This is a genomic window from Mycobacterium helveticum, assembly GCF_007714205.1.
GTDB lineage: Bacteria > Actinomycetota > Actinomycetes > Mycobacteriales > Mycobacteriaceae > Mycobacterium > Mycobacterium helveticum.
Genome location: NZ_VMQU01000027.1, coordinates 1 through 46910 on the forward strand (window position 1 = coordinate 1; position 46910 = coordinate 46910).

General features: G+C 61.2%; 31 protein-coding genes and 13 pseudogenes. 22 read left to right on the forward strand and 22 right to left on the reverse strand.

Annotated elements, in window-relative coordinates:
- Positions 1 to 237 precede the first annotated feature (237 nt).
- The 3 pseudogenes from FPZ47_RS08560 to FPZ47_RS08570 all read left to right on the forward strand — a co-directional run.
- Positions 238 to 1118, forward strand: a pseudogene (locus FPZ47_RS08560) (DDE-type integrase/transposase/recombinase); the annotation flags it as partial.
- 223 nt (positions 1119 to 1341) lie between these two features.
- Positions 1342 to 2217, forward strand: a pseudogene (locus FPZ47_RS29320) (IS110 family transposase); the annotation flags it as partial.
- A 210-nt stretch (positions 2218 to 2427) separates the two neighbouring features.
- Positions 2428 to 2641: pseudogene (locus FPZ47_RS08570) on the forward strand (integrase core domain-containing protein); the annotation flags it as partial.
- Between the two features lie 42 nt (positions 2642 to 2683).
- On the opposite strand, the pseudogene FPZ47_RS08575 reads toward FPZ47_RS08570, so the two are convergent.
- Positions 2684 to 2998, reverse strand: a pseudogene (locus tag FPZ47_RS08575) (transposase); the annotation flags it as partial.
- 190 nt (positions 2999 to 3188) lie between these two features.
- On the opposite strand from FPZ47_RS08575, the pseudogene FPZ47_RS30600 reads away from it, so the two are divergent.
- From FPZ47_RS30600 to FPZ47_RS08620, 9 genes and pseudogenes are all read left to right on the forward strand, one after another.
- Positions 3189 to 3550 (forward strand): annotated as a pseudogene (locus FPZ47_RS30600) (metal-dependent hydrolase); the annotation flags it as partial.
- 506 nt (positions 3551 to 4056) lie between these two features.
- On the forward strand, positions 4057 to 4770 hold the full coding sequence (locus FPZ47_RS08585) for an MlaE family ABC transporter permease (RefSeq protein WP_085981747.1): 714 nt from the start codon (positions 4057 to 4059) through the stop codon (positions 4768 to 4770).
- A gap of 110 nt (positions 4771 to 4880) precedes the next feature.
- On the forward strand, positions 4881 to 5642 hold the full coding sequence (locus FPZ47_RS08590; RefSeq protein ID WP_371869965.1) for an ABC transporter permease: 762 nt from the start codon (positions 4881 to 4883) through the stop codon (positions 5640 to 5642).
- Positions 5643 to 5648: 6 nt separating this feature from the next.
- Positions 5649 to 6866: an MCE family protein gene (locus tag FPZ47_RS08595; protein WP_007172259.1), complete on the forward strand. Its 1218-nt coding sequence runs from the start codon at positions 5649 to 5651 to the stop codon at positions 6864 to 6866.
- Positions 6863 to 7906 (forward strand): MCE family protein, encoded by a 1044-nt coding sequence (locus FPZ47_RS08600; RefSeq protein ID WP_007172260.1) that lies wholly within the window; start codon positions 6863 to 6865, stop codon positions 7904 to 7906. The genes FPZ47_RS08595 and FPZ47_RS08600 overlap by 4 nt, the downstream gene beginning before the upstream one ends.
- Entirely contained in the window at positions 7903 to 9468 is a 1566-nt protein-coding gene (locus tag FPZ47_RS08605; RefSeq protein WP_007172261.1) for a virulence factor Mce family protein, read from the forward strand. The genes FPZ47_RS08600 and FPZ47_RS08605 overlap by 4 nt, the downstream gene beginning before the upstream one ends.
- Positions 9465 to 10979: a virulence factor Mce family protein gene (locus FPZ47_RS08610; protein WP_007172262.1), complete on the forward strand. Its 1515-nt coding sequence runs from the start codon at positions 9465 to 9467 to the stop codon at positions 10977 to 10979. The genes FPZ47_RS08605 and FPZ47_RS08610 overlap by 4 nt, the downstream gene beginning before the upstream one ends.
- A gap of 2 nt (positions 10980 to 10981) precedes the next feature.
- On the forward strand, positions 10982 to 12109 hold the full coding sequence (locus FPZ47_RS08615) for a virulence factor Mce family protein (protein WP_033721559.1): 1128 nt from the start codon (positions 10982 to 10984) through the stop codon (positions 12107 to 12109).
- A 5-nt stretch (positions 12110 to 12114) separates the two neighbouring features.
- Positions 12115 to 13659: an MCE family protein gene (locus tag FPZ47_RS08620; protein WP_007172264.1), complete on the forward strand. Its 1545-nt coding sequence runs from the start codon at positions 12115 to 12117 to the stop codon at positions 13657 to 13659.
- Here FPZ47_RS08620 and FPZ47_RS08625 read toward each other — a convergent pair.
- From FPZ47_RS08625 to FPZ47_RS30420, 4 genes and pseudogenes are all read right to left on the reverse strand, one after another.
- Positions 13659 to 13808, reverse strand: a pseudogene (locus tag FPZ47_RS08625) (IS3 family transposase); the annotation flags it as partial. The gene FPZ47_RS08620 and the pseudogene FPZ47_RS08625 sit on opposite strands and share 1 nt — an antisense overlap.
- 65 nt (positions 13809 to 13873) lie before the next feature.
- A pseudogene (locus tag FPZ47_RS08630) lies at positions 13874 to 15092 on the reverse strand (ISL3 family transposase).
- A gap of 236 nt (positions 15093 to 15328) precedes the next feature.
- Positions 15329 to 16252: a ferritin family protein gene (locus tag FPZ47_RS08635; protein ID WP_007172267.1), complete on the reverse strand. Its 924-nt coding sequence runs from the start codon at positions 16250 to 16252 to the stop codon at positions 15329 to 15331.
- 113 nt (positions 16253 to 16365) lie between these two features.
- A pseudogene (locus tag FPZ47_RS30420) lies at positions 16366 to 16580 on the reverse strand (SDR family NAD(P)-dependent oxidoreductase); the annotation flags it as partial.
- A gap of 877 nt (positions 16581 to 17457) precedes the next feature.
- Between FPZ47_RS30420 and FPZ47_RS08645 the strand changes: the two are divergent.
- Together FPZ47_RS08645 and FPZ47_RS08650 are read left to right on the forward strand one after the other, a co-directional pair.
- Positions 17458 to 17661 (forward strand): annotated as a pseudogene (locus FPZ47_RS08645) (IS3 family transposase); the annotation flags it as partial.
- Between the two features lie 346 nt (positions 17662 to 18007).
- Positions 18008 to 19024, forward strand: coding sequence for an AurF N-oxygenase family protein (locus tag FPZ47_RS08650; protein ID WP_033721575.1), 1017 nt, complete (start codon positions 18008 to 18010; stop codon positions 19022 to 19024).
- A gap of 212 nt (positions 19025 to 19236) precedes the next feature.
- Here FPZ47_RS08650 and FPZ47_RS08660 read toward each other — a convergent pair whose 3' ends face one another.
- Entirely contained in the window at positions 19237 to 20100 is an 864-nt protein-coding gene (locus FPZ47_RS08660; protein WP_007172270.1) for an SDR family NAD(P)-dependent oxidoreductase, read from the reverse strand.
- A 545-nt stretch (positions 20101 to 20645) separates the two neighbouring features.
- On the opposite strand from FPZ47_RS08660, the gene FPZ47_RS08665 reads away from it, so the two are divergent.
- From FPZ47_RS08665 to FPZ47_RS08680, 4 genes are all read left to right on the forward strand, one after another.
- Positions 20646 to 21536, forward strand: a complete 891-nt coding sequence (locus FPZ47_RS08665) for a metal-dependent hydrolase (protein WP_170826031.1) — start codon at positions 20646 to 20648, stop codon at positions 21534 to 21536.
- A gap of 69 nt (positions 21537 to 21605) precedes the next feature.
- Positions 21606 to 22475 (forward strand): metal-dependent hydrolase, encoded by an 870-nt coding sequence (locus tag FPZ47_RS08670; RefSeq protein WP_007172273.1) that lies wholly within the window; start codon positions 21606 to 21608, stop codon positions 22473 to 22475.
- Positions 22447 to 24075, forward strand: a complete 1629-nt coding sequence (locus FPZ47_RS08675) for a flavin-containing monooxygenase (RefSeq protein WP_007172274.1) — start codon at positions 22447 to 22449, stop codon at positions 24073 to 24075. The genes FPZ47_RS08670 and FPZ47_RS08675 overlap by 29 nt, the downstream gene beginning before the upstream one ends.
- Positions 24072 to 25025, forward strand: a complete 954-nt coding sequence (locus FPZ47_RS08680; protein WP_007172275.1) for an SDR family NAD(P)-dependent oxidoreductase — start codon at positions 24072 to 24074, stop codon at positions 25023 to 25025. Before FPZ47_RS08675 ends, FPZ47_RS08680 begins: the two co-directional genes overlap by 4 nt.
- 327 nt (positions 25026 to 25352) lie before the next feature.
- On the opposite strand, the gene FPZ47_RS08685 is transcribed toward FPZ47_RS08680, so the two are convergent.
- The 14 genes and pseudogenes from FPZ47_RS08685 to FPZ47_RS08750 form a co-directional block, all read right to left on the reverse strand.
- Positions 25353 to 25760 carry an SCP2 sterol-binding domain-containing protein gene (locus tag FPZ47_RS08685; protein ID WP_007172276.1) on the reverse strand — a complete coding sequence of 136 codons (408 nt, stop codon included), beginning with the start codon at positions 25758 to 25760 and terminating at the stop codon, positions 25353 to 25355.
- A gap of 279 nt (positions 25761 to 26039) precedes the next feature.
- On the reverse strand, positions 26040 to 26327 hold the full coding sequence (locus tag FPZ47_RS08690; protein ID WP_007172277.1) for an NADH-quinone oxidoreductase subunit I: 288 nt from the start codon (positions 26325 to 26327) through the stop codon (positions 26040 to 26042).
- A gap of 26 nt (positions 26328 to 26353) precedes the next feature.
- Positions 26354 to 26806: a hypothetical protein gene (locus FPZ47_RS08695; protein WP_007172278.1), complete on the reverse strand. Its 453-nt coding sequence runs from the start codon at positions 26804 to 26806 to the stop codon at positions 26354 to 26356.
- Positions 26794 to 27978 (reverse strand): ferritin-like domain-containing protein, encoded by a 1185-nt coding sequence (locus FPZ47_RS08700; protein WP_007172279.1) that lies wholly within the window; start codon positions 27976 to 27978, stop codon positions 26794 to 26796. Before FPZ47_RS08700 ends, FPZ47_RS08695 begins: the two co-directional genes overlap by 13 nt.
- A gap of 153 nt (positions 27979 to 28131) precedes the next feature.
- Positions 28132 to 28935 (reverse strand): IS21-like element IS1612/ISMav1 family helper ATPase IstB, encoded by an 804-nt coding sequence (gene istB / locus FPZ47_RS08705; RefSeq protein ID WP_042909844.1) that lies wholly within the window; start codon positions 28933 to 28935, stop codon positions 28132 to 28134.
- Positions 28932 to 29810 (reverse strand): annotated as a pseudogene (locus tag FPZ47_RS08710) (Mu transposase domain-containing protein); the annotation flags it as partial. The pseudogene FPZ47_RS08710 and the gene istB, both read right to left, overlap by 4 nt.
- 86 nt (positions 29811 to 29896) lie before the next feature.
- Positions 29897 to 30184: a DUF1330 domain-containing protein gene (locus FPZ47_RS08715; protein WP_042909843.1), complete on the reverse strand. Its 288-nt coding sequence runs from the start codon at positions 30182 to 30184 to the stop codon at positions 29897 to 29899.
- Complete coding sequence (locus FPZ47_RS08720; RefSeq protein WP_046182709.1) at positions 30181 to 32646, reverse strand: tyrosine-type recombinase/integrase; 2466 nt, start codon at positions 32644 to 32646, stop codon at positions 30181 to 30183. Before FPZ47_RS08720 ends, FPZ47_RS08715 begins: the two co-directional genes overlap by 4 nt.
- A complete protein-coding gene (locus FPZ47_RS08725) occupies positions 32643 to 33866 on the reverse strand; it encodes a tyrosine-type recombinase/integrase (protein ID WP_042909842.1) in 1224 nt (407 codons plus the stop codon). The genes FPZ47_RS08720 and FPZ47_RS08725 overlap by 4 nt, the downstream gene beginning before the upstream one ends.
- 75 nt (positions 33867 to 33941) lie before the next feature.
- Positions 33942 to 34571 (reverse strand): annotated as a pseudogene (locus FPZ47_RS08730) (helix-turn-helix domain-containing protein); the annotation flags it as partial.
- Positions 34572 to 35026: 455 nt separating this feature from the next.
- On the reverse strand, positions 35027 to 36535 hold the full coding sequence (locus tag FPZ47_RS08735; RefSeq protein WP_033721569.1) for a carboxylesterase/lipase family protein: 1509 nt from the start codon (positions 36533 to 36535) through the stop codon (positions 35027 to 35029).
- Positions 36536 to 36667: 132 nt separating this feature from the next.
- Entirely contained in the window at positions 36668 to 37564 is an 897-nt protein-coding gene (locus FPZ47_RS08740) for an alpha/beta fold hydrolase (RefSeq protein ID WP_033721570.1), read from the reverse strand.
- A gap of 52 nt (positions 37565 to 37616) precedes the next feature.
- Positions 37617 to 38057 (reverse strand): PaaI family thioesterase, encoded by a 441-nt coding sequence (locus FPZ47_RS08745; protein WP_007172283.1) that lies wholly within the window; start codon positions 38055 to 38057, stop codon positions 37617 to 37619.
- A gap of 48 nt (positions 38058 to 38105) precedes the next feature.
- Entirely contained in the window at positions 38106 to 38753 is a 648-nt protein-coding gene (locus tag FPZ47_RS08750) for a TetR/AcrR family transcriptional regulator (RefSeq protein WP_046182710.1), read from the reverse strand.
- 120 nt (positions 38754 to 38873) lie between these two features.
- Here FPZ47_RS08750 and FPZ47_RS08755 point away from each other — a divergent pair, with 120 nt between their 5' ends.
- Together FPZ47_RS08755 and FPZ47_RS08760 are read left to right on the forward strand one after the other, a co-directional pair.
- Complete coding sequence (locus tag FPZ47_RS08755; RefSeq protein WP_007172286.1) at positions 38874 to 40367, forward strand: acetyl-CoA acetyltransferase; 1494 nt, start codon at positions 38874 to 38876, stop codon at positions 40365 to 40367.
- Positions 40364 to 41461 carry a zinc-dependent alcohol dehydrogenase gene (locus tag FPZ47_RS08760; RefSeq protein ID WP_007172287.1) on the forward strand — a complete coding sequence of 366 codons (1098 nt, stop codon included), beginning with the start codon at positions 40364 to 40366 and terminating at the stop codon, positions 41459 to 41461. Before FPZ47_RS08755 ends, FPZ47_RS08760 begins: the two co-directional genes overlap by 4 nt.
- Before the next feature lie 42 nt (positions 41462 to 41503).
- Here FPZ47_RS08760 and FPZ47_RS08765 read toward each other — a convergent pair whose 3' ends face one another.
- The gene (locus FPZ47_RS08765) at positions 41504 to 42712 is read right to left on the reverse strand and encodes an IS110 family RNA-guided transposase (RefSeq protein WP_007172600.1); all 1209 of its coding nucleotides are present in this window, start codon (positions 42710 to 42712) and stop codon (positions 41504 to 41506) included.
- Positions 42713 to 42958: 246 nt separating this feature from the next.
- Between FPZ47_RS08765 and FPZ47_RS08770 the strand changes: the two genes are divergently transcribed.
- Together FPZ47_RS08770 and FPZ47_RS08775 are read left to right on the forward strand one after the other, a co-directional pair.
- Positions 42959 to 43528: a carboxymuconolactone decarboxylase family protein gene (locus FPZ47_RS08770; protein WP_372457562.1), complete on the forward strand. Its 570-nt coding sequence runs from the start codon at positions 42959 to 42961 to the stop codon at positions 43526 to 43528.
- A 287-nt stretch (positions 43529 to 43815) separates the two neighbouring features.
- Positions 43816 to 44285, forward strand: a pseudogene (locus FPZ47_RS08775) (PaaI family thioesterase).
- 31 nt (positions 44286 to 44316) lie between these two features.
- On the opposite strand, the pseudogene FPZ47_RS08780 reads toward FPZ47_RS08775, so the two are convergent.
- Positions 44317 to 46834, reverse strand: a pseudogene (locus tag FPZ47_RS08780) (MMPL family transporter); the annotation flags it as partial.
- Positions 46835 to 46910: the final 76 nt, after the last annotated feature.

The following is a 46910-nucleotide window of genomic DNA, read 5'->3' on the forward strand; positions in this document are numbered from 1 at the left end:
ATCAGCCCAGAACTCAGTCGATCCCCGGAAGCCGTCAGCCAGCCCGACGAGCTCCATGCGGCCATCAGCACGGACCCTCGGCACGGGCGCGGGGCTCTCGGTTCCCAACCAGCGCGCCAACGCGATGACCGATGCCCACGTTTCCATGACAACTGTTTTGGACCGTGAAAGAGTTGGCATGCGCGTTCAACCGCCCCGGCATGTCTGGAGACTCCATTTCTTGGAAAGGATGGAGTCATGTCAGGTGGTTTGTCGAGGAGGTACCAGCCAGAGCTGCGGGAGCGGGCGGTGCGGATGGACGCGGAGATCAGCGATCAGCACGATTCGGAGTGGGCAGCGACCAGTGAGATCGCCGGGCTACTTGGTGTTGGCACGGCCGAGGCGGTGCGCAAGTGGGTGCGCCAGGCTCAGATCGATGCGGCGCACGCGGGGATCACGACCGAAGAGTCCTCCGAGCTAAAACGACTGCGGCGAGAGAACGCCGAATTCGGAAGGACCAATGCGATTTTCAAGACGGCGTCGGCTTTCTCCGCGGCCGAGCTCGACCTGCCAACACACTAATCACCCAGTTCATCGCCGATCATCACGGTCACCGCGATGGCCCTGATGGTTTGCGGTGGGGTGTCGAGTCGATCTGCACACAGCTGACCGAGCTGGGTATGCCGATCGCCCCATCGACCTATTACGACCACATCAACCGCGAGCCCAGCCGCCGCGAACGCCGTGACGACGAACTCAAAGAACAGATCAGCCGGCTCTACGCCGCCAACTACGGCGTGTACGGTGCCCACAAGGTGTGGCTGGCGCTCAACCGCGAGGGCACTCCAGTGGCCAGATGCACCGTCGAGCAGGGTTTGCCTACGTCGCTTTCGCCACCGACGCCTACGCGCGGCGGGATGCTGGGCTGGCGGGTCGCTTCCACGATGGCCACCTCGATGGTCCTCGATGCGATCGAGCAAGCCATCTAGAACCGTCAACAAGAAGGTGTACTGATCTCAAAGACGTTGTCCACCAGACGGATCGGGGATCGCAGTCAATACACCTCGATCAGGTTCAGCGAACGGCACGCAGAAGCGGGCATCCAGTCCTCGGTCCGAGCGGTCGGCAGCTCCTATGACTGTGAGAATGTTGGCGGCTGTCTGGTCGCCTGACTCGTGTTATGACTGACCCAGCGGTATGGGTGTCCTGGCTGTTGATCTGTCGTCCAACGGGCGGTCGTTCCACCTCGTGCTGACCGAGCGGGCAGTGACCTCATAGAAGCCTGACCACACCAGGTCCCATCGCAGTCCCGTCACCCGACCGGCCAGCCTCAACAACCCGCTGAAGGTCGCAATGACAAGCATGGCAACCACACCTCGCCGCGGTCGAGTCGTGATCGGTGTTGATACCCACAAGTTCGTTCATGTCGCCGCCGCGTTCGACGACTTCGGCGCGGTGCTTGACACCGGAACGTTCCAAGCCGACCGCGCCGGCTATGCCGAGCTGATCGAATGGGCTAGCCACCCGGGCCACATCCTGACCTTCGCCATCGAAGGCACCGGCTCCTACGGAGCCGGCCTGACCGCAGCCGTGCGTCGCAGCGACATCGGTGTCGTGGAGGTAATGCGCACCGACCGGCGCGACCGGCGGCTGCGCGGCAAGTCCGACTTCCTGGACGCCGAAAACGCCGCCCGTGCCGTGCTTGGTAGCCATGCCACCGCCACCCCGAAGACCGCCGATGACACCGTGGATATGATCCGACAGATCAAAATCGCCAAAAATATTGCGGTCAAAGCCCGTTCGGCAGCGATGATCTCGCTGAAGACGGTCATCGTTAACGCCCCAGACGAGCTGCGTGAACAACTGCAGCCCTTGTCCAAGATGGCCCTAATCCGCCGCTACGCCGGCCTGAGGCCAGCTGGCATCAGCACGGTCGAAGCCGCAACCAAGCACACCCTGCGCTCGATCGCCCGCCGCTGGCAGCATCTCAACGAGGAGATCACTGAACACGAGAAACTACTCGCCCAATTGGTCACCGAGATCGCGCCAGAGTTGACCGCAGCATTCGGCATCGGCGCCGACACCGCCGCCGAGATGCTCATCGTCGCCGGCGACAACCCCGACCGGATCCGTATTGAAGCCGCGTGGACCAAGCTGTGCGGCGTGTGCCCGATCCCAGCCTCCACCGGCAAAACCGTTCGCCACCTGCTCAACTGGGATGGCCACCGCCAGGCTAATGCGGCGATCTACCGCACCGTCATCGTGGGCATGCAACACCATCAACCCACCCAGGCGTACCTCGCAAGACGCACCGCCGAAGGCAAGTCCAAGGCCGAAATCATCCGGTGCTTAAAACGCTTCCTTGCCCGTGAGATATGGGCCTCGTGCATCCACTGCGCACCACTCCACAAGCCGAAAAACCAGCCGCTTGACGGATATAGGAGCATCAATGCACTAGCCGAGACGGTCAACGGCCTGTACAAGACCGAGCTGATCAAGCCCGGCAAGCCCTGGCGCTCCATCAAGGACGTCGAGCTGGCCACCGCACGGCGGATCGACTGGTTCAACCACCGTCGCCTCTACGAATACTGCGGCGATATCCCCACCAGTTGAACTCGAAGCCGCCTATTGCACTCCACGCCAGAGACCAGCCGCTGGCTGAAATCTCACATCAGAAAGTCTCCGGACTCACCGGGGCGATTCAGGTGGCGGACAGATCCCTGCCGCCGAACGCGGCGACTTCGTCTTGCCACTGGGCGGTCAGCCGGGTAATCGTGGCTGCCGACAACCCGGCCCCCGACCCAGGAACTGCTCCAGGGCTCCGGCCTGAAATCCCCGCTGGATCGCCCATGCAGGTACAGCAACGGCAACACCTCGGCCATCTGCGGCGACTTACGCGCTTACGCCGGCACGATCGTCGACGAGAACCGCTGCCGCTCAACGGTATCGGGATCAATACGTTTGTCATTGACCCGCGGGGCCTGCACCTTGACCGCCCCCCCGCGGTCAGCACGTCGCGGGGCTAGCGTTGCGCACCCTGTCGCTTCGCAGTACTGTAACGCCCGACACCCTGTACTGTCAGTATCCGAAACTAGAAGTTCGGGGAAAAGGTAACCTTCGTGGTCGACGGGGGCACAGGCTAGATATATAGGGGGTCGTGACCACTATGAGTGCACCGAGTGGGGTCTCGGTATCCGAGGACTCGGCGGATATGTTTCTCGGTGGGGGGAGGGCAGCAACTATTATCGTGGATGACGACATCATCTTCAGCCACTTTCTGGCGAACTTGTCGGGGTCGTTCCCGCCGGGGGAGGAGTTGTTCATTCGGTCGGTGCGCCGGTTTGCCGATGAGGTCACCGATCCTGGGTTGAAGAAGCGGGTGGCCGGGTTTATCGGTCAGGAATCGGTGCATGGCCAGCAGCATCGGGCGCTCAATGACAAGCTCGTTGACATGGGGTATCCGATTGGGTGGTGGGATTCCGAAAAGTTTGTTGATTGGGTGAAACGCATCGAGGAGGTGCTGCCGGCCCGGATTCCGCTGGCGGTGACAGCAGCCGCAGAACACTTCACCGTGGGTTCGCGACCTATGGATGACCCGGTGATCACGGCCAGAGTCATTCTCGTCGAAGACGTCCGGGATCAGACCTTTTCCAGCGTTGGGAGCTGGCGGCGTGTTTTCGCAGATGCCATTTCAATTCGGCAAAAGGCCGTGCTGAGAGGCCGTTCCAATGGTTTGAGTTCATCGTCCAAGTTGCGGTTTTTGATGCAGATGTCGACCCTGCCAACCATCGCAGCTTCTTCGTCCCTGGCGGCGCTAAGCATCTTCACGCTCAACGTGTTGTTGTGCAACGTCGGCACAACGGACATCTCTGGCGCGAGCGATGGGTTGAGCGCTACCACCCAGTATGGTCTGCTGGTCACGGTTTCGGCGGTCGCGCTGTACGTTGATCGGCTGCTGCAGCGCGACGCACGTGGTGCTGTTGTCGAGGGGCATCGGTGACGGCATCCAACGGTTTGTCGGTATACCTTCGTGAACAACTGCGGAAACCGCTAGGGCAGGTGGCCAGCTTCACTCAGATGTGTGTGCTAACCGGCAAGGCGCTTGCACGTCCGTTCCAATGGCGCGAATTCATCCTACAGGGTTGGTTTCTACTCGGTGTGTCGTTCCTGCCAACCGTTATGGTCGCAATTCCGCTCACCGTGCTAATCATCTTTACGCTGAATATCTTATTGGCCGAATTTGGGGCCGCCGACGTCTCCGGCGCTGGGGCTGCGCTCGGCGCCGTCACTCAACTGGGCCCCCTTGTGACGGTGCTCGTGGTCGCTGGCGCAGGTTCTACTGCGATTTGTGCGGATTTGGGCGCTAGGACTATTCGCGAGGAGATCGATGCGATGGAGGTGTTGGGCATCGACCCGATTCATCGACTGGTAGTTCCCAGGGTGGTTGCATCGACCATTGTAGCCCTGCTGCTCAATGGCGCGGTGATCAGTATCGGGCTGGTCGGCGGGTTCTTGTTCGGTGTGTATATCCAGAATGTTTCGGCCGGCGCATACGTTTCGACCCTAACCTTGATTACTGGATTGCCCGAGGTGCTGATCTCGATTGTGAAGGCCACCTTATTCGGGCTTATTGCCGGGCTGGTGGGTTGCTACCGCGGGTTGACAGCCGGCGGGGGAGCCAAAGGGGTGGGCACAGCAGTCAACGAAACGTTGGTTCTTGCGGTGGTCGCATTATTTGCGGTCAACGTGGTGCTGACTACCATTGGTGTGCGGTTCGGAACGGGGCGTTGAGATTGGCTTCCCCGACGGTCGTGCAATCACGTTTCCCACGCGCTTGGAAGCTAGGCGCCGGATGGGTCGGCGCTCCTGGCCGTGCGCTCGACGCCTCTGGTGATGTCGCGCTGTTCGTCGGCGAAGTGCTCCGTTATCTCGGGTTTACCCTAAAGAATTACCGAAAGGAAGTCTTGCGCCTGATCGCCGAGATCGGCATGGGCACTGGCGCAATGGCCGCCGTCGGCGGCACGGTGGCGATCATCGGCTTTGTGACGCTATCGGCCGGTTCGCTGATTGCGATTCAAGGGTTCGCCTCGCTAGGCAATATCGGCGTTGAGGCGTTCACCGGTTTCTTCGCCGCGCTAGCGAATGTGCGTGTGGTGGCGCCAATCGTAACTGGCACTGCTTTAGCCGCGACCGTCGGGGCCGGTGCTACAGCGCAATTGGGCGCCATGCGGATCAGCGAGGAGATTGATGCGCTTGAGGTGATGGGAATCAAATCAGTTTCGTATTTGGTATCTACCCGAGTTATTGGCGCCTTCATCGTCACTATCCCACTATATTCGGTCGCGGTCCTCCTCTCGTTCTTTTCCGCCCAGCTGGTGACAACTTTGTTCTATGCGCAATCAATCGGAACGTATGACCATTACTTCAACACTTTCCTGAGGGTTAACGACTTCTGGTACTCTCTTGCGGAGACGGTCGCCATTTCGGCAGTCGTGATGTTGAACCACTGCTACTACGGATACAACGCCAGCGGCGGTCCGGTTGGAGTCGGCGTGGCAGTCGGGAGATCGATGCGCGCATCGCTAATCGCCATCGTAATGGTCGTGCTAATGGCTTCGTTAGCGATTTACGGCGTCAACCCCAACTTCAATCTCACGGTGTAAATTATTATGGCAACCACAAGCAAGCGGCTACGGCGACTTATTTCGGTCCGAAAGTTAGCGGGGCTGGCTTTGTGGCTCATCACCGCGGTCGTGCTGATCGTCGTCTGGGTCCAGTTCCGGGGTGGCTTCACACCCAAGATAACCTTAACAGCATTGGCTAGCCGGTCGGGTTTGGTCTTGGATCGGGGGGCGAAAGTCACTTACAACGGGGTGGAGATCGGCCGGGTGGGCAGCATCAGCGAGGTGGAGCGTGACGGAAAGCCGGCGGCCAAGCTGCTGCTGGAAATTGCGCCAAAATACGCCGGGCTGATCGCGCTAAACGTAAATGCCGAAATTACAGCCACCACGGTGTTTGGCAACAAGTACGTGTCGTTGAGTTCGCCCAAACAACCTGTGGCCCGGAAGGTTACACCGGCTGACATAATTGTGGTGAGGTCGGAAACAACGGAGTTTAACACGTTGTTCGAGACGGTCATGCAGATTTCAGAGAAGGTGGATCCGGTCAAGGTGAACTTAACGCTTTCGGCGGTGGCTGCAGCGTTAAATGGGCAAGGCGATAAATTCGGGGCTTCGATCATCAATGGAAACACCATACTCGATGACATCAACCCGCAGATGCCTCAAATCCGCCATGATATTCAACGGTTGGCGGATTTAGCCGATATCTACGGGGATGCCTCGCCGGATCTTTGGAGCGCCCTCGATAACGCAGTCACCACGGCGCGTACCTTCAACCAGCAAAAGAAGGATCTGGACGCCGCACTCTTGGCCGCGGTGGGGGTTGGAAACACCGGTGCCGACATCATTGACCAGAGCAGATCGGACCTGCAGCATGCGGTCAGCGACCTGGTGCCGGTGACTCAACTGCTTGACACCTACAGTCCGGAGCTTTACTGCCTTTTTCACCATGGCGCTAATGTGCTACCGAAAGTGACGGATGGGGAGAGCGGCAACGGTTACTCGGTAAGGTTAACAGGCACGATCTTGGGAGGAACAAATGCGTACGTCTATCCTGACAACTTGCCGCGAGTGAATGCTCACGGCGGACCGGGCGGGAAACCGGGATGCTGGAAGACCATTACCCGCGATCTGTGGCCTGCTCCGTACTTGGTAACGGATAGCGGTTCCAGCATCGCGCCATACACCCACTTTGGAATCCCGCAACCGCAGGCCAATGAATACGTGTGGGGCCGCCAGTGGGGGGAGAACACGATCAACCCATGAAAAAAATCACCGCTACGGCAGTGAAGTTTAGTACTGCCGTATTAACTTTAATTGCCGTGACGGTCATCATTGTCGTGGTGTTCGCCCAGTTGCGCTTTAACAAGACCTCCAGCTACACGGCCGAATTCAGTACTGCGAGCGGCTTGCGCGCCGGCCAGTTTGTCCGTGCCTCCGGGGTGGAGATCGGCAAAGTAAGCAGCGTACGGATCACGGAGGGCGGTCATCGGGTGCGTGTGGACTTCGAAGTAGACCGTTCGGTGCCGCTTTATCAGTCGACGACCGCGTCCATTCGCTATGCCGACCTACTTGGGCAGCGCTACGTAGAACTTAAGCGCGGCGACGGTGAAGGGATGGATCGGGTGTTGCCGCCGGGTGGGTTTATCCCGCTGTCACGTACGGAGCCAGCCCTGGATTTAGATGCACTGATCGGTGGTTTCAAGCCGGTGTTTCGCGCGCTCGATCCCGACAAAGTCAATACGATTGCGACCGCGATCGTCACTGTGTTTCAGGGCCAAGGTGGCACGATCAACGATATCTTGGACCAGACGGCGCAACTAACCGCGCAGATCGCTGGACGTGACCAGGCAATCGGTGAAGTCATCTCAAACCTTAACGTCGTGCTAGAGACCACGGTCAAGCATCGCAAGGAATTCGACCAAACGATCGACAACGTCGATAAGTTGATCACCGGGTTGAGCAATCAAGCCGATCCGCTCGCGGCCAATGTCGCGCACATCGGTAATGTGGCCGGCACGCTGGCGGATCTGTTGTCAGACAATCGGCCACTGCTGCAGAAGGCCGTTGGCTATGTGCAGAATACCCTCCAACCGCTAATTGACCGGCTCGACTACGTCGACGGGGTGTTACGGGACGCCCCACAATCTGCGAAGCGTGTCGCGGGTATCGGGGGGCTTTATGGCGACTTCTTCAATTTCTACGCGTGCGACGTCACGCTGAAGGTTGATGGCCTGCAGCCTGGCGGGCCCGTCCGTACCGTGAAGCTTTGGAGTCAGCCGACGGGGAGGTGCACTCCGAAGTGAGAACCCTTCAAGCAATCAATCCGTATCGGATGGGGGCGATGGGAATCATCGTTGCAGCGGTGGTGACCGGAGTAGGGCAAAGCTTCACCAGCATTCCGATGTTGTTTGCCCAGGCAACCTATTACGGAGAGTTCAAAGACACAGGCGGGCTGAACAAGGGCGATAAAGTTCGCATCGCTGGGGTAAATGTCGGCGAAGTGCAGGGATTTACGATCAATGGCAACCATGTAGTCATGAAGTTTTCCATCGGCTCCAATACAATCGGATCTAAAAGCCGTCTTGCGATCCGTACCGATACCATCCTGGGGAAGAAAGTGCTCGAGATCGATCCCCAAGGCTCCCGCGTGCTCCAACCAAATGCGACACTCCCGCTTGGGCAAACCACCAGCCCGTACCAGATCTACGACGCGTTCTTCGACGTCACGAAGGCGGCTACCGGCTGGGACATCAATACAGTCAAACGCTCCCTGAATGTGCTGTCGCAGACAGTTGAGCAGACTTACCCGCATCTGAGTGCAGCACTGGATGGTGTGGCCAAGTTCTCTGACACGCTAGGGAAACGCGACGAGCAAATCCAACGGCTGCTTGCTGACGCTAGGAAGGTGGCAAGCATACTCGGTGATCGCAGCAAGCAAATCGATCGGATTTTGGTTAACACGCAGATCGTTCTGGCGGCGTTCAACGAGCGCAAGAGTGCCATCGACGGCTTGCTGGGCAATATCGCCGCCGTTTCCGCCCAGTTGAAGGGTTTGATCGATGACAACCCGAATCTGCATAACGTTGTCGAGCAATTGAGGACGATTAGCGATCTGCTACTCAAACACAAAAAAGATCTCGTCGAGTGGGCGCCTAACGTAAGCTATTATGCGTCGGCTTTGGCGGAGTCGGTAGCGTCGGGTCCCTACTTTAAGGTGGCTCTGCTGAATCTTGCACCTTTTTGGATGACTCAGCCTTGGGTCGACGCGGCGTTCAAGAAACGTGGGATCGACCCTGAACAATTCTGGCGCAGCGCTGGTTTGCCCGCCTACCAGTTCCCCGATCCTAACGGCACCCGGTTTCCCAATGGCGCGCCACCGCCAGCTCCGCCGGTAAGGGAGGGCACCCCGGACCATCCAGGACCGGCGGTTCCGCCAGGCGCGTCGTGCGCTTACACCCCCGCAGAGGACGGTTTGCCGCGGCCATGGAACCCGCTTCCCTGCATGGGTTTGGGCGCCGGCCCTTTCGGTGGCCCGTCGACGATCGCGCCGTTTGACGTCCAAACGTCACCTCCCGACCCTAATGGGCTGCCACCAACACCCGGTATCCCGATTGCCGGACGACCTGACGAGCCCCCGCCGAATGTGCCAGGCACTCCGGTGCGGCTTCCCGTAAAAGCTCCACCAGGCGCGCGTACCGAGAACCTGGCGCCGGCCGGCCCGACATCACCGCCGTCGACCTTCGCGCCAGGACTCCCCCCGGGACCACCATTCCCGCCGGGCCCGGGCCCGCAGCTGCCGGGCCCATTCATCACCCCGGGCGGAACAGGAGGCAGCGGCGCTGCGACGGGAGGCAGCCAGAATTGAGTACTGTTTTCGATATACGCAAAATTCAACTCCCGAAGTTTTCGCGAACTGCAATCATCGTTGGGTCCTTGGTGATACTGCTGGCGTCTATTACGACGCTGGCTGCTCGGGATTTCTACGAAAAAATGACCAATAACACGGTGGTTGCGTATTTCCCGGAGGCAAACGCGCTTTATGTCGGGGACAAGGTCCAGATAATGGGTGTGCGAGTGGGCGCGATCGACAAGGTCGAGCCGTCGGGTGACAAGATGAAGGTGACTTTCCACTACGAGAAAAAATACAAAGTGCCCGCTGACGCCTCTGCGGTGATCCTCAATCCCGCGCTGGTCGCCTCGCGCGTCATTCAGCTGGAACCGCCCTATGAAGGCGGCCCATCGCTAGGAAATCATGCGGTGATCCCCATCGAACGAACACAGGTGCCGGTGGAATGGGATCAGTTGCGCAATGGTATCACGGACATTATCTCGAAGCTGGGACCTACGCCCGAGCAGCCCAAGGGGCCTTTCGGCGAAGTCATCGAATCTTTCGCGGACGGCTTGGCCGGCAAAGGCAAAGAGATCAACAGTACTTTGACCGGGCTTTCGCAAGCGTTGACCGCGCTAAATGACGGGCGTGCCGATTTCTTTGCCGTGCTGCGCAGCATGGCCTTATTCGTCAACGCGCTATATAAAGATGATCGGAATTTCGTCGCTTTAAATAAGGACCTCGCCGTATTTACCAGTTCACTTACCAGCTCAGATCCCGGGCTTGCGAAGGCACTGCAACAGGTAGACGATATGCTTCCCGCATTGCGAAAGCTTCTAGCGGACAATCGTGATGGGCTAACCCACGACATCAACACCCTCGCCGATGTGACCACCGCGCTGGTTCAACCCGAGCCGCTGAATGCGCTTGAAACGGCGCTGCATGTCTTCCCCCATTTTGCCGCCAACGCCCTCGCAATCTATGAGCCGGCGCACGGCGCGCTGACAGGTGCAATAGCCCTGCCAAACTTTGCCAACCCATTGCAGTTCATCTGCAGCGCGATGCAGGCCGGCAGCCGTATGGGATACCAAGAGTCTGCCGAACTGTGCGCACAATACTTGACGCCGGTTTTGGATGCGATCAAGTTCAATGGACCCCCGGCTGGCATCAACCTGTACCAAACTCCTGCTGTACTGCCCAAACATATCGCATATTCCGAGCCTCGGTTACAGCCTCCGCCGGGGTTCAAGGACACCACGGTCCCCGGGATTTGGGCGCCGGACTCGCCGTTGTCACATGGTAACCACGAGCCCGGCTGGGTCGTAGCGCCCGGTGAGCAAGGCCTCACAGTGGGACCGGCTACCGAAAGCTTGCTGACACCGGACTCGCTCGCTGAGCTGATGGGAGGCCCGGACACGACACCGCCGCCATCAAGGTTTCAGACGCCGCCGGGGCCGCCCAACGCCTATTCCAATATGGGTCCACCGCCGCCGGGCCCGCCACCCGCCGCTGACGCAGCATCAGTCGCGACAGGATCCGGCCAGTGAGCATGCGGGCGGGAATGTCACGGTTCGTGGCGCTATTTGCGGCCGCTACAGTACTTACCTCGTGTGCTAGCTGGCGAGGTATCGCTAATGTGCCACTGCCTGGTGGCCCGGGAAGCGAATCCGGCTCTTATACGATTTATGTGCAGATGCCGGAAACGCTGGCTTTGAATGCCAATAGTCGGGTACGCGTCGCCGACGTTTTTGTCGGCAGGGTACGCGCAATCGGCCTGAAAAACTGGATCGCGACGTTGACCTTGGATCTAGAAAAGGGCGTCAAGCTACCGAAGAACGCCACCGCGAAGATCGGGCAGACCAGCCTGCTCGGCTCACAGCATGTGGAGCTGGCGTCGCCAGCCAACCCATCACCGCAACTATTGAAGAACGGCGACATCATCCCGCTGCAGAATGCGTCCGCCTATCCCACCACCGAGCGGGTCCTGGCCAGTTTTGCCGCGGTGCTGCGCGGTGGCGGCATCCCTAACGTCGAAGTGATCGCAAGTGAAGTCCGTAACATGCTGACTGGGCGGGCCGATCAGATACATGATTTCCTCAAGAAGCTCGACACCTTCACCGCCCGACTAAACGAGCAACGTGATGACATCACTCGCGCTATCGACTCCACAGACCGGCTGTTGACTTATGTAGCCAAGCAATCAGACACCCTGGACCACGTTCTCACCGAGTTTCCCCCATTGGCAAAGCATTTCGCTGAACAACGACAGCCGTTCCTCGATGCGACCAATGCGTTGGGCCGGTTTAGCGACGTCCTCAATCAGACCTTGACGGCGGCGCGTCCCGACTTGGATAAAGACGTGCGCCAACTGCAGCGTCCCCTGAAACAACTCAGCCGGGCTTCGATGGATCTGGTCGAGACGCTAAAGATTGCCTTGACCCTCCCGTTCAGCGCCGACGCCATCCCGAAGGTGGTACACGGCGACTCAATGAATGTTTCGATAACCTTGGACCTCACCTTGAGTGCAATCGATAATGCGCTCCTCACCGGAACCGGGTTCTCCGGCGCACTGCGAGCGCTTGAGCAATCGTGGGGCCGCGATCCGAACACCATGCTTCCCGATGTCAGGTTCGCACCCAACCCCGCCGACGAACCCCCCGAGCGTGACGAGGAGTAGGCAGCATGTTGACTCGACGCCTTCGCCTTCAGCTAACCGTGTTCACTATCGTCACGATGCTCGCCATGAGCGTTCTTGGGTGGCATTATCTGAGGTTGCCGAGCGTCGTTGGGATGGGCCAGTACAGTTTGGAGGTGGATTTACCCACGTCGGGAGGGCTTTATCCCACTGCAAACGTCACCTACCGCGGAATCACCGTGGGAAAGGTAACTCGGGTAGAGCCGACCGAACAAGGAGTTCGGGCCACATTGCGTATCAGCGACCAGTACAAAATCCCAATTGACTCCTCGGCGAACGTGCATTCGGTGTCGGCGGTCGGCGAACAATACATAGACCTAGTATCCGCGCAGAATCCGGCCAAGTATTTCTCGCCCGGTCAGACCATCACTAACAGCACGGTGCCTAAACGAATTGGCCCGACCCTGGATACCGTTAACCATACATTGGACGTCCTGCCCAAAGACAAGATCGCCGGACTACTCGATGAGACAGCTCAAGCGGTCGGCGGCCTGGGCCCAGCCCTGCAGCGGCTAGTCGACTCGACCCAATCGATCGTTGGGGATTTCAAAACAAACCTTAGCGACGTCAACGATATCGTCCAAAACGCAGCACCGATCATCGACAGCCAGGCCAACTCGCGTGATCCCATCGAGCGGTGGGCGCACAACTTAAATACTCTCGACGCGCAGGCCGCGGAAAAGGACAAACAGCTCAAGAGCATCCTGGGCCAGGTTGCGCCGACCGCCGATCAGATTAAAGCCGTGCTCGGCGACGTTCGCGAAACTTTGCCGCAGACCCTAGCAAATGTTGCGATTGTGGCCGATCTGCTCAAGCGGTACAACAAGAATGTAGAGCAATTGCTGGTCATACTTCCGCAAATTCCCGCATTCGGTGAGACAGTGACCGCTGCTTACCCACATACGTTTTCTCTTTCGTTCCAAACGCCAATAAATATGACCCCTGCTTGCCTGACGGGGTTCTTGCCGGCATCGCAATGGCGATCCTTTGTGGACGAGACTCCCGGGCTTTTGACCACGCGATACTGCAAGATTCCGATGGAGGCACAAAACGCGGTCCGCGGCGCGCGTAATTATCCCTGTGTCGATGTTCCCGGCAAGCGCGCGGCCACGCCGCGCGAATGCCGCAGCAAAGAGCCGTATGTCCCGCTGGGGACCAATCCTTGGTACGGGGATCCGAACCAGATTCTAAGCTGCCCCGCACCTGCGGCGCGCTGTGATCAGCCGGTGAAACCCGGCTTGGTCATACCGGCTCCGTCGGTCGATACCGGCATCAATCCGCTTCCTTCCGACCGGGTGACGGGGACGCCTCCTCCACGAAGCGATCCACTGCAACGGCCAGGTTCTGGGAGCGTCCAGTGCAACGGTCAGCAGCCGAACCCGTGCATTTACATTCCTAGCGGTGCTGCAGCTATCTATAGTCCGCAAAGCGGCGAGTTCCTAGGGCCCGATGGCGTCAAATACACCATCGAAGATTCGGCCAAAATAGGAGACGACGGTTGGAAGGAGATGTTAGGACCTCAACCTCGGTGAAGCGGCCGCCCATCGGTGGTGACATCGAACTGGAAGTCGACCGCCCACACCCGGTTGGCCGCATCGGCGACCGTGGTCGGCGCGGTGGAACTGCCGCGGCGGTTGCGTCGTCACCGCTGCGGTACGCGCAGTCCTTCTTCACGCCAAAGCGGCTCTTCGTAATTCAGAGTGCGTTGACGAGTGAGTGCAGGGCTCCGCTGTGCAGCAGTGAGCGTCATCGGTAGTGGGTTAGGTTTCTGAATCCCAGCGCGTTGCGGCGCAGTGCTTCCAGTCGGCCGTTGATCGCTTCGGTGGGGCCGTTGAGGCGTGGTGGTCGAAGAAGGCCAGGATGTCGTTGCGGCGGCGCCATAGAGTGCGGCCGAGTTGGGCCAGTTCCTCGAGCTCGTCGGGGACGCCATGGCGCAGGGTGTTGATGATCGTGGTCATCATGGTTTTGCCGCGGCGGCGGTCGGGGTGGGCGTAGGCGGCGATCAGGCGTTGGTAGAAGCTCCAGCACAGTTGGACCGCGAGGTGGGCCTCATCGGTGAAAACGGCTTCCAGTCGGGCTTTTTGGTGCGCATTGAGCAGCGGATAGCGGGTGCGCAACGTGCCCCGCACAAGGTAAGCGGGTCACCCGTGCGGCCGCGGTGCCCGCATGTCTGTTGTTGGATGCGCTGGCGGCACAGGTCGAGCTTGGCGCCGGCCAGCGCGACGACATGGAAGGGGTCCATGACCGCGGTGGCCTCAGGCAGCTGATCTGTCGCCGCGGTCTTGTAGCCGCCGAACCCGTCCATCGCCACGACCTGCACCTGTTCGCGAAACGCTTAGCTCTGCTCAGACAGCCAGCTGCTCAAGGCGGCTGCCGAACGTCCGGGGACCAGGTCGAGCAGCCGCGCACGGCCGGTGCCATCGAGCACGGGAGTCAGGTCGATGATGACGGTGACGTAGCCCTCTGAGTCGGGTCGACGCACATGTGACCAGCGATGCTCATCAACCCCGATGACCCGCACGCCGTCGAGTCGGCCGGTGTCGTTGGCCACGATCAGCTGGGTGGCGTCCATGGCGATGGTGTTGACAGTGTCCCAGGACAGGCCGAGCTCGCGGGCGACCGCGGCGACGGTGGCGTGGTCGATCATCAGCCGGTGACAGATGTAGCGGGCGCATCTGCGGGTGGTCGACCATCCTGGCCGCGCTAGCGCAGAGGTGTTGTGGGCGAACACTTCCCGCTCACAGGCGGTGTCGACACAGCGGTAGCGCGGCACCCGCAGGCGAAGTGGATGCCCGACCACCGGCACATCAGTCACGTTGCGGATCACAGTGTCACGGTTGACGTCTCGACGGCAGCCCGGACAATGCCGCTGGCCATCATCGAGCAAGTTGCAAAACACCACCGTGGCCTCGCCGTCGACAGCAGCATCGGTGATCGTCACCCCAAGTTCGACCGTGCGCACGATCGTGTCGGCAACAACAGCAGCAGAACAAGACGTAGGCTCGGACACAGGACTCCCCAGAAGGCAGACGACAAAGGTGTAGGAACCTGCATCCTCTGCCCGCCGCCCGTATTAGCTCACCGACACGACCCAATCAACAAGTCGCCGCAGCGTTTACCTGCACTCCATTTCCGGAAGAGCCGGCAAACGGTTCGCTGACCCCCAGCCGGCACCGACGATCAGAACGGTCGATTGATCGGTCACTTGGAAACCGGTTCGTATGTCATGTCCCCAGCCCAGGAGGGCAGTTTGCCGAACACCTGGACGGGGAAATGGTCGACAAGGGTACCTAGCCCCTGGGAAAAGAAATGGAAAGGTTGAGCGCGGTTGATAGTCGCAGACATGTGCGTCCGAAGGATGTGATAAGCGGGAATTCGGCGGGTGAACTCGCTTCGATCGCCGATATTCGAGTAGCGTGTGACCGCGTTGTATAGCTTCTCCTCCGAGAGGCCCCACGCAGTGAGGTTAGCCATCATCCTGGTGAGCAGCGGTATATACATTAGGGAGCCGAGGAGAATTCTCGGATCAATAATGGACCCCACCGTCTCGATCACGTGCACCCGCACCGGGCTGGCGCCGAGGTCATTGAGAACTTGGAAACCCACTGCAAGATGGCGAGATTCGTCACTATTGACCTTACTGAAGACCTCGCCGCACAACGGGTCTGCCACCTCGTCTAGAAGGAACTTCAGCAACGCGCCGTCGAGGGCGCATTCCAACGCCGGGATCGCAGAGCTCATCACCGTCAACGGGAGCGCATCGCTATAGTGGTCGATCCACTCGATCCCCAGCCGAATATTCTTATTCGGCACAGGTGTCTCTCCTGGCTCGAGCATTCCCCAGCGATGCATGAGGGCAAGTTCGGCATTAGCGTGCCGCTGCTCCTCGGCGTGGAAGTAGTGGTAGATCTCTCTTAACGCCTCGAACGGCGCCTTAGGCGCCATCGCCTCGAAAGCACGCGCTCCGACATGCTCGATCCACACCACATCTGACATGAATTGTTTGAGGTGGGGCCGTTGCTCGTCGGTAATCAACTCCGCGCCTGGGGCTTCCCAATCGATGTCGGCAAGCGCCCACTGTCGGTCTTTAATCGTTTGCAGCATATCGCTGTATTCGAACGCCATTTCCCTACTCCGATCTGGTTCTTCAAATCGCCCGGTGGCTATTTACCGCGCGACCCACTCGATGACACCAAGCCCACCGGTATAGCTCCTGGGCGCCATTCTCTCGGCCTGCCATCACAGGTAATGTCCGAACCTTGACCACCAGCTTGGACGACAAGTCCAACGGTCTCCTTAGCCCGTCCCGGATCGATATCGGCGCAGACACCCGCGCACCCCGACGAGCAAGCTCAACGCCAAAGCCGCGGCCAATGCCGCTGCCAGCTCTCGTGACTACAGCGACAGCACCATGAGTGAGCACATCTGAGCCGCCGAATGGCACCAGCCTCATCGGCGACCGCACGCGCGGGAGCCAGCAGGATCCGCAACCACAAACTGGTGGCACTGGCCCTAAGTGTGGGCGCATGACACCAGTTTTGTGCCGCTCCGGGCGCCTTGTCAAGACGCCGCCTGGACTCAGCAAATGCGTGGGTAGACCCGCTCGTCGCGTCAGCTAAGAATGCGCGCGTGCGGCGCACCTGATCAGCCAAGGATAACGCGCTGGATAGGCCCAGCTGGTGGTACTGAAGGTGAGTCAACGCAAGGTGGTGCTGAGGCGATCGTAACCGCTACGTGGGGACGGACAGGGCCGGCAATGGCCGGAATCTCGACCAGTTGTGCGCCATCACCGGCTGGCGTCGCAATCACGTGCGTAACGCACTCAAGGACACGCTGCGCCCGAAGGTCGTCACGAAAAGACGGCCGCAGCCGCCAAAGAATGGGCCGAAGTCCTTGCGGTGCTGACCTTTGCTGGGAATTGTAGGGCATGCTGGCGGCAGACGACTGCCGCCTTATGCTGGGCGGGTTAGACGGGTATGGGGGGCTGGGGCCTCCGCTCACATGTGAACGTGGGTTGCCGTCAGAAAGTTGGTCCTGGTCGGTAGAGCCACAGTTGTGGGAGGCCCAAGTGGTAGTTCAGCGGACGAGCCATTCTGACCTGGCGCTCGCCCTCAGGAGATGAAAATTATGCAGTGGTCGCCTGTCGACGCCGTCTAACAACTCTGGTCCTACGAGGCCGTGCATCGAGCCGGGCGTCGGATGCCGCTGTTGGGCCCTTCACTGTTGCCGCTAGTTGAGCACGAGGATCAGAATCGTTGTCCCCATGCGTTATCCGCGGGCGGCCGCACCTTGAGATGAACAGGTGTGAGTGTGCAGTGAGGAGATGATGGCGCGCGGATTCCCCGTTTCGCCGCGGCCCGCTGAACACCCTGTCCGACGTCGAACACGTCACCGCCGACTATGTCGCCTGGTACAACCAGCAGCGGCTCATGCACCGCCTCGGACGAGTCCCACGCGCCGAAGCCGAAGCCCAGTACTATTCCCAACACGTGACCGACCAACCGGCCGGCTCACAGAACCCCGAGGGTGCATAGGATGGTTCACTTCGGCCGCACTGCTTGAACACAGCGGCTGGAGCGTGCCTCGAGGACGCGACGAGCGGGATAGTGTACAAATTACTGATCGCTGATGCCCCCAACCTCGGCTCCGGCGACATCGGTGCCCGCGCCCCTGCCAAGCGAGCTAGGAGCGGGCGATATCGTAATGAAAATGACTTTCAATAGGCTCGTGGTGGCGTGGCTGCGCGACGGCCCGAACCTGTTGCGGCGGGTACAAGCCCTTAAATGGACAGGCTTTTGAAAAGTTGGCGATACCAGCGGTACCGTATCAGTAGCTTTTCTGATGTGAACTTTCGGTAGGAGGCTGGCGATGGCCCAGAAGATCGCTCGGACGAGGTTGGTGCGGCGTTGGCGCCGCAACATGGACGTGCTGGACGACGCCGAGTATGCCGACGTGCTGCGCGTCCTGTCTGAGGGCTCAGTGCGACGCAATTTCAACCCATACATCGACATCGACTGGACCGCACCTGAGTACGCGGTAGTCGACAACGACCCCCGCTGGAAGTTGCCGGCGACTGACCCGCTGGGCCGGCACCCGTGGTATCAGGCGCAGTCGGAGGAACGCCAAATCAGGATCGGCATGTGGCGTCAGGCCAATGTGGCCAAGGTGGGGCTGCACTTCGAGTCGGTCCTCATCCGCGGCCTGATGGGGTACGCGTTCTGGGTGCCGAACGGGTCCCCGGAGTACCGGTACTGCCTGCACGAGGCGGTCGAAGAGTGCAACCACACCATGATGTTTCAGGAGATGGTGAACCACATCGGCGCCGACGTGCCTGGGATGCGGCGGCAGCTGAAGTGGCTTTCGCCGCTGATCCCGCTGGTCGCTAGCCCTCTGCCGATCCCGTTCTGGTTCGGCATCCTCGCCGGTGAGGAACCCATCGACCACACTCAGAAGAACGTGTTACGTGAGGGCAAGGAACTGCACCCGATCATGGAGCGGGTGATGTCCATCCACGTGGCCGAAGAGGCTCGGCACATCTCGTTTGCTCACGAGTATCTGCGTAAGCGTGTGCCGCACTTACCGCGGCGTAAGCGGTTTTGGCTGTCGTTATACGTGCCGGTGATTATGCGGGTGGCATGCTCGGCGATCGTGGTCCCGCCGAAGGCCTTCTGGCAGGAATTCGACATCCCGCGCGAGGTCCGCAAGCAGGTGTTCTTCGGGTCCCTGGAGTCGCGCAAGGCGCTGCGTGACATGTTCGGTGACGTGCGGATGCTGTGCTACGACACCGGGCTGATGAACCCGATCGCGCGAATGGTGTGGCGGATCTGCAAGATCAACGGCAAGCCGTCGCGTTATCGCTGCGAGCCGCAGCGCCAGCACCTGGTCGCGGTCGCCTAGCGTTGTGAGTCACTAATTTGGAGCAGTAGTTAGCTGATGCTGCCAGGATTTGGTCGGCGGTTCTGATCCAGACGTAGGGTCGAGGATTGTCGTTCCAGATGAATCGTCCTGCAAATCCCGGAGGCTCCTGACCTTGGTAACGAGGATGCAGGTATGCCAACGTTGTGGCTCCACCAGCAAATCATTTCGCCAGTCGTCAGGGTTGGCTCTTACTACCTGGGCAGGCCGAGGCGTTCGGCGAGTCGACGCCCCGCACCGTAGCGCCCGGTGCGATAGAACGACGCCATGATGTCCTCGTAGCGAGGGCCGAGGATTCGGGGAATGGCATCGAAAACTCTTGCGTCAGGACCGATCAGCACCCGCGGCTTATTCTTCTTGACCCCACGCAGTATCGCCCTCGAGGCTGATTCGGGGCTGGTGAACGCGATCCTATGGAAAAGGCGGCTAAGCGTTTCGGGGTCCGAGCCGTCGGGCAGCCCTCGGGCGTGACCGGCGATGTTGGTCTTCACCCCGCCCGGGTGAACGCAGGTCACACCTACCGGATGCCTGGCGGCCCGGAGTTCTTGGCGTAGGGCCTCGGTGAAGCCGCGGACGGCGAATTTGGCGGCATTGTAGGCGCTTTGTGACGGAATCCCGACGAACCCGAAAACCGATGACACATTGACGATGTGGCCATCGCCGGACGCGATCAGGTGCGGCATGAATGCCTTGGTGCCATGGGCCACCCCCCAAAAGTTGATGCCCATCAGCCACTCGAAGTCGTCCCAATCCATGTCGGCCACGTCGGCCGAGAGTGCCACACCCGCGTTGTTGAAAACAAGGTTCACTCTGCCGAATTCACTGACGACATTCTTTGCGTGTTCGTAAACTGCCGGCCGTTGGGCTACATCGAGCTCGAACGGCACCGCCTTAGCTCCGACCTTCTCGCATCGACCAGCGGTATCGGCCAGCGCGCTCGTATCGATGTCCGACAGCGCCAGCTGCGCCCCCTGTTCAGCCAAGCTCAACGCCAGGTTACGGCCGATACCTGAGCCAGCGCCGGTGATTACTGCCACTTTATTGGTGAAGTCCTTCATAAACTGATCGCCTCCGAATGTATTTGGACTGGCCGACGGCCGGTTCCGCAGATCGTTGACACCGCCCCCATCCTCTTCTGTAACAACCAGAGTCCACTGCACTACACGGCATGGCGCTGGGTGCCAATCCCGTCCGGGATGTTCACCGTCGCCACAGGCGCCCGTAGAGCAGCTAGAACCGCTAGGTATCCCGGAACATGAAACGCGAGCCTCCCTGTTACGCGCCGTACGAGTGGTTGCTGAGAGCCTCGATGCCGGTATCCAGCTTGAACGCTCCCTGCTTCCGAGTAAGCAATTTTCCGAACAAACAGTATACGTAACGACTAGTACTATGTACTGCGGTTTGGGCCGATTGTCAAAACAGTTTAAAGGCAGGAGTCGTGGAGGTGACAGCGTACGCGGCGGTGTGATGCGGCTCTCAAACGCAGCGCTTCTACACGTCATTGCGGAGTCTTGCGCGCCCTGTCGATCCGCAGTAACGTCTCACTAAACACCTAGTACTGTCGGTATCGGAAACCGGGTGTTCGAGGAAGGGGTATCTTGTTATGACGAGCGACCACATAGTGCAAGAGGCAGCGACCACTGCAAATGCGGTGAGTGAGGGGTCTCGGTATCCGACGACCCGGCGGATACGTTTCCCGTTTGCCCAGGGCAGCAAGTATTTCGTTAACGACGACATCATCTTCAGCCACTTTCTGGCGAACTTGTCGGGGTCGTTCCCGCCGGGGGAGGAGTTGTTCATTCGGTCGGTGCGCCGGTTTGCCGATGAGATCGCCGACCCTGGGTTGAAGAAGCGGGTGGCCGGGTTTATCGGTCAGGAATCGGTGCATGGCCAGCAGCATCGGGCGCTCAATGACAAGCTCGTTGACATGGGGTATCCGATTGGGTGGTGGGATTCCGAAAAGTTTGTTGATTGGGTGAAACGCATCGAGGAGGTGCTGCCGGCCCGGATTCCGCTGGCGGTGACAGCAGCCGCAGAACACTTCACCGCCGTACTTGCTGAGCGGCTGCTCGGCGATGAGGAGATCCAGGCGATCCCGGGTGATGCGGAGGTGTGGAACCTGCTGAACTGGCATGCGCTGGAGGAACTTGAGCACAAGTCGGTTGCCTTTGATGTATTCCGCTCGGTGCGGGGTACCGAGCGGGTGCGTCGACGTGTGATGGCGGTAATGATCCCCCTTCTGCTCCTCCTCATAACCGCCGTACTGGCTTGTTCGGTGGCGCGGGATCCCGAAGCGCGCCGTCAGCCAGTGCGACTGGTGCGTGAGACCTATCGGCTCTACCGCGGCCCCATTCTTCGTGGCGTGATCCCAGAGCTCAGGCAATACCTGCGACCGGGATTTCATCCCGACGACATCGACACCAACGCGTTGCTGGAGCAATGGCAGGAGGAACTCTTCGGCACCGAGGGGGCCCTGGTCGGCTACCTGAAGTGACCGACCACCACACTCAAAACAAAGGAGAGTGTCATGGTAGCTAGTCACGCAGCAGTTGCGAACACAGGAATGGCACCGGAAAGACCAGCAAAAAAGGCGTATCCGAAAACTCGCCGGATTCGGTTCTCATTCGGTGATCCGCAGCCGATGCAGCGTCACTTCGTTGAGGGCGACATCGTGCTTAGCCACCTTGTGGCGTTGCTGTCGGGCATATTTCCGCCCGGCGAGGAATTATTTATCAGGTCGGTCCGGCGCTTCGCCGATCGGGTGACCGATCCGGAGTTAAAGAAGCGGGTGGCCGGATTCATTGGTCAGGAGTCGGTGCATGGGCAGGAACACCGCCGGCTCAACGAGCAATTGGTGGACAGGGGCTATCCCCTGGTCAGTTTTTTCATGTTCGATGCCAATAGTCGGCGGCAGCGGCTGTTGGTGCGGATCGAAAACCTGCTGCCCGCGCGGGTACCCCTGGCGGTCACTGCAGCGGCTGAACACTTCACTGCCACGCTGGCTGAGCGAATGCTAGGCGAGGAGTTACAGAAGATCCCTGGTGATCCCGAGGTGCGAAACCTGCTCAACTGGCACGCGGTGGAAGAGCTGGAGCACAAATCGGTTGCCTTCGACGTTTACCGGTCGGTCCGCGGGCCGGAGTGGCTTCGCATCGGTGTGATGGGGGTTTTATACGTTCTGGCCATCCCGGTGATAACGATCGGCGTGTTGCTGTCCATCGCGACGGACCCTAAAGGGTGGCATCCGATCAAAGTGACGCGTCAAGCGCGTGCTGTGTTTCGAGGCCCGCTGCTCAAGGGTTTGATGGCCGACCTGCGCATCTACATGAAACCCGGCTTTCATCCCGACGATGTCGACACCCGTGCGCTGCTGAACAAGTGGCAGCAGGAACTGTTCGGGACCCATGGCACCCTTGTGGGTTACCAAAAGTAGCAGCAAGTCCGGCGAGCCCGAATTGAGTACAAAAGTCGAGATTGAACAGTTACCTGCTGCCGAGCGTGTCACTCCTGACCATGACGTCGTCATTGTGGGCGCTGGGTTCGGCGGTATCGGCGCCGGTATCGCCTTGCAACGGAGAGGTATTCACGACTTTGTCATCGTCGACAAGTGGGATCGGGTGGGCGGCACCTGGCATGCGAACACATATCCGGGTGTGGCGGTGGATATTCCGTCGTTTGTCTACAGCTTTTCCTACGAGCAGCGCGGTGATTGGTCGCGGATCTTCGCTCCGGGTGACGAGCTTCGGGATTACGCCGATGACGTCGTGGACCAATACGGCCTGCGTGAGAAGCTTCGGTTGAACACCACCGTCGCCTCGGCGGTGTTTGATGAGCACAACAGTCTATGGCGATTGACCGCCGCCGGCAACCAGGAGATCACGAGCCGATATGTCGTAATGGCGGTCGGCGGCCTGGAACGCCCGAAGATGCCCGATATCCCAGGTTTGGACGAGTACGGGGGTGCGCTCGTGCACACCGCGCTATGGGATCACGACGTGGTGCTGGCCGGTAAGCGCGTCGCGGTGATCGGCACGGGCGCCACGGCGCTCCAGCTTGTCCCGGCCATCGTTGACGAGGTCGAACATCTGACCGTCTTCCAGCGAACGCCGATCTGGGTGTTCCCCAAACCGGATATGGAGATCAAGTCCGTCGGCCGATGGGTCCTGGGCCGTAAACGAATCCGCTCGGCTATCCGCACGGTGGGCACTGTCGCAACTGAGATCGGGATGGCGGGGATGTGGGTCGGTCCAGGGTGGCTAGTGAACGGGACTCGCCAGCTGCTCGAGCTAGCTACACGCCGCTGGATGCGTCGGCAAATCGAGGATCCAGTAATTCGGGAGAAGCTGATCCCACACTATGGCTTGGGCTGCAAGCGCCCATCGATGTCAAACGACTACCTCCGCACATTCAACCGCGAAGATGTCAGCCTGGTCACCGATGCGATCGAGTGCATAACCAGGAAGGGGGTGCGGACAGTGGATGGTGTAGAGCACGAGGTCGACGTGTTGATATGCGCGACCGGGTTCAAGCTGTGGGATACGGGTGCAGTGCCACCCTTTCCCGTCATCGGGCGCGACGGCATCGATCTCGGGCGGTTCTGGTATGAGCAGAGATACCAGTCGTATCAAGGCGTGTCTGTTCCCAAATTTCCGAACATGTTCTCCATCACTGGGCCTTATGGCTTCGTGCTGGGATCATATCTGTGGATGATCGAAGCGACGTCGGCTCATCTGAGCCGCGCTATAGCCGAGGCGAAGCGCTGCGGCGCGACGGTCTGCGAGATACGTCAGGAAGTCCACGACGAGTATTTCCGGAAGTGTTTGAAGCGCCAGGAAAAGAACTTTCTGTTCACTCCGACCTGCGCGGATTCGAATACCTACTATATCAACAGCCAGGGCGATTCACCGTTTCGGCCGTCGACGCATGGCGAAATGTATTGGCAGAACCGACATTACAACCTTGATGTCTACCGCTACAGTACGGGCGTTAAGCTTCCGGGTGCGATCGGGGCCATGAGGAAGGAGAACGCGTGAAGGTCAATCGGTTGCGTCCACGCGTGGTGGTGGTCACCGGGGCTGCAAGCGGTATTGGCCGGGCGACAGCGATCAGGTTTGCCAAGCTCGGCGCCCATGTCGTGGTGTCCGACATCGATCTGGATGCGGCACAAGCGACCACGGCGATGATCCGTGGTCATGCCCGCAGCGCGTCGGCGGCGCAATTGGATGTTATCGACCCCGATGCCTGGGAGGCGCTCGCTCGCAGCGTGTTAGCCGATTACGGATACGCCGATGTGCTGGTCAATAACGCAGGAATCTTGGTGGGCGGCCCGTTCTTAGAGCTGCGTCCGTCGGATTGGGAACGCCAACTCGGTGTGAACCTAATGGGCGTCGTTCATGGGTGCCGTTTCTTCGGCGCCCAGATGGTTGAACACGGCGGTGGCCATATCGTCAATATCGCCTCGGCGGCGGCATTCACGCCCACCCCGGTTATGTCGCCGTACTCGGTTTCCAAAGCGGGCGTGAAGATGCTGACCGAATGCCTGCGGCTCGAGCTCGGACCGAAAGGCATCGGCGTCAGCGCGATATGCCCGGGTGTGATCAATACCAATATAGGTGATCGCGCGGTGGTTGTCGGCGTCAACCACGAACTGATCGAACAAGGAAAACAGTTCACCAAGAAGCTCCAGGAATTTGGCGAGAAGTTTCCGATCTCACCGATGAGTCCCGACCTCGTCGCTCGCGCCGCCGTGCGTGCTGTACGGTTTGATCTCGCGGTCGTACCGGTGCGCACCGAGGCCTGGCTGGGCTATTTCATGCTCCGCATTGCCCCCGCTGTCAACCGCCGTATGACACAACCATTCTCAGTGGAGGCGTTGCAGCGGCTGGGCACTCGCCTGTTGAGCACCCAGCGCGCCACGAACCAGGACAAACTTGTCCCCCGTCGAGCCGATTCGGCGGCGTCGGTCGTCAGCACGGGAAAGTAGTCTGCTGACGATCAATGGCCATTCCGAAGTCGAGTGTTTCCGACATCATCAGTCCTTCCCGCCAAGCTCACGCCCGGCGTGTCAGACCAAGATCAGATCCACCGTTGTTCAGACAGTCCCAGGTATGGAAAATGACCCCGACGAAATCCTGCCCCACACCCGTAAACGGGTTTCAGACGCAGGACCCTAGTAGCGCAGGGCTTCAAGTGCGGCGCGGACCAAGACGCCGGTCGCAGCGACCAGGCCGACGCTTATCCGGCCCGTTCGAACATCTACGCTCGAGGAGCTTGATGTACGCCATACAGCTTGACGACTTGTCGACGCGCGTCAAACAACCAGCAGGTCAGTACGGCCCTCAGCCCGCAGCAGCTCCTCGTACCGCGGGAAAAGCTTCTTGGCGACGGGAATAAGCTTCAGGATCTTTGGAACCGGCCCCTTGGCGCGGACCTGGCCTTTGGCCAGCGCGACAGCGAGATTGAGGTTGCCCTGCCAAAACCGGTTGGCCATGTCAGAGGTCATGAACATCGCTACGGTAGGCTTGATGTCACAGTTCCCGGTGAACACCTTCTTATTAGGCATGTCGACCGTAACCTGGATATCCGGGTCAGAGCAGTTGAGCTGCAGCACAACACCGGATGCCGCTAGTTGATCGGCGATCGACTCATCGTCCACCGCCTCCTCGAAGATCCCGGCAATGTACTTCGTTGCCTCGACGCCGTCTTTGAAAACGCCCATGACACAACTCCTAGTCATTTGATGGGGTGGTGATGGTCGGGACGCCGCGAGGTCTGACCGAAAAACCACGATGATGATGTCGTGATAGATCGGCAAAGCTGACGGCGACGCGGCGGGAGCTCATGCGGCAGCTGACATTGTGGGTCGAAGCCACAGCTATCGCCTGTCCGAATTTTGGCAGAGAGGTCAGAATCAACCTCCGCGCCAAGCGGCCGCGCGACACGTGGCCCCGGCCACCAATCTGATGCCAATCCCTCAGCTCCTGGATCTTTTGATGTATCAGCTATCTTTGCGCGCTGCCCAGTCGTATAGCTTTCCGATCTTCGTGTAGCCATTGTCCGGGACAAATGCCGCCTCGACCCGCCCGTCGTGAATACAATCGACGGGGCACAGCGGGACGCACTTCCCGCAGTCGATGCATTCATCGAGGTCGATGACGAATCGGCCCAGGAAATCGTCGGCCTTCTTGGATATGGCATCGACCCGTCCCGGGCACGAGTGCTCACACGCTCCGCACCCGATGCACGTGTCATCGATGTAGAAATGGCCTCGCCGAGTGCCGCTCATGCTCTTTCCTTTTCTTCAGCGGCGACTCACAGCCGAGCGCTCTTGTTGATGAAATGCTGCAAACTCTGGTTGTAGCGGAAAAACATGTCCTTGCCCAGAGGATCAGATGACCAGACCCGTATCGGCGTCGACGCCATGCTCAAGGCGTTGAGGGTGTGATCGAGGTCCGGTCGGCCGTCTCCGGCGCGGATGTTGTCCACCATGTCCAGCCACGAATCACGGTCGGTTTCGATGACGAAATCCATCGACTCCAACCCTGTGTCGCTGATCTCTTTGATCTCGCTCACCTCGAAGCCGTCGAACGTGAGCTGGACAATCAACGCAGACCCATCTGGGCCGCCATCGAAGATGTTGACGGCAAACCGGCAGTCGACCTCGCCGAGTTTACGGAACTCGGCGAGGTCAGCCTTACTGACCTCCGCCAGCCTGGTGAACCACTCAACGGTAGGAAGATCTGCGCTCGTACTTACGCCGTCCACGGCATCTCCAAGGGGATCGTCACCTTCTCGCGACGGTCAAACCCGGCCCGCTCACAGCGCTGCAGGTACTCCTCAATAATCGTCCCCCACAGGAACGACACACCCTCCATACCTTCGTCGATCTTGTCCACTCCACCGCCCATAAGAACGGCCAGCGGTTCCAACAGCCCGGGACTGCTCAGTGCGGTGAGGATGATCTGCTCGCCAAGATCGGCGAAGCGATGCATATCCGAAAGCGCCTTTTCCCGATCAGTCGAGCTGTCGAGGAAGTTCTTCAATTCCAGGGTCCCGTACGACACGTGACGGGCCTCGTCCTGCATGCAGCGCCGGAAGATCTCCTTGTCGACATGCGTCTTGGACAGGTACTCCCCGGCCCGGAAAATCGTAAGGACAAGCCCTTCGCCCAGCACGTTCAGCAGGAACGTGCCCTGGGTGTGGCTCGGCGACTCGAGGATCGCCTTCAGTGCCCACTCCAGGGCCGGGCTGGCGTGCAACAAGCCTCCCCCGCCGGCGAGGGCACGCTTTCGGAACACCTCCATGTGGCGGGCCTCGTCCATCATCTGCGTCACGAGGAAGTTCTTAACCTCGTAGAAATCCGGTGAGGTGCGATACACCCACCGCGACGGAAAGTCACCGGCGACGAACTCAACCTCCGTCAAAGAGGTAGCCAGCTGGCACGCCGCCTTCTCCAGATCCTCACTGGCGGGCTCCAGCTCGTTCCACGGAATATCGCTGGTGGAGTTCCACTGCCGTGCCTTGGCCTCCTCATACAGCGTCATGACGTTGTCCGCCCAGGCCTCCTTCTTGTCGAGGATGTCATAAGCGTCGATGGTCGGCATCTGGTCAACATAGGGCTCACGCACAGAGCCGCGCGGGGCGAAGTTGCGCCACGTCGTGTGCTCGGGCAGCGTGCCGTAGGCTGGCGGGCGGTTGATGTCGGTATAGGTCAACCCCCGCGAACTCGGGCGCGCGCGAACACCCCAATTGGCCTTGTCGGTGTTCATCCAGTGCAGCGAAAACGAGCCGCGCCCGAGCCGGTCGAGGTTCTCCTGCAACAACTCAGCCCAAATCGTGTTGTCCTCCCGAAACTTCTTCTCGTAAGCCGCCAACGCCTCGTCTTCGAGCGGAGTTTCACTGGGAAGCGCCTGCATCTGGGTCAGCATCTCGGTCATGTGGTGATCCTTCACATTAGTGACCTAATCCATTCGTAGCGCCAGCGTATGGCGCCGCTCACATCGCGTGTAAGGTCCGGCAGGGTGTCAATGGCCAAGTAGAAGTCCCCGCTGGTGGCCACGTGAAGTCCCCACCCCGTTGCGGGTGATTGGCTAACTCTTGTTGGCTCCTTTCTTGTGGTCGGCATGACGCATCCGGTAGGACTCGCCGGAGGTGATGACGATGGTGGCGTGGTGCAGTAGCCGGTCGAGGATGCTGGCGGCGGTGGTGTGCTCAGGCAGGAATCGTCCCCACTGTTCGAAGGGCCAGTGCGAGGCGATGGCCAGCGAGCGGCGCTCGTAGCCGGCGGCGACGAGCCGGAACAACAGTTGGGTGCCGGTGTCATCGAGCGGGGCGAAGCCGATCTCGTCCAAGATGACGAGGTCCGCGCGCAGCAGTGTGTCGATAATCTTGCCGACGGTGTTGTCGGCCAGGCCGCGGTAGAGCACCTCGATCAGGTCGGCGGCGGTGAAGTAGCGGACCTTGAAACCGGCGTGCACGGCGGCGTGTCCGCAGCCGATGAGCAGGTGACTTTTCCCGGTGCCGGGCGGACCGATGACCGCTAGATTCTGTTGGGCCCGAATCCATTCCAGGCTCGATAGGTAGTCGAACGTGGCCTGGGTGACCGATGACCCGGTGACGTCGAAGCCGTCGAGGGACTTGGCGACGGGAAACGCGGCCGCCTTGAGGCGGTTAGCGGTATTGGACGCATCCCGGGCAGCGATCTCAGCCTCGACCAGGGTCCGCAGAATCTCCTCAGGGGTCCAGCGTTGCGTCTTGGCCACCTGCAGCACCTCGGCGGCATTACGACGCACCGTGGCCAGCTTCAGCCGACGCAGTGCGGCGTCGAGGTCGGCAGCCAATGGCGCCACCGAGGGCGGGTCCACCGGTTTGGCCGTGTTCGTGGTGGCGGTCATGATGCCGTCCCATCTGTCGACGTGCCGGCTATCTTGTAGGCGTCCAGAGATCGGGTCGGGGCGCTAGGCAGATCCAGGACCAACGCATCCCCGGCGGGCCGGGGTTGTGGGGTGCCGGTGCCGGCATCGAGGATGGAGCGCACGTCGGCGGCGCGGAACCGCCGAAACGCCACCGCCCGGCGCAGGGCGTCGACCAACGCCTGTTCACCGTGGGCGGCACCGAGCCCAAGCAGGGTGTCGATCTCGGATTTCAGTCGGGTGTTGCCGATCGCGGCGGCACCGACCAGGAACTGTTCGGCTTCGGGTCCAAGGGCGCAGAATTGTTTCTCTGCTTGGGTTTTCGGGCGTGGCCCGCGTGAGGGTGCTGGGCGGGGTCCGTCGTAATGGTCATCGAGGATCGAGACTTCACCCGGGCCGACCAACTCGTGCTCGGCCACGATGACCCCGGTCGCCGGTTCCAGCAGGATCAGAGCGCCGTGATCAACCACGGCCGCCACCGTGGCCCCGACGAGCCGCTGGGGCACCGAGTAGCGGGCCGAGCCGTAGCGGATGCACGACAGGCTGTCGACCTTGCGGCGCACCGACCCAGCCCCGATCTCGAGCCGCAACGACGGCAGAGCCTTGAGAACGGTGCGCTCCTCAACGAGTCGCTCATCAGGCACCGCGCAGATCTCCGAGTGCACCGCGGCGTTGACCTCGGCGCACCAGGCCGCGGCGTGGTCGTTGAGGGCTCGTAGATCGACCGGCTCCCCGGCGATGGCGGCTTCAGTCAGCAGCGGGACAGCCAGGTCGTCTTGGGCGTAGCCGCACAGGTTCTCCACGATCCCCTTCGATTGCGGATCCGCGCCATGGCAGAAGTCCGGGACGAACCGGTATTCTCTGAACTCAACGGCCCGTCAGGATTGTCTGAATTTTTCTGTGCGCCTTAGCTATTAACCTCACAGGCAGCCACCGGCCAGCATCACACCAGCTGGACGTTGATGAGTTCGGTCCTTGCGATAGCACGGTCGCGCTCGGACGCCAGCGCCGTTCGGCGCGAGTCTGCCATGTAGGCGTCAAACGCCTCAGCGGAGGGGAACTCGAATAACTGAATTTCCAGTGGGCGACCTTCGGCGCCGTCGCTCCGCGCGCGTTGCAGGACCTTGCCGCCGTGGTCGGCGACAAGGCAGAGGACTGTATCTTCGTAGGCGACCAGCGAGTCCTCGGTCCCGGGATGGGCCCACAACAGGACATAGAACGTCAGACTCACGGAGCTGTCTCCTTACGCTTGGGTGTTTTCGTTGGGAGGGTAGGTGTTCCGAGTTCCACGGGTGCCTGTTCGCGGCTGCGCCGGTCGACTTGGGCGAGCTTGTCTTCAGCGCCGGCGAGGCTGACTTGGAGTCCTTCGACCTCGCCGAGCCAGCCTTCGCGTTCGGCTTCGGCGATGCGAGCGAGCAGGTTGTCGCGGATCTCGAGCAGACGGTGCCGTTGGGTCGGGTCAGGCCAGAGCAGCGGGCATCTGACACAAGCGTGCTCGTGAACACAACTGCTGGCGAAGGCGCGTCCGCAGGTGCCAATGGAGACTTTGCGGCGTTCGAAGTGGCCCAGGAATTCCTGCCATTCCTCATCGGTGGGGGCGCGGTATTCGTCGGTGGGCCGCAGGTCGCGGCGGCGGGCGAGGAATGCCAGATGTGATTGGATGGCCTCGTCGGGATAGACGGCCTTATAGCCCATGGTGACGTTGATGTCGCGGTGCCCGGCGATGACCTGGGCGATGTGAGGCGGCAGCCCGTTGAGGACGGCGTCGGTGATGAAAAGCCTTCGGAAGTCGTGGGGCGTAAATCGCAGCGGTTGCCCTGTTGCTGGCTCGGTGAGTCCTGTGGCGGCGATGGCGTCATCGAGCATGGAGCGGATCGCCGAGGCGCTAATGGCGCGAGGCTCGCAGCCTCTGCGACGCTGAAACAGCAACGGTAGTGGTGGCAGCCAGATGCGTTCGTGGTGGTCATAGGCGGCGACAAGCGGAATCGCGCCGCTGGTGTCGCGGACGCGACAGATGACCGCGCTGAGAACCTCGGCGAGTTCGGGGCTGACCACCAGGAGCCGTTCGGCATCGATTTTCGACGGTGCGATTTGCAGCAACGGCACGAGTTCGCCGGTAGTGGGCAGCCGGTATTGAACCAGGCTGTGGTGTGAGAGCTCGGTGAGCTCTTCGATGCGGATGCCGGTCGCGCGCAACACCTCAATTGCGGCGTAGGCCCAAAAGGCCTGCTCTTCCTGCTTGACTAGATCATGGCGGGCGCCGGTGCCCACGTCTTGGGCCCAGACCTTGACCGCTGCCGCGCGGGGCGAGTCGATGCGCAGTAGGGTCCGGCCGGCCGCGGTGAAGGTCTGCCCGATCGGGGTGCTGCGAGCTGCATCGAGTACCTGGGCGGCGTCGCGGCGCTGCTGGTCGGCGGTGCGGCGCAGTGTCGGCAGCACCGGCAGCCGTTCACGGGTGCGTGCGTCCATGCGGGACTTGCGTTGCCGCTTGTCTTTTCGCCGATTGATCTCTTCACTCCCGACCGGGCAGGGCGCCACCCAGGCGGCCCAGCGGGCGGGGTCTTCGACGGCCCAGTGAGCGAGGTCGAGATAGAAGCCCCGCACCGGGGTGAGGCATTCACGGTAGTTGATCCGCGGCACCTGGGTCTGAGTCGCGCTGCCGTCGGATGCTCGGATGGTCTTGGGAACCGTGCGTAGCCGCTGTTTCCATGCCTCGGCGACCTCGGGCGGCAAGTGCAGGCTGTCGATGCCGGGGTGGTGACGTTCCAGGTCTGCCCAGAACAGGCCGCCGAGGAAATTGGCGAGGCTGTTCAAGCTGGTGTAGTCCAGGGCGGGCTGGCGTTCCTTGAGGTAGTCCACGAGCAGATTGCGGATGGGACGGCAGACCAGCCCGTACCGGTCGATCAACTGCTCAGGTGTGCGTTGCCCGACCGTGCGCAACTCCCGCAGAGTCGCCGGCGCATCGGCGCCGAAGACACCCATCGTGCGCAATACCCGGTAGAACAAATGCGTGGCGCCAGGAGCGGTGCTGAGCGTCACGGCCTCAGCGTCGAGCAGTTCGAGCATGTCGCCGATGGTGATGTCGGCAATGGCGCCGCCCTTGGCCGCCAGGATCAGCGACGCTCGGTAGGTCGTGCGGGTCACCGCGGCTGATGACACGTCCGGGTCGCCCGAACATAGTGCTTGCAGGCGTGTGAACCCGGCGGCATCGCGGCAGCGCGCCATAATGTTGGTCAGGATGCCGCGCCGGAAATGCGCTGCGGCAAGCCAACTCAACGAGGGTCGGATGAGATCGGCGCCGAAGGCGGTGAACAACGCCCGGAAGAACCAGTCATGTGCCCACGACTGGTCATGGCCACGCGCGGTCAGCCATCCCACGGGGATGTGCCGCCAGCGCCGTCCGTCGGCGTCCGCGCCGCTGGCCAGCCACCGGTCCTGCCAGGTACCTCCCGGCTGGTCCAGCAGCCAGTCCAACATCAAGCCGACTGCGACGTCGTAGGCGCCGGGGTGACGGCGGTGACGTTTGGGCGGCGCGAACGGCGGCTGAGTCAACAATGAGTCGATGCTCTGGCGGTCCTGCCGGGTCCGCGGCCATTCTGCACCGGGCGACCGGGCAGACGCGATCATCGCCACTGGCGCATCGACCGGCAGCGCCGCTGCGACAGCGGGCTGCTCGATGCTGGTCACCGTCATCGCGATTCACCGCCGAACAGCACCCGCAGTGTCTCAGGGCGGTAGCCAGGTGCCGGCGGTGCTTGCACTCGCTCGGCGGCCTTTTTCGTCTGCTGGGCATGATGGGCGAGGATTCTGCGGATTACGTCCTGCTTGCGCGGGGTCAGGTAAATCTGCGTGGTGGTCAGCAACGCATGACCCAGCACGAACTGAACATCGGTCAACGGAAGATCAGGGTCCTCGGCCATCCGATACGCCGCGGTATGCCGCAAGGCATGGAGTGTCGCGGTGCTTCCGGCGCCTTGCCCGGCCCGTTCGAACATCCGATGCACCGCATGATAGGTCAACGGCCGCAACGGAGTTCGGGACGTCCACCACAACGGCTGATGCCGACCCTGCGGAACACGGCCCTTCATCTCGACCTGATAAAGCCGCAACCACACGAAGGCATCCGAAGAAGCCGGCAGTTCCTGGATCGCCCGAGACCCCTTGCGAGTCAACGCAATCACGCCCCTGCCCGGGTCGACACCACCCTGAGTAGCCGAGAGCAGCTCCGAGGCCCTTGCCCCGGTGGAGACGTAGAACGCCACCAACGCCCGATCGCGCTGCGACGGCAGCCGCGCAAAGATCTCGTTGAACTCCTCGTCGGGGATGCTGCGAGGAATCCGCGACGGCGTCGACGGCCGATACAAGCCCTTGCGCTCATTACGGTGTGGTTCCATCGGATTGTGATGCGCGTGGGCCCGGCGCCCTCGCCGCGCCCGGTCCAGCGGAAAAGGGTTGACCAGCGGCCCCGTGCCGGCATCCAGATGGAAGTCGTAGAAGGACCGCAACACCGTTTCGCTATGCGCACGCACCGACGCCGAGTAGGACTCCTTGCGCTGCTTCGTCTTCGGAACGACCGTTGGTCGTCGCCAGTGCGGACGAGCTGGCTTGCCGGCCACCAGCATCCAGCGCGAAAAGTCGCGGGCCTCGACCCGAGTCGCCCGCTGCCACGGAACCTCGATCGCCCACAAAAACCGGAACCATCGCAGCAGATCCATCCCGTAAGACCGGATCGTCGCCTCCGATCTCCCCGCGGCCTGCAGATCACGGAAGAACGCCGACACCCCATCCACGACGGCACCGGTCGGGTCGACCAACCGGAACGGCTCCCACGAATCATTGGTCTGCACCAACGAGCCGAGCACCGGCACCGACAGGACCGCGATGTCGCGCTCTTGCTCCCCATCAACAGACACGGGCCCAGACGTTAACCCACAACACCGAAAAAGAGCGCCTACCAGCGGCTAGGCGTGTCGTAGTTCAGTCAACGGGTAATGGGAGGCAAACCGCACGTAATCCGGCGTCGGGACAACGACATTGGCGACCACACCACCTTTGAGGCAGCCCATCCGGTCGGCCAGTACCTTGGCCGGGACCCCGCCGATCGCCTCCAGGGCTTCGGCGACCATCGCCAACGTCGTCGAGGCTTTCTGATCGGCGGCAAACCGCACGAACCGCCACCGCGAATAGGCCAGGACCGCGCAGAACACCAACAACCCTGGCGCGGCTTCGGCCCAGTCCATCACCAGGTAGTCACCCGGTGACCACACTGCCGGCCTGCGTTGATGCTTGTTGGCTTTGCGCCACAACACTTTCTGCTCAGCCACCAACCGGCGGAAGTTTCGTGCCGAACCCTGATACCCCGCGGCGCGGGCCACCGGCAGCAGCCGCTTCGCCGAGATCTTGCCGTTCGAGCTCTTGACCCGGGTGGCGACCAGGTCGGTGAACGCGTCGAGGTTGCGGGGCCGTGGCTCCCGCGGCGGCGGCCCACCAGCCTCGGCCCGCTCGATGACCCGTTTGACCGTTTTATGGGTGGTGCCGCACAGCTCGGCCGCGCCGCGATAGGTGCCGACCTGGTGATACGCCGAAATAATGTTCATACGCTCCCTTGCAGACTTCAATAGAGCTCCCTGGGCGGTGTGGTGACAGTTGGCGCTATCACCGTCACCGCCCAGGCCCTCAGCTCCCGGAAAAGACACGACGAGCCCGCAAAGGAGTGGGGACTTCTACCTGGCCACCAGCGGGGACTTCCTACCGGCCACAGATGGGGACTTTCTCATGGCCACGGGCAGCAGGGTCAACTCTGACCCGAGTGGGCCATCCCACTATCGAAACTTTTGGCCCGCCGCCGTAGCGCGAGCCGATAGGCTGAAGCTCAAGCGCTCCGCGCGCAACTACCTGGGCGTCTGGTTCCATTCCCAGGTGGTGGTGGTAATCAGCAGCTGACGCGACGAACAGCGGTTCAACGTAGGGCTGAACGCCGCTCCCCGCCGAATTACGGGCGAAGCTCTGTCTTTGAATACCTCGCCCGCGGCAGTTCGCGGCATGTCGGGAACGAGATGCACACAGAATGCGGTCAGGGGCGGCGGAAGGTAAATCCCTCCCACGCCTGGCGCCGAACCGCAAGCGGGTCACACTCGACCCGCGATGTCCTGTCGAAGATCATCACCGCATGGTCGGCACTGACGTGGCTGGGCCAACCCGCGCCAGGCACGCCTGTGCGGGCGAAGGCGCACCACCGCGACTGGACATCCTCGGTAATGCGCAGCGCCGTATATTTGTCGCCTGCCGCGCTGAGCAGCCGACCCAACCGCGTTCTGTAGACGTCGAAAACTGCGAGCAATTCGGTAGCATGAGTGGCCCCCAGCCCGGACCATCGCAACGTGCGCGGAGCGTAGTCATAGCGGTACACGTATACCGGAGCGTGTGCGCTGTGCGCGTCGGCGATCTGCCATACGACCGATGCGAACGTGAAGTCGCCTCCCAATTCAATACAAGCAGCGGCTTTCGGATAAGAGGGGTACGCCGCCGTAATCCGCTCACGGTCAGCAGATTCCACAGTCGATAGCAGCAGCTCGATCTTGGGTTCGTTCGTTGGCAGTAGTTTCAGGAAGCGGGTGAACAGCTTGGCTTCTTCCGCATTGTTACCCACGACGAGAGGCACTCGGTGTGCTTTTCCCAAGCGCAACGAATCCATTGGATCCAGCGGCAGGTAGTCGGTTCCATATGTGGGACCGACCGGATATACGCCCGGCGCGTTGCGGCTTTCCTGCATGATCAGATGATCCAAAGTCGCTACGAGGTCGGTCGGCGGCGCGGTCAGCAAGACCGCGGCAGCGTCTCGCCTCCGAGCTCCGAGAATCGCCGCAAACCTTGCGGCGTATTCTTCAGATTGTTCACGGGAACTAGCCAAACCTCCCGCGGGGCTCTCAGAAATGGCTTGAGCGAACAGCCCTTTAGCAGCTGGAACAGCCAACAGCGTCGCCACTGCGTGTGCCCCTGCGCTCTCGCCGAATATCGTCACAGCGTCGGGATTGCCGCCGAAGCTTGCGATGTTGTCACGCACCCAACGGAGCGCCATAACCAGATCACGCAGATAAAGATTGTCGTCGATGCGGAAGGCGTCGGTAGACAGAGACGAGAGGTCAACTGCTCCAAGCGCGCCCAGCCGGTAATTAACTGACACGAACACGCACCCCTTGCGAGCCAACGATGCCCCGTCATATACCGGTGTCGCGGAGCTGCCGAGGAAGTATGCGCCGCCATGGATGAACACCATCACAGGTAACGGCCGCTCGTATCTGGTGTCGGGCGCGACGACGTTCAGCGTCAGGCAGTCTTCGCTCATCGGCTGATATTTGCCGAGGCCAACAAAAGTGTATTTGCGCGGCTGTGGTGCACAGTACCTGAAACGGTGACACGGCAAGACTCCCTCCCACGGCTCGATTGGCCGGGGGGCTCTTAGGCGCAACGCCCCGACGGGCGGCTCGGCGTAGGGGATGGATCGCCACCTGGTCACGCCGTCTCGGGAGAAACCCTCGACCAAGCCGGAAGTTACTGTGGTGCAGACGGTACGAAGGTGCATCGCTCGACTGTAGCTAATGGCCATTCACATCCTGCTTAAGTGGATGGATGTCACGCATATCTTGGTTTTGGTAGCTGTCGGCTGCCCTTAACTATGGCCAGCTTTGGGCTGCGCCACACAGCTCAGAGGTTCTCAGGCCGAATTGGCTATCGTGCGGTCGAGAAATCCGGCGACTGCTGCAGTGAAGGCGTCGTTGTCGTCGCCGGCCACCATGTGACCTGTGCCGGAAACGTCCACCGCTTCGGCGTGCGGGACAACCTGGAGGAATTCATCGACCGACTGCTGCGATGTCACATCCGAGAGGACGCCGCGCACCAGAAGCGTTGGTGCCTGCACGCGACGGGCCCCCTCAACAAGCAGTTCGCTGATCGCGTCGAACTGTTCGGCACCAGTGGCGGGGTCACCTTGCAGGAACTGAAAATTAGAGGTGATGAAAGCCGGATCCCATCGCCAAATCCACCTGCCATCGTCGCGTTGGCGCAACACTTTTCGCAGTCCGTCCAGGCTTTCGGGACGAGCGCGGTGCGGATTGTATTGGGCGATGACGTCGGCCGCGTCGTCGAGCGTGCCGAATCCGTCGGGATGGGCGGCCATAAATGACACGACGCGGCGTGCACCGTGGAACTCCATTCGCGGGGTGATGTCGACAAGAACGACTGCTGACCACAAATCGGCTGGTGCCAGCAGATGGGTTCCCAAAATGGTCATGCCACCCAACGACGCACCAACGACCACCGGCGGGCGGTCGTCACTCGCATGTTCGCGCACAGCCAGCAGATCGGATGTGAGTCCTGCGAGTTCGTATCGCCCAGTCGGGTCCCACCCGCTATCGCCGTGGCCTCGGGCATCGTAGGCGACGACGGTGTAACCGCGCGCATGCAACCGGCGCGCCGTGGTGGTCCAAGCGTGGCGATTTTGACCACCACCATGCAGGAGAAGTACGACGGCGCGGGCGGTGTCGTGCCGGTAGAAATCCGCCGTGAGGGTGACGCCGTCTTCGGTGCGGATTCGCTCGCAGGTAACAGTCATTTGATTAGGCCGCGATAGCCAATTCGGACGGCACTCGTGCTCAGTCTCGCCATCAACCGGAATACCCCCTCGGGCTAACCACCGTCACGGTTCCCTGCGCCGCGCATACCGCGCGCCCCGCGTTGGAGACATCGATTCTGGCGACACCGCTACGCTTGCCCAGCGCGATGATCTCGGTGACCGCAACGCACACTCCGCTCGACACGGGCTGCAGCAGATTTAGCTTGAATTCCGTTGTGGCCACCCATGATCCCGCTGGGATAACCGGATAGAACACCACGCCCAGACAGTGGTCTACCATCGCCGACAAGCATCCGCCGTGCAGGTTGCCGAACGGCGTCATCAGGTCGTCCCGAGCATCCATCTCCACAACCAGACGTCCCGCGGCGAATTCGGTGTGCCGAAATCCCAAGTAGCTGGACAGCCCACCCGCGGTTGCCGCCGCATTCTGCAACTCGTCGGCAATCTCTTGGCTGAACTGCTCGAACTTCATGTCTAGAGCCCCTCGTCGTTCACCGATACTGCTGCCACTAACGAGACATTACTCCGTACTTGTTGCATCAGCGCAAGACCGGGTGGTGGTGAGCAGAGGAGGAAGCAGGAATCTTCGTAGAAAAGCATCGAGGCCCTCCGGGCTGCGCTGCCTTGGGCCTTCGACCGTGAGTAGGCTGAGGATAGCCCGCAGTATCCACTCGGATGCATCGTCGACCGACACCCCACGCTCAAGTTGATCCCAGTGCGCGGCGAAGACAGGGCGAAGGAACTCGGCGACGAGTTCGAACAAAGCCACCGACGTACCCTTGGCCAGCCCTACGCCGGCGAGTTCGTCGTCACTGCCGAATAGCAATCCGATTATGGGTTCACGGTGGGCCGCACGGAGTGTAACCTCGACGAAATCCAGTATCGCCGAGCCTAAATCGGCATGCGCTGCGATCCGCGCACTAATGCGGCGGAGGTAGCGTTCGGCTGACCGCAAGATAACACCGGAAATGACGGATTCACGACTCGGAAAGTAGCGATACACCGTGGCGCGGGACACCCCGGCCTGCCTGGCGATGTCCTCCATCGTGGTGCCCGGTAGCCCCTTGTTCTCGAGGGACGTTGCGGCGGCATCGAGCAGATGGTCTCGGGCGATGTCGCGGCTCGCGGCGGTCGCCGTGCCCCATCGCAACGATTTTTTCGTCACCATTCAAGTATGCCGTCCCGTGCCGTTCGTGGGCTGACGATCGAAGCAGTTGTCGTATAGCACCTTATGTGACAATATCGCAGATATGTCGCAAAGGCGTCGACGATGACCGCGGCCTGACCGTTGCCGATTCCACGCCGCACTCCGGTCGTCGTCGCAGTTGGTGAGATCACGCACCGCGACGACGGTGTCGTTGACCCCATCGATTTGGCTTCCGAGGCCGTGCGTCGAGCATTGCAGGACTCGGGCGCTGCTATCGGGCATCGAATCGATATGGTGGCGACGCCCGGAATCTTGATGATTCCGCGTGACAATCCTGCGACGAGGATTGCCGAAGCGGCTGGGCTGGCGCCAATACGGCGCATCAGTTGTCCGGTTGGCGGTAATACGCCTCAGTACCTCGTTGAGGTGCTCGGCGCCCGCATCGCGCGCGGTGTCAGCGACGCGGTGTTAGTCGTCGGAGCGGAGAGCGGCGCGTCAGCTCGTAGGGTTGGATCGGGTCAGGTGCGACGAGACCCGAAACCCGTTGAGGGCCGGGATGAGTCACTTGGCGATACTCGCCCCGGTCTGAGCGCGGCCGAGATGTGTGCTGGACTGCGTTGGCCGCACCAGGTGTACCCGGTCTTCGAATCGGCGATTGCGGCTCGATCGGGCCGGACCTTCGATGAGCAGCGTCGCTGGCTGGGAAACCTGATGGCCCCCTTCACGCTCGAAGCATCGAGGCATCCCGGCCAGGCATGGTTTCCGCGCGCGCGCACTGCCAGTGAGCTCAGCTCGGTCTCGCCAACTAACCGGATGGTGTGCGAGCCATATCCCAAGATGCTCAACAGCATTATCACCGTCGATATGGCAGCCGCCTTCGTCATGATGGCTGCCGAAGTCGCCGACGAAATCGGTGTTCCTCGTGACCGATGGGTTTTCCCATGGTGCGCGGCCACTTGCAACGACGTGTACTTTCCGGTTCAGCGGCCCGATCTCAGTCGGTCCGCGGGAATTCGCGCTGTCGGACGGGCGCTCCTAGCTGCCTGCGACCTTTCCGCCGATGACATCGGATGGTTCGATTTGTACTCCTGCTTCCCTTCCGCGGTCGAAGTTGCGATCGAGGCGCTCGATCTCGATCCAGCGGATCCACGCGGGTTCACGGTGACCGGTGGATTGCCCTACCACGGAGGACCGGGTAACAACTATGTCAGCCACTCGATTGTGGAGATGGTTCGACGCTGCCGAAGCGAACCGGACGCCCTAGGACTGGTTTCCGGATTAGGTTGGTACATCACGAAGCACTCGTTGGGCCTATGGTCGGCGACGCCGCCGCCGACTGGGTGGCAGACACCGGACATGGCGGAAGCGCAGGCCGCGATTGATGCGACTGCGGTTCCAGTCGCTTCTGCCGCCGACACATCCGGTAGGGCAACGATCGACGGCTACACGGTGGTACACGACCGCGACGTTGGCCCTTCGTGGGTGCCTGTTCTCGCGCGTCTACCCGACGGCCGGCGCGTCGCGGCTCGCAACGACGATGCGAAGGTGGCGAAGGAAATGTCAAAAGAGATGATGGTCGGACGTCAGGTAACTGTGCGGCCCGCTGATCAGCGCGTCGAATTCGAACTGCCATGAAGGCCGATGCGCTCGTGCTGACCAAGCCGCGCGCCCTCGAGCGGCGCACTCTTGCGGTACCGCCCGTCGACGGCCACTCCGGAGTCCTTCGGATCGAGGCGTGCGGGCTCTGCGGAACCGATCACGAGCAGTACAGCGGTCACCTACCAGCGGGCTTCGCCTTCGTCCCGGGACATGAAATCGTCGGTGTCGTTGAGGCAGTCGGTGACGCCGCAAGCGCGCGTTGGGGTGTGTCGGCAGGTGATCGGGTTGCGGTCGAGGTTTTTCGATCGTGCCGGGAGTGCGACGCGTGCCGCCGAGGTGAGTATCGCAGGTGCTCGCGCAACGGACTGGCCACGATGTTCGGCTTCGTCGACGTAAACATCGATCCCGGCCTGTGGGGAGGGTACGCAACGCACCTGCATCTGCCCTTCGATTCCATGCTGTTGTCGATTCCAGACAGACTCGACCCGATTGTCGCTACGTTGTTCAACCCGCTGGGCGCGGGAATCAAATGGGCTGCCACGCTGCCGGAGACCGCGTCAGGCGACGTCGTCGCAGTCCTGGGGCCAGGCATCCGCGGCATCTGCTCGGCCGTAGCAGCGAAGGAATCCGGAGCGGCATTCGTCGCTATGACCGGACTCGGACCACGCGATCGACCACGGTTAGCCGCAGCGTCCAAGTTCGGCGTGGACCTGACCATTGACGTGACCCGTGAAGACCCGGTCAAGGCCCTGCAACGAGCGACCGGTCAACTCGCAGACGTCGTCGTCGACGTCACCGCCAAAGCGCCAGGTGCATTCGCTGACGCCGTCGCACTTGCTCGACCAGGCGGACGCGTGGTGATCGCCGGCACCCGCGGCGGCGGCGGAGCACCAGGCTTCGAGCCAGACCTCCTCGTTTTCAAAGAACTACGCGTCCTCGGCTCGCTGGGGGTCGATTACCCCGCCTATCAGAGCGCGATCGAATTGCTCGTCTCTGGGCGTTGGCCCTTCGATGAACTATCCCGGGACGTCGCCGGTTTCGCGGGCCTACCACGATTACTCGACGTCTTAGCCGATGGCGAGCCGGGCACGATTCCGGCCTTGCACAACGTCTTCGTACCGATGGCCTGACGTGCCAGCAGTGCCCAACTGAAAGGACTCTCAATGACGATGTCAAGCCGCCGACTGAGTGATCGGGGGTGAGTCGGGTTGCCAGGTGCGGTTGTCGCGGATGAGTGCGTAGAGGACGTTGGTGCGGCGTCGGGCCAGGCAGATGGTGGCTGGGATGGGTCGTTTGCCTTGGTTTCGTTTGCGTTGGTAGTAGGCGCGGGAGGCCGGGTCGCAGCGGATGGCGGTCAGTGCGGACATGTACATCACCCGGCGCAGCCGGCGGCTGTAGCGCTTGGGGGTGTGCAGTCGTCCGGTGCGTTTTCCCGAATCTCGAGATACCGGTGCGAGCCCGGCCCAGGCGGCGAGCTGGTCGGCCGAGCCGATCAGTTCGGGATCGCCGACGGCGGCCAGGAATTCAGCACCGAGCCGAAATCCCATGCCTGGGATGCTGGTGATCACTTCGGCCAGTGGATGGCGGCGAAATCGGTCCTCGATGTCGGCATCGGTGGTCTTGATGCGGTCATCGAGGGCAATCACCCCCTGCGCCAGATCAGCGATCAGTCCGGCGGCCACTTGTTCGCCGGGCAGTCGGACCGTTTGAGTTTTGGCGGCCGCCACCGCAGCCGCCGCAATGGCCGCGGCATTACGCACTCCGGCGTCGGCCAGGATCCGGGTCAGCCGCGAAATACCGGTCTGGCGGATGGCTTTGGGGCGCTGGTAGCGCGCCAGCAGCACTACCCAGCCCCGGTCAGCGCTGAGCTGGGCGGCCCGCTCCAGCGCCGGACACACCGCAACGAGTTGTTGGCGCAGTCGGTTGATCGTGCGGGTGCGGTCAGCGACCAGGTCGGCGCGATGAGCGGTGAGCAGCCGCAGTTCGGTGATCAGATCGTCGTCGGGATGCAGCAGTGGCAAGTCATCGCCGCGCATCCGCGACTGATCAGCGATCACCCGGGCGTCTTTGGCGTCGGTCTTGGCTTCACCACCTCGATAGACCGCCGAGGCTTGCCAGACCGCACGGCCCGCCAGGTAGCGCACCGACTTGCCGGCATCAGCCAACACGGTCAACAACAGGGCGGCATACACCGTGGTCAGGTCCACCGTCCAGGCAACCTGATCAGCCAACGAGTCAATCTCGCCGATCAGCGCACGGATCGGTTGCTCCTCGTTGCCGAGTCTGCGCGACAACACCACCGTGCCGCTGTTGTCGACCACGCACACCCAGTGATGTTCCTTGCCGACATCAACCCCAGCCCACAACTGGCCCGCTGCCATCGATCTCCTATCCGCTTGTCTGCCAACACGATCCCCACGGACAACCCCGCCAGCATTTCCTTAAACAAGCGATCACGTCGCAGATCTCAATCAGCGGCCCGAGGAAGTCCAGGAAGGCCGGGCGGCCAGTCCTTTCAAGCCGCACCACCAGGCCGGCAACCGACATGCCGCCTCACCCGACCCACCCGGGTCACAGCACAACGTAACAACACGAAGTAACTGCACCTACGAACTTAAGGACCGACTGTGGGCAGTGGAAACCGCGTCGAAATGCTCGGCCTGACAGACGCGCGCCGGCGCGCTGCTCAATGTGGCATCCCCGAAGCCATAGCGGAGTTGTCGATATTCCGAATCGCGCTTCACCAGCCTAGTGTGGCAATGGCCTTGAACGGACTGCTGGAGGCGTTGCTGTGGACCGGGGACCTCGACGCGCGGCTGCGAGAGCTGATCATCATGCGAATCGGCTGGGTCACCGGCTCGGTCTATGAATGGACGCAACATTGGCGACTCGCACGAATGCTCGACGTGTCCGAGCGTGACCTGCTCGCGGTGCGAGATTGGCAGAATGCTAACCACTTTGGCGATGCCGAACGTGCTGTACTTGCGGCGACCGATGAGACACTGCGTGACGGCACCATCTCGGATGGCACGTGGGCTGTGTGCCGAGATGCGTTGCAAGCAGACCCGGGGCTCCTTGTAGAACTTGTCGCGGCGATTGGCAACTGGCGACTCTTTTCTGCGCTCCTGCGATCTCTGGATGTGCCGCTCGAAGACGGCGTCGACGAATGGCCCCCTGACGGTGTTCGACCATCGTGACGCAGCGTGTCCAAAATGCCTGCGGTACCGTGCTAACGGTATCGCGCCGAAGCGGACCGTACTGGCGCTTGGATCGCCCGGCGCGGCTCGCCGTGACCATGAGCTGCACTTTGCCAGGTCGGCATACGCCAAGTTGCTGCGTTCGGCACCTTAATGCGGGATTTCTCGTCGTTTAAGGCCGCAATGGCCGAAGTTATCGAACACGTCCAACCGGAAACGAGGCCGCAACCTTGGATGCTCCAAATTCAACTGAACCGCAACGCCTGCCGTCACACACGCCTACCTGTATGGGTTGCGGGACCCGAGAATTCCAGTGGCCTGCAGCTAGAGGTCTATCGTCTGGACGATGAGGTATATGCCGATGTGGCATTCGATGAGCGTCATATCGGTGCGCCCGGCTTGGCGCACGGCGGGGCTATCGCGGCGGCGTGCGACGACCTTTTGGGCTTCACCCTGTGGATCGCCGGCACGCCTGCGGTCACGCGCAATCTCGCGATCGAGTATCTAGCGCCGGTTCCGCTACACCAGCCCCACCGCATTAGCGCACGTATCAGCGTGCGGCAAGGACGTGCCTTACACTGGCGAGGGGGTCGGTGAAGATGGCGTCATTCGTTTCACCGCAACAGCGGTTTTCATCACGGTAGAACCCGAACACTTCGCCGCCCACGGCGACATCGCCGGTTTCGGAGAGCTTCTTGACCAGCTCGTCCGCTTCGCTGGACCCAACACCGCTCATGACTCAGATGAAGGTGCGTAATCGTCGGTATTTTAGTCAAAATGCAAGAGTTTCAAGCGTCCTCACGTTTACGTTGCGGCCACCAGCTGGTCTCACGGAGCAATGTGGCGATCGCGGGAACCGTGAGAGTGCGGACAACAAAGGTGTCGAGTAGTAGGCCACAGCCGATGATGAGCCCGGCTTGGATCATGATCGCGACCGAACCGACCATAAGGCCGAACATGCTGGCCGCGTAGATGAGCCCGGCGGAAGTGATGACTGAGCCGGTGTTTGCGACCGTGCGCAGTACGCCGACGCGGATGTTGTGAGCGGATTCCTCGCGTAACCGCGAGATCAGCAGCATGTTGTAGTCGGCGCCCACCGCGATCAAGATGATGAACGCCAAAAGCGGTACCAGCCAAGCGATTTTCTTACCGAGGCCGTATTGGAAAACGAGCGTCCCGATGCCCAGTGCGGCTGCGTAGTTGAGCACGACCGTACCGAGCAGGTAGAGCGGGGCCACCAAGGCGCGCAGGAGAACGACGAGGATCAGTCCGACGATGACGAGCGTGGCAATGGCCAGCAGATGGAAGTCGGCCGACAGAAGGCGCTGGATATCGGAGTTGACGGCGGGGAATCCGGCCATCGATATTTTGGCGTTGGCCAAGGAGGTGTTGGGCGTGCAGCATCGGCAACTTGGGTGATCTTCTGAGCGAGATCCATCGCTTCGCTGCTGTAGGGGTTGTAGCTGGATTCGATGGCGAAGCGTGCGGTCTTGCCGTCAGCGGACAGGAAGTGCTTTGCCACATCGGAGAACTGGCGATTCTCGAAGGCGTTAGCCGGGAGGCAAAAGCCGCTGGAGTTGTCCGAACCGGCGCTGGACCGCGCGGAATTCTGTAGTTGGGTGGCGATCTGACTCATGCCGGACAACATTTCGATGTTGCTGTCGGCAAGGGTATGCACACCGGTGGCTAGGGCTTGTGCGCCCGATGCGAGCTGGCTGATGCCGTTTTGGAGGCGGCGGATGTTGCCGGCCATGTCGGCGGGGTCGCCGAGCGCTCCGAACGCCTTGTTCAGCGAGGTGACCGTGTTCTGCAGGTCTGCCATGGTGCCCCCCGCAGTATCGCCGCCCGGCTGGTACATGTCGCCGAGGTTGGCGAGCTGGCTGAAAAAGCCGCCATCGCGCAAGGTCACCAGAATCCGTACCTGGTCGCGGATCTGGGTGCACTCGGGTGTGGAGGCAAACCAGGGGGAGGTGTTGAGCGCACCGACCAGCGGGTCGATCGTGGCGATCGCATTCTGAGCTTGTTGAGCTTCTTGACGTAGCCCAGGTCCGGCTCGGATAGCTTGGTCGATGGTCGGTGTGGTAGTCGAAAGTTGCTGCAGCAGAGGGCGAAAGCGCTGAAATTGCGAGCCGCTGGACTGGGCTTGGTTAAGGATACCGGTCAGCGGAGTCAACGCTGTGCGAAGGGTGGTGTCAAGTTGCGCCAGGCCGCTGGCGAGTTGGTCGGCACCGCCGGTGAGTTTGGTGAGATCGGTCTTGTGGGCGTCTCCTTTGGCGACGGCATCGGCCATCTTGTTGCCGATCTGGACGTTTTGCCAAGAGAGCTGTGCCTGATCGAGTCGTGCCCCGGTGGGCCGGGTGACGCCGGATACTTTGGTGACGCCCGGCAATTGCGACACGCGAGACGCCATCTCATCCAGGTCGGCCAGGCCTTTACCGGTGTGCATATCGGTCCGTGATTCCACGACCATGAACTGGGTGATGACGATATCTTTGCGAAAGTGCCTGTCCAGCAGGTGATAACCTTCGTTGCTGGCGGTTGTGTCCGGCTCTCCTTGGCGGTCGTCGTAGCTCATGCGCATGGTCAGCGCGACAGCCGCTAGCCCTAATACAAGGGCCAGGCTGGCGGCCAGCAGTGGGGTGGGTCGGCGGACTACGGCCACGGCGATCCAGTTCCAGTAGCGGCGTGTGCGGTCGGCTTTGGGTTCGCCAATGCCGCCGTTTGGCGGCCAGCGCCAATACCGGAGGGAACAATGTCACGGTGGCCGCGACTCCGACGAAGACGGCTATCGCGCACGCTGGGCCCAGCGCGCCAAAAACGCTCAGCTTTGCAAAGAACCATGGCCAGAAATGCAAACGCCACAGTCGCGGCGGAGGCCAGGATCACCCGGCCGATGGTGGCGGTTGCGTTGATCACCGCGAGGTCAGCCGAGACGTCCTGGCGGCGCTGCTCGTGATACCGGCTGATCAAAAATGCCGAATAATCGGTGCCGGCGCCCAACAGAATCGCCGTCATGAACGCGATGGTGAATCGCGACACCGGCATTCCCGCTTCGCCCAGCGCCGAGAGCACTCCGCGCCCTACCGCAAGGCTGACCCCGATAACCAACAGAGGCAGCAACGCGGTAAACAGTGACCTGTAGATGACCAGCAAGATCAGCGCTATCAGCCCGGCGGTCACGACGGAGATGACAATCAAATCCTGCTCAGCCGAATCGATTTGATCGCTGAACGTCGCGGGAGGGCCGGTTACGCGGACCGTCGTGGATGTGCCGCTAAAGGACTGGGCGGCGATAGCGGTGATGGCTTAGTAGTGCGGTGAGGCCGCCGGGAACCGGTCGGTGGTCGCCGACTGCGGGTCATCTTGCCGGGGCAGCAGGTAG

What these genes read in the sequence shown, in the direction of transcription:
- FPZ47_RS08600 (WP_007172260.1), top strand. Translation starts at nt 6,863, where the DNA reads ATGAAAAAAATCACCGCTACGGCAGTGAAGTTTAGTACTGCCGTATTA.
- FPZ47_RS08620 (WP_007172264.1), top strand. Translation starts at nt 12,115, where the DNA reads ATGTTGACTCGACGCCTTCGCCTTCAGCTAACCGTGTTCACTATCGTC.
- FPZ47_RS08735 (WP_033721569.1), bottom strand. Translation starts at nt 36,535, where the DNA reads ATGCACCTTCGTACCGTCTGCACCACAGTAACTTCCGGCTTGGTCGAG.
- FPZ47_RS08615 (WP_033721559.1), top strand. Translation starts at nt 10,982, where the DNA reads ATGCGGGCGGGAATGTCACGGTTCGTGGCGCTATTTGCGGCCGCTACA.
- FPZ47_RS08690 (WP_007172277.1), bottom strand. Translation starts at nt 26,327, where the DNA reads ATGAGCGGCACTCGGCGAGGCCATTTCTACATCGATGACACGTGCATC.
- FPZ47_RS08635 (WP_007172267.1), bottom strand. Translation starts at nt 16,252, where the DNA reads ATGGCGTTCGAATACAGCGATATGCTGCAAACGATTAAAGACCGACAG.
- FPZ47_RS08670 (WP_007172273.1), top strand. Translation starts at nt 21,606, where the DNA reads ATGGCACCGGAAAGACCAGCAAAAAAGGCGTATCCGAAAACTCGCCGG.
- FPZ47_RS08700 (WP_007172279.1), bottom strand. Translation starts at nt 27,978, where the DNA reads ATGACCGAGATGCTGACCCAGATGCAGGCGCTTCCCAGTGAAACTCCG.
- FPZ47_RS08585 (WP_085981747.1), top strand. Translation starts at nt 4,057, where the DNA reads ATGTGTGTGCTAACCGGCAAGGCGCTTGCACGTCCGTTCCAATGGCGC.
- istB (WP_042909844.1), bottom strand. Translation starts at nt 28,935, where the DNA reads ATGACCGCCACCACGAACACGGCCAAACCGGTGGACCCGCCCTCGGTG.
- FPZ47_RS08685 (WP_007172276.1), bottom strand. Translation starts at nt 25,760, where the DNA reads ATGGGCGTTTTCAAAGACGGCGTCGAGGCAACGAAGTACATTGCCGGG.
- FPZ47_RS08745 (WP_007172283.1), bottom strand. Translation starts at nt 38,057, where the DNA reads ATGAAGTTCGAGCAGTTCAGCCAAGAGATTGCCGACGAGTTGCAGAAT.
- FPZ47_RS08660 (WP_007172270.1), bottom strand. Translation starts at nt 20,100, where the DNA reads ATGAAGGACTTCACCAATAAAGTGGCAGTAATCACCGGCGCTGGCTCA.
- FPZ47_RS08740 (WP_033721570.1), bottom strand. Translation starts at nt 37,564, where the DNA reads ATGACTGTTACCTGCGAGCGAATCCGCACCGAAGACGGCGTCACCCTC.
- FPZ47_RS08665 (WP_170826031.1), top strand. Translation starts at nt 20,646, where the DNA reads ATGACGAGCGACCACATAGTGCAAGAGGCAGCGACCACTGCAAATGCG.
- FPZ47_RS08595 (WP_007172259.1), top strand. Translation starts at nt 5,649, where the DNA reads ATGGCAACCACAAGCAAGCGGCTACGGCGACTTATTTCGGTCCGAAAG.
- FPZ47_RS08765 (WP_007172600.1), bottom strand. Translation starts at nt 42,712, where the DNA reads ATGGCAGCGGGCCAGTTGTGGGCTGGGGTTGATGTCGGCAAGGAACAT.
- FPZ47_RS08760 (WP_007172287.1), top strand. Translation starts at nt 40,364, where the DNA reads ATGAAGGCCGATGCGCTCGTGCTGACCAAGCCGCGCGCCCTCGAGCGG.
- FPZ47_RS08720 (WP_046182709.1), bottom strand. Translation starts at nt 32,646, where the DNA reads ATGACGGTGACCAGCATCGAGCAGCCCGCTGTCGCAGCGGCGCTGCCG.
- FPZ47_RS08675 (WP_007172274.1), top strand. Translation starts at nt 22,447, where the DNA reads ATGGCACCCTTGTGGGTTACCAAAAGTAGCAGCAAGTCCGGCGAGCCC.
- FPZ47_RS08750 (WP_046182710.1), bottom strand. Translation starts at nt 38,753, where the DNA reads ATGGTGACGAAAAAATCGTTGCGATGGGGCACGGCGACCGCCGCGAGC.